The sequence below is a fragment of the uncultured Halomonas sp. genome, assembly GCF_947501415.1.
Taxonomy (GTDB): Bacteria; Pseudomonadota; Gammaproteobacteria; order Pseudomonadales; family Halomonadaceae; genus Halomonas.
This window is the reverse complement of the sequence record NZ_CANMVL010000005.1, coordinates 1-52,870: the sequence shown is the minus strand read 5'-3', so window position 1 is coordinate 52,870 and position 52,870 is coordinate 1. Positions and strand designations below refer to the sequence as shown.

Here is a 52,870-nt window from a genome sequence, read left to right as displayed (position 1 = left end):
GGTCACCGCCGCCATCTTGCCGACGTTGAAGTCCATGCCGATGAACAGTGGCTCGCCCTGCCGCACGGTGTCCATACAGGCATTCAATGCCCGATCGAACTGGCGATAGACCGTGCCGGTGGTCAGGTTGACGAACAGGCCACGAAGGTAGGCGTCGATCAGCTGCGGCGGATAGGCCTCCAGGAGCGCGTCGATATAGTCATCAGGCAGGTTCGCCTCGTTGTCGTAGGTCGAGGCCTGAACCAGCCCATACCGCGCCGTCATCTCAGGTTTGTCGCGCAGCGCTTTGACGAACTGCTGATGGACGAACTTGAAGCCCTCGGGCGTCGTCGTCACATCGATGCCGTTTTTGAGGCCGGCAACGTTGTAGCGCATCCTCGCCATAATCTTGCGCCAGGCCATCTCGGCCTTGGCGGTGGCCATCAGGTCCAGCTCGTCGACCAGGGCGTGCCCGATCTTGAAGCCGACGATACTTCCAGGCTTGTCCATCGATCGGCATATCACGGTGGAGCGGTACTGGCGTCCGCTGTACAGGTGGACCTCGCGGTTAGCCTCTCGGACCTCGGCGCGCAAGGCGAGCGAGTGGGCAACCTCCTCGATGGTCGGATAGAAGATGTCGCGAATCTGCGGATAGGTCGGCGCGAAGTACCCCATATTGATGCGGGGATGCTCCCAGGCGTGGCGACCGATGCCGGCACAGCCTACCCATGTCTTGCCGGAGCCAAAGCCGGCCACGTAGGCCCGGAACTTCTGAGGCATCGCCAGGAACTGACCTTGCGGGCGGTTAAGCGTCGCCTCGGTTTCGTTCGGGGTTGCTGGCATCCTGCACCTTGAAGACGACATTAACCGGCTGAGGCGTGTCGTCCTGTCCGTCCGGTTCGGGTTTGTTGCGCCACCTGTCTGGCTTGCGATTGTTCAGCCAGATGGCGGCGGCAGTCGTGTCGGGCGGGTAATGCCTGGTTGTCTGGTGGGTGACGATCTCGCCCTGGTTGTTGAACACCTTTTCTTCGGGGTGGCTGTACCCGAGGGCGCGCTCATACAGACGAGTCGCCACCTCGGCGTCAGCCATGACCTTGCCGCTTTTTATGGACTCCGAAAACGCCCTATGATCCTTCTTCCACTTATTGATCGTGGACTCAGAAACCTCGAAGAAGTCTGCCATTTCGGCGTCCGTGGCGCCCAACAAGCACAGCTTGCGGGCCTGCTCGGCGAACGCAGCCTTATACTTGGTGGGTCTTGCCATGGTTGCCTCATCGAGAAGAGCTTGCCCGCGCATGGCTGGGCCTTGCGTATGAAGCCGTGGTCAATTTGACCACCCCTGTGCTCATGCAACATCCAGCCTGAGCTGCAACTGGTCACGAAAATATGCGACTCGCTGCTCCAATGACGGCTTCACCCAACGGTGTCGCGCCAGTTCGCTACCGGCGAGACTGCCGCGCTGATTCTGGTCATCGAGGTCTCGGCACGCCTGATCGAATTGCTGCCGCACGGTGGCGCGACCATGAACAATGTCGTCAATGAGCATGTCTGCCCAGACGCCGAAATCGACATCGATCCATCGAGCGAAGGCAACAGCTAGCTTGGGGTGCAGCCAGGTTCCACCGCCGCGGCCTCTGTACGCCCGAATCAAATAGCCGGAATCCCGGATATTTAAATGCCGTGCCAGGGATGCCATGTAGAGTTGCGTCTCATCATTTTCGAGCCAATGGCTCAGGCGCTTTCCGTGGCGCTTTGCGATGTCAGTCGCACTGATCCACCCGTCCTTGTCGAAGCGGACGGATTGGCCCTGGTAATCAAAAGGAATGACGTTGCTCATGGTGTGTCGTCCTTATGGCGATGAGCCTAGAGTTCACACGGGTACTGACAGCCCACAGAGGCGACACACTGCCGTCCCCAATAGGCTCATCCCGTAAGGCTCTGTGGTTTATGCGCCGTGTGAAGGGCGCAGGTACAAAAAAGCCCCGGCGGGTGCCAGGGCTTGGGTGGTTCCATTTACTTGACGCGGGACAGATATATCCCCGGGGAATCTTTCACTTCTCTCGAACGTTGGTGCGATTTACTTTCCAGACACCCGTGTTTTGATCGCATCCATGAATCCGCTTGGCGCCTGCCCGAGCTGACGCGCCTTGTCGTTGGAGCGCTGCTTGATGTTCACACCCTGCACGGCACCCTGGGCGACCACGGACCAGATCAGCACATCGACCACTTCGGGGAGTTGCGCGGGGTCCATGATCACCACGGCCACCAGGCCGATATTGACCGACGCCAGACTCAAGGCCAGCATCCAGCCGTTGAACGGTCGCCATCCGGCACGCCATGCGGAGTCACTCTCGGTCTCTGCCCGCATGGTCTTGTTTATCTCGGCAAGCCGGGTGGTCTCCGCCTGTAGCGTCAGGCTCAGGATCTCCCGCTCATGCTCCCGGTCTAGCCGCCGCAGCCTCTCCGCCGCTTGCGGGTCAGCGATCGCCTGTGCAACCGCCTCTGGTGACTGCTCAACACCCAGAGCGCGAGAGACGAGGCCGCCAACTGCAGCACCAGCAGGGCCATATAGGGCAGCGCCAGCCGCCGGCGCCACCTTGCCCACGGTTTCAGCAATGTCGGACCACTCCATCACTCGACCCCCACAATGCCCAGCACCGCCTTGCCGACAGCCGAGCCGACGGCACTAAGCAGCACCAGAGCCACAGCGCCCACAGCAGCCCAGCGCCCCAGCAGTCTCTGTTGGCCTTGTGTCATCGTGGCCTTGTTGACCGCGTGGGCGACCTCGATCTCTCGAAGACGCACCGCGTGATCGTCGGTGCGCATCTCGAGAGTCTCCATCTTGACCCCCTGGCTGTACTGGCGCTCTTCGAGCCGCGCCATGCGCTGGTTTAGCTCGTTGACGCCGCTCTCGATGCGGTCGAGCTGGCTGCCTTTGACCGAGACCTCTGTCATCGCCAATCGGCCCTCCTCGGGCTCTGTGCCCCGTGGGCCTGCGTAGATGAGTGATGGGCCTTTCCGGCCTCTAGCGAATCAGCGCTTCCAGCGGGCAGGCCCGCCGGTTCTTGTATCGACATGCACGAACGTCGAGTACAGCCCCAGGCTAGCGGCAGGGAAGCGTTGCTCTATCCAGCTGTACACGTCGGCGGGTTCATGTCCGACCACTCTGATGTCAGCAGCCCTGCCGAGAACGTGCTGGCTGTTCGGCACTCCGCCCACCGCGGCATTGTGCGCCGGACACCGGCACCCGCTATTGATGATCACCGGTGAGCCGAACGCCACGCGCACAGCCTCGAGAATCTCGAGAGTCTGCGCATCGACAGTGTCGAAACCGCAGCCGTCGCGGCAGGCGAACTCGGCACGCCGGAAATGGCGCGATAGGCGATCAGGCATGGTGACCTCGTTGCAATAGGGTGCCACCCCGCACCAGGGGCGGGGGCAAGGCCGCCGGGGGTGGCATAACGCAAACGGCCCCGCCGGTGAGGGCAGGGCGTCGTGATGTGGTGGCTTTCCGAGCGTAGCTCTGCCAGCCTACCTAACAGGGTAGGCCGACATACGCACTATGTCAAGCAACCTGCTGAACCTTCTCGTTTTTCAGCCAGTCGCGGAGCTGGTGACGGGATCGGGTGGCACAGTCCTGCATCGCCCGCACGCTCTCGAACCCACGCGGCGCCCACTCTGCCATGCCCAGCGCCCTCAGCAGGGCATCCTGCCGCTCCACCATCTGCTTCGCCGTCACCGCGAACAGCGAGTGCGCCACCGCTCCCTCTGCTAAGCGCTCAGGCCGCACCCTGGCCGCCTGCAACAGCATCGCCGCCGCCTGCCGGGGCGGTAGCTGCCGGAGGAGCCAAGCGCAGGCTCGATGCCACTCGCTGTCGGGACGATAGCGCTCGGCTGCGAGAGCGCACTGATCGACCGCTCGCGTACTTCGCGGCATCGGCACATTGCCGGTGACGCTGTACGGCTGGTATCCCACCTGCTCGTGTCGCCGGTCGAGCTGTAGTTCCAGTAGCGTGTCGATGATGCGCACCACCGCCGCGTCACGTGCCGCCTCGCTCTCTGCCGCCGCCTCGACTACCGTCCAGGGGTTTGCCACGCGCTTCCACTCATCGATCGTCATGCAGCACTTCTCCCTTTTGGCATCGGTACACCTTGCTTCCAGATTTCCGCCACCCGCTCTTTCGTGATCGCCGGGAGCTTGCGCTGCCACTCCTCGAAGATCGCCAGCCTGGCGGAGCGGTTGCGCCCTTCTCGCATCTTTCTAGCGACGAAGCGGCATTGCGTCTCGATGGTCCACTCTTCCGGCGTCATGCTCTCCGGGCGTTGGCCGTAGATCATCGACGCCTCCGGGCCGCATCGTCACACCGGCGATCGTAGGCAACGCACTGCCTGGCCTTCATGCCGACTGTCAGCGCGGTCTTCGGGTGCATTTCTCGCCACTCGATCTTGGCGAGCGAGCTGGGCAGAACCCAGAGCTCGTCATCGATCTGGATGACCCTCTCGGGCCATTTCTGCCGCAGAGACTCCATGCTTGCCGTCTTCGGCCTTACCCTGAACTTGGTCACTCGACCACCTCCTTGATCTCTACCCAGGTTCCGGTCTCGCTCTTGCGGTCGATCTCTGGTGGCTCGTTGATCACCTTGCGAACGCAGGCCAGGGTGTCGTCCTCCAGCACCCCGGCTGCCACCAGGCCATCCTCGATCATCTTGGCGCTGTAGCTGTTGTTGCTGGTGTCGCGGGCACGCACCCCCTTGCCCAGGCGGGGCCGGAACACCAGGTCTACCCGCTTCTCAATCCGCCCGATGCCGGCATTGCGGACTGCCGCCCTCACCGCGGCGGCGGCCTCATCCTTGTGCCGCTTGCGATGCGCCCAATGGACACCCGCATAGATGGCGTTGGTGGACGGCCCCAGGTACTCGACGAACAGCCGCATCACAGCCACCCCGCGTCCTGCATGTCCTTGATCGTCAGCCATGCCAGGTACCCAATGGCTCCTGCCACCAGGCCGCCGATCACCAGTGACCCGCCATAAACCAGAATCATGCCTCCCCTCCATCCAGGTCGTGATAACCGCTCGCCACCAGCTCAGCGGCCAGGGCGCGAGCGGCCTGCATGAAGTCGCTATGCAGAAGCGAGTAGTCCCGGGGCATTGCTGCTGCAGCGCACTCCATCGCCCTCTCGGCCTCCTCGAGCGCCACGCCGGCTTTCGCCAGCCGGGTACCGGCGTCTGACGAAATCATCTGCATGCCGCTTCCTCCTCGTCCTCATCCAGCATCTCTTGCCATCGATCCAGACAGGCGCGCGCCTCGCGGATCAGCTCCCTTGCCTCGTGGCCCTTGGCCTCGCCGCGCAACAGCTTCTTGGTGGCATGCTCGTGCGGACCGCCGCCGACACCAGCGACGCGGCAGATGCGGTAGGGATCCAGCTTGACCCGTACCCAGCCCCGTGCGATGTCCGTATCGGTGATGCGGCGACGGATCTCCCAGCGGTAATGGGCGCCCACATCGAGCGCCGGCTTGGGGTAATGCTCACAGTTCCGCATGTGCTTCATCCCCTCCATGGCCCCACAGCTCGCGCACACTCCGAATTCATCGCGCTCCATATCCATCACCCCCTCCTTGCGTCGATAAGGCCCCGGCGGGCCAGCTGGTCTACTGTCAGGACAATGGCCCGGTCGAGCCGGGCGCGGCGCTCCTCGCGGCTCAGGTGACGGCCGTTGTCGATCTCTCCGTGGCATGGCGGGCAAATCGCTGCGGTTAGGCAGTCACTGGCCTTCTGCCCGCGCCCCCGGTCCTGGTTGCTGTGAGCCGCCTGGATGCCATGCGCACCACACAGCACGCACTCCTCCAGCTCGTGGACGGCGGACAGCCAGGCCCGGGAGCGGTATGGCTTGGTCGGCAGGTAGGATTGATTCGGCAGCATCATGCGGCCTCCCTGTATTCGTCATAAACGGCCTGGGCCGGCTCGCTCCACTCGACACCCAGCTCGGCACCGGTGGCACCCAGGAACTCGATGAACTGCCCCGCCTCTGCCTTGCGGAACTTGGTGGTAGTGGGCCGGACGTATACCGGCTCCTTGGTCTTCCAGTCCCAGACACGCTCCCCGGGGTTCTTGAGCGGCGTGCCCTGCTCCTCCATCTCGAGCGCGAACTGGTTGACCAACACCGCTTTCACGCCATCGAACGAGTAGCCCCGGAATGCCTGGTGGTGGATGTCGGCGATCATGGCGTGGAACTTGGCGTTCTGGCCCAGCTCCCGGCCTGGCCGGCGAACCACCACCTCCACGGCCCCGGCCTGGATGCCCCGGCACACCATGGCCCACACGGCCTCCATCTTGGTGCGCAGATCGCCCAGACCCTCGATGCGGTAGATCAGCTCCTTGCTCATGCCGCCTCCTGTTTTCGGCGGATGGACTGCCCATGCCCTCGGCGTATCGGCTCGCGCTCCTTGTAGCGCTCAGCGTGGTAGGGGCTACGATTGATCGTGCGCATCGCCCAGGCCGGCGACACACCGAGTCGCTCGGCGATCTCAACGGTGGTCAAATCCTGCATGGCCAGCATCAGGCAGCGCTCGACGTAGATCTTCGGGATCTTCTGGGTATGGCCGCGAGAGTTACCCTCGGTCAGCCCCAGGCGTACAGCCTTGTCCTTGCACGCCAGCCGAGTGCGGCGAGGCTCGCCCGGCAACTCGTCGGCGATGCGGCGGAACGTCCAGCCGTGCTTGCCGTACTGGCGAATCAGGAAGTCCATCTGCTCATCGCTCCACACATCGTCGCGCGGCTTGCGGATCTTGCGGTGCCTGCAGCGACTGCGAATGGAGTCCAGCGAGCGCTCCATTCTCTCGGCAATCTGCCGATGGGAGACGCCCTCCAGCACCAGCGTCTCCAGCAGCTCGTCCTGCTCCGGGGTCCATTCCATCCAGGTCTTGGGCTTACGCATGACCCACCTCCTTGCGGTAGCTCTCCCAGTCCAGCGTCAGCGTCATGCCGCCCCCCTCGGTCATCCGATCGACGATGCGCTCGCCCAGGTATTCCCCCAGGCCGGCCGCGTCGATGTTGCTGATCAGGATCGTCGGCAGCATCTGCTTGTAGCGCTCGTTGATGATCTTGAAGAGCATCAGGCGCTCCCACTCGGTGCCCAGCTGAGCGCCGATCTCGTCGAGGATCAGCAGGTCGAGGCCAGCGACGAAGGCCTTGATTGCCTCACGCTCGCTGCCGCCCTTCTGGCTGAAGGCGCGCTCCTTGATCAGGTCGATCAGCTCGTACACGTCGATGCCCATGACCCGGTAGCCGCGGTCGAGCAGTGCGTTGCCGATGGCATAGGCCAGGTGGCTCTTGCCGGCGCCCACGGAGCCGGTCAGCACCATGCCGCCTCCTTGCTCCAGGCGGTCGGCGAAACGCTCCACGTAGCGCTGGCAGGCGGTCAGGGCGAATGCCTTGTCCCGGCGCCCGTCGGTGTTGAACCCCTCCAGGGAGCGGCCCTGGAAACGACGCGGAATCAGCGACCCCTCGCGGAGCTTCTCGAGGCGCCCAGCACTGGCCTGGCCGGCGCGCTCTCGCATCTCTGCCTGGCGCTGCTGCTCCTTGTCGGCCTCGATGCACTCAGGGCAGCCAGACCATTTGCCGTTCGGCATGAGCGTCGCGGCGTAGGCGCCGTGGATCCGGCAACTCTCGTTGCGAACCTCGGCCTGGCCGGAAAGCACCCGGGTCAGGTGGCCACGAACTTCGGGAGTGGTGGTCAGCGGTGCGGTCATGATCAGTCCCTCATCCAGTCAGGCAGGTTGTCCATGTCGGTCGGCGTGTAGGTACCGGTGGCCTTGGGCTGGGCAAAGCCCAGGCGGCCGTCCTGGCGTGCGGCAGGCTTGCGCTGCTGCTTGACCTGCTTGGCGAGCTGGTCCCACTTGTCGCGCAATTTCTTCGGCGACAGCACGACGCCTGACCAGAACTCATGCCCTGCCGTCCAGGTGATCAGGTAGCGGATCTGCTCGACACTGCGGCCATCACGCTCCCGCATCAGGCGGAACTCGTTGGCCCAGGTGGTGGGGTTGTGTTTCACAGGGGCCTCGAGGTCAGCACTCACGGCGGCGACCATCTCGGTCACCAGCTCGTGGTCAATCTCCTCGCCCCACTTGCGTGGCTTCGATTTCGGCTTTGAATCTTTCGACGACTCATTAGTACCTTTAGGTACTAATCTGTCTGTAGTGTCTGTATCTGTGTCCCCATCTTGGGGACGTTTTTCGTCCCCATCTTGGGGTCGGAGTCCCCAATTTGGATCAGGCTGCCGTTTTGGGGACACTCGGGCTTTTTGAGACGAGAAATCCCACTCGTCGACACGAGTGTTGATGCCGATGGGAGACTGTGAGCCTCCATCACGGCGAAGCACTTTTTTGGCCAGCAGGCTGTTCACGGCTTCGCTACACCGCTTGGGTGTCAGGCCGGTCATCTTCGCCAGAACGCTCTGAGAGAGACGCGCAGCCGGGCGATCCCACCCGAAGGTGGCCCGCTCTACTGCTCGAACGACGCGGGCCTCCCTGCTCGTCAGAGGGGCTTTACACAGCGCCTCAACGAGAGCGTTGGCGGTCCGGACGTATCCGTCTTCCAACTGTGCCCCCTTTCGCTTCTGAGGAGCCTCACGCCCCTCGAAACGCTCGTGGTCTGAGATATGCGCCAGGTTGCTCATGCCACCACCTCCAGCCCATAGGCTTCCATCCACACGTCGGCGTGATACGCCTTGACGGTGCCGTAGTTGGCGTCGAACACGTCGATGGCAGGAATGCCCAGGTCTTGAGATGCGGACTTCAGCAGGCGCCAGTTGTACTTCTGGCCATGAGTCAGCATCGACATACGCTTGATCGTGCAGTAGTCCTTGGAGCGATCGAGGTCGCGCTCAAGCTGGTTGGCTCGCCGAGTGGCCGTGCTGGCAGTGGCCATGGCCGTGGCTTCTCGCCGACTGCCGATCTCGGCTTTGGTGGCAATGGCGACTTGCTCGGCCTTTTTGGCTTCGATCCATGCCTCGGCGGCAGCGATGGGGTCGTTGAAGTCGGGCAGCGACGGCGCGGCTTTCTGCTCAAGCTCCATCCAGCGGCGAATGACAGCGGCCCGGCGATGAACGTCGTAGCCGGTCACCAGCACCTCGGAGTAGTAGCGGTCGAGGTGGAAGCAGGAGGTGTAGCCGCGGGCATCCTTCTCTTCTCGGAGATGACCCAGATCTGGTTCATCTCCGAGCGCATCGATCATGGCCCGCACATCACGCACCACATGGTGGTGGCGCTTACCAGTCAGCTCCGCGATCTCGCGGCTGCTCATGGTCGGGTTGTGGGTTTTCGCTATCTGATTCATACTTACCTCGTCACCTTGCTTGTGATATGAAGCCCGGCATGCTCCCCAGCAGCGCCGGGCTTTTTCGTACCCACCCCGTGATCAGCAGTGCCTACTAGTGCCTTTCGCTGACTCACAGGGCCTACCAGTTACTGAACATGCGCGGCAGTGCCGCGCACCCCTAGACCACTCGGAGTTGAGCCCGCGGCCTATGGCGCTGGCGGCGAACCTCGTCCAGCTGCTCGCCGATCCGCTCCAGGCACCGCTCCATCACCACGTCCGTGGCATCCACGCCGCGGCGCTTCGCCTCATCCCGAGCCGCCTGCTGTGACTCGGGGGTCATCTGCTGCATGGCCAACGCCACCGTATTTCTGTCAATCAACTCGACCTCCCTTTCTCTGTTGGCCCTAGGCCTGTAGCGTTTCGGCGGTATCCGCACTCATCATCAGGCCGCGTTCGGCGAGCCTGGCCAGCATGCCGGCCAGCACCTGGCGGTCGCGGTCGTCCAGCGGCTGATCTTCCGCCAGGCGAGCCAGCAGCCGGGCCCGCCCCTCCTTCCTTGCCTCGTGCGCCTCGAGTACCAGGTCACGCAGATAGGGAGCCAGGCGCCCCTCGGTACGCATCTCGGCCGCGGCGCGCAGTTCGTCGTATTCATCCTCCGTGAAGCGCACACGCACGCCGCGCGCCAGGTGCTCACCTTCCGCCTTGTAGCGGCGATCATCGTTTAGGTATCGAGACATGGGCTTTCCTCATTGCTGAGAGGTCGTGCGGCCTTCACAGGCGGACGGTGGGGTTTCAGGCGGCTCGGCTGGGCCGATCCATGAAGATGTCAGGGCGAAGACCCTCAATGGTCAGAGCCCCTTTGGAGGCATCCTCTAGTCGCTTAGCAAGCTCGAGAGACGCTTTCCGGTGACCGCCGGCCAGCTGCCAGAGGTGAGCGACAGAGGTGCCGGCAAGATCTGCCAGATCTTGGCGCTCATTAGTGTTTGTCCGGCCTAGCCAGTCGCGAAGTTGTTGGGACATAAGCTTCTCCTCTGCAATGCTCATAATTTAGCTTTGCGCTAATCATTTTGCAAGCACGAAGTTAGCTCTGCGCTTATTTATCGCAGTGCTAATGCCTGCGATTCTAGAAGCATGGACATCTATGAGATTCGCAGGGCCAACTTGCTGGGCCTTATGCGCGGAAGGACTAAAGCTGCATGCGCTGACAAGTGGGATACGTCGGCGTCCACGGTCAGCCAAATTACTTCCAAAAATCCGAATCGAAACTTGGGGGACCAACTCGCCCGAAAGATCGAGCGCGCGGAGGGGTTGGCGCCAGGCTGGCTGGATGTAGAGCAGCGCGGGCTGCAGCTTGCGTCGAGCCGCACCTCTGCCGCACCCGACAGCAATGCCGAGCTGGTGGATGTCGAGATTGTCGAGGGTGGTGAGCCGCTGCGCCCCGATGAGGTGTGGTTACCGCTTTACCGTGAGGTCGAGTTCGCCGCGGGCAATGGTGCCACCCAGGTCATCGAGAACCACGGCGCCCAGGAGCGCTTCTCGCTCCCCCGCCTGGCGCGTGCCGGTGTGCAGCCGGAGCATGCCGCCCTGGCCGTGGCCAAAGGCGACTCCATGACGCCGGCCATTCAGGATGGCGCCACCATCGGCATCGACAAGGGCTGCCGCACCATCACCGATGGCCAGGTCTACGCCCTGGATCATGACGGCATGCTGCGCATCAAGCGCCTCTACCGCCTGCCGCCGGGGCGCATGCGGGTGGTCAGCGAGAATGCCGACGAGTACCCCGAGGAGATCTATCACACCGGCGATCCTGAAGCCCCGCGCATCCTCGGGCGGGTGTTTTGGGTGGAAAACTTTCTGTAAGCCGGCACAGCGACTCTTTAAAGCTAGAAATAACAGTGAGGCAAGGCATGGGGGCGGGTTTCTGGATCTTGGTGGTGTTGGTTCTGGGGCTGTTCGCTCTGGCAATGTGGCTGCTCTACCAGAACGAACAGAAGAGCGAGAGGAAGCAGCGCTTAGCCGAATACATCGCGACCGACGAGTTTCAGCCAGAGCGCACGCTGATCAGGTGCCCACTAGCCTCCAACACCGTGGTCGGCCTCGCGGTCAACGCCTCACGAACTCGGCTATGCCTGGTCAGCGGCGCGCAACGCCGCTACCTCGATGCCCGCGACCTGATCGAATCTGAAGTGCTGCTCGACGGCAAAAGCGTGACCAAGACCTCCCGAGCCAGCCAGTTTGCTGGAGCGGCGATTGGTGGCGCCTTGTTTGGCGGCGTCGGCGCCATCATTGGCGGCTTATCTGGAAAAACCACCACCTCGGTAGATGCCAAGGGGGTCAAGCTGAAGGTTACTGTCAACGACCTCCAGGACCCCGTTCATGTGATCGACTTCATCGAACCAACACTCTCTGGCAGCACGTCTCCCCGGGACGCGCTGCGTAAAGCCAATGAGTGGCACGCCATGCTGTCGGCGATCATCAAGATCAATGAGCGCAACACGGTCAACGCCTTAGGGGAGCCTCAGCCTAAGACGCTCTCCGGCCAGCTTTACCAGTTGCATGAGCTCAGGAAAAGCGGTGCCCTGACAGAAGGCGAATACCAGAAAGCTAAGGCCCGAGCACTCGACACAGCCTTCTGATGGAGGTCTTTTTATGACGGAGCGGATGGCAGCAACGAAGCGACCTTCAGCAGCTGGTGGAAGACAGCGGCCGGCGCTACCTCAAGGCGCTGAACCCCGCCTACCCGCTGATCCCCATCAACGGCAAGTGCCGCATCCTCGGCGTTGCCGTGGAGGCCAAGACTCGGTTATGAGTCAACCGGGAGTAAGACACGCCTTTAAACAAGAGCGACGATTATCTAAGGCATCTAAATCAACCAACCTCGCATGGAGGCTATCTTGGCTGAAAGAAACTATATCATTGACTTCTTTTCGTCGTTCACTCCTAACGATATAGAATTTAACTTCCATGACTTCCTTGAAAACTATCTCACCGAGGGGTGCTGCCCGCCTGAGTATAAGCAATCTTTTGACTTAGAGGTGAGGCACCTTCGACGCCATGAAGATGGAGTCATTTCTGGCGTTTTCGCAAAAATTCGCAAAGACCACCTTCCACATGCAGGAAGAACTGGCCAGCAAGAAAGGGAGCTCGATTTAGAAGACGATGAAGGCTTAGTTGAGAAGAACCACTTCCTAGCTTACAGAGAAAACAGCCTACTCGTAATGCAAGCAAACCGGCATGCAGGTACCGCTATTGCGCTAGGTCATTATCTCAGTAGGTTTGCGGGTCATTCCGTCGCCTTTGATCCAGTACTGCAACCAGATGCTATGCAGCGACTCATGCGCGGTGACTTGCATCCTGTGAGTGTTCAGGCTGGTTTTGCTCGCCCCACTAATCCAGACCTTTACCCCGAGGATGACTGGAGTGAGGCATTGATGGACTTGCTTAGTGGGGCCGGCGGCTCCTATGTCAAGCTGTCAATCAACTCAGACCTTAGGAGTGATGACGATGATACCAACAGGCTCAAAGATGCCATGAGGCACGCTTGGCGATCAATCAAGGGCATGCCTAAGGTACGATCTCTCAAAATGGATATGGCTAATGACGATGGGATTGTCTATCCTATTGATCTAATAGCAGACAGGTTAAAAGACAAGGTGACCGTTGATGTGAGGGGGCGGTACCCGATTGAGTCTGATATGTTTACATCAATGGCAGCAGCCAAAGAGGGGCTAAATGACAGTCTCGAAAGCATATTTGGAAACCCATCAGCGAACCTTGCTTAGCATTGCGCTAAAGCTGGCTGTATTGTCAATCTGTATTGTCGGGGTCTACAAGTCACCACTTGCCGACACCAGCAATGACATATATGGCTCAGCTTCTGCTTTGGCTACTAGCTCGGCCACTCTTCTCGGCTTTGTGATCGCTGCTTCCGCAGCGATCATTACTGTTATTGACAAGCCATTTCTTTCTAATTTAAGAAAAACCGGACACATTAATCATCTTTGGGATACCATAACCCAATCTGCCATTTGGATAGGGTTGTCGTTCATCTTATCCCTCTTATCATTCTTTCTACCTGAGAAGGCTGCAATCATCTCTATTGGCGGAAGCTTCGGCTGCATTATCGTGGGATTTGTCAGTTTCGGCGATGCTTCAAGAAAATTATTAAAGATTTTTCAAAGATTATAGCCAAAGCGTTCACCTAACGTTTACTTGATCATAACCCGCCACCTCGGCGGGTTTTTTGTGCCCGCCCCAACGCAAAACGCCCCGGCCATCCATGGCCAGGGCGAAGCGCGAGCTGTGACGCGGCGTGTCCCGGCGACCCGAAGGCCGCATTCGTCCGGCGTCACCCCCACAGCATAGCAACTCCCGCCGCCTAAGCCACAGCCTGCCGGCCTCATCTCCTGTAAGCCATCTCGCACAGCCCGCTGTTCTGGTGGGATTTTCTCGTCCCGCTAAAATAATTTAGCTTCGCGCTATTGACGAAACTTTAGCGCCAAGCTAACTTTAGCTACACGAACACGGCGCAACCGGTTCGCAGCACCACCCGGCCCTAGCAGTGTCAGCGGCATTTCGCCAGGCACTACCAGGAATCACCAGGGCCCCGCTCTTTAACAACGAAAAGCCCAGCCATCCGTAGTGGATTGGATCTGCGAGAGATCGCTGGGAGTACGCCAGGCCGAGGCTGTTGAAGTATCGGCCCATCGGGAAGGGTTCGCACCGTGGAGATAGCTCAGCCAGAGCGCTTTGAGCCAAGCGCGTCGGTAATCGAGCCCTTCCCGATGTACGTGATCCGCCACGCAGTGCGGCGAATAGCCTGCCGGTGGGCTGAGAATGCGCCGGCCCCATTACCGCTCGCTGGCCGAGGAGGTCGACATGGAGCACGCCACCTGGCTGATCGGCCTGATGCCAGCGGGGCTCATCGTGGGTTTCGCGCTGGTCTATCTCGTCCCGCGAATCCCTATCTGGGGCTGGATCGTGATCGCCACGGTGGCGGCCTATCTCCAGCACACCATCTGACGCCCGGCACCTCGCCGGGCTTTCTGCAGGAGGTCGAGATGGTAGCGACAGCGCCGACCACGCCACTCACAAAGCAAGAAAGCCGCATCCGCAACGACTACCGCGCCACATCGCGCTACGCCAAGCGCCGCGACATCGACGCCTATCACGAACAACGCCGCCTCGAGCGGCAGCTAAGGGAGCCGACAGATGACAGCTAAGTATCTGCTGAGAGAAAGCCATCAGGGGCGCATTACTCCAAGGGCCGACCTGGGGCTCTACGCATCACGCAGGCAAGCGAAGCGTGCCGCCGAGACCTTGGGTCTTCCGGCCAGCCTGATCACCACAGTCAAAAGGAGGCCCGCATGATCACCGAAGACCAGCTCGCCGCGATGATGCTGATCGTCATCGTCACCGGCGGCTTCGCCGCGTTCTCGTGGTTTGCAGATCGGAGGAAGCCATGAGCCCCACCGTCATTGAAAGCCGTGCCCAGCACCGGGCGAAGGCCATCATCACCGGCCCCGAGAAGCCCATCATCACCGACCGCCGAGACAAATGGCGCTACCGCCTGGCCTGGCATCGGGTTACCGGGCAAACCCACCCACTGAAGATATGGAGGGCGTAATGGTCGACCAGAGCCACTTCCGGCCAGTGATCCGCCATCTCGAGAAGGTCGGCGGCTGCGAAATCATCGTCACCAAGCAGGGCATCTACGAAGTCACCGCCCGCAAGCTCGACATCGGCATCGTGCGCGAAGCGATAAAGAACCTCACCGAGGAGAAGAGCGATGCACCAGACGCAGAGTGAAGAGCTGCTGACCAGCATCCGGCGACTGACACACGCCATCCCTCGCGATGTGGGCATCTATGCCGGGTACAGCGAGGGCTGCCATCCCGAGCGGGCCGGCGAGACCGTTACCCACGCCAGCGTCTACGTCGAGATCGACGGCAAGCCCCGGGTAATTCAGGCCAGCACCCACCCGAAGGATGGCGAGCTGAGTCTGCAAGAGTTGAGAGACGAGCTGGTCGAGCTGATCGGAAAGCACAAGCGGGAGGTCGCATGAGTCATTACGAACAGTCTCCGCGCCCCGAGGACTACCGCCCCGCCCCCTGGGTGACCGGCGAAACACAAGACGAGTGGACGACGAAGCCTGGGGCCACCGTCGGCGAGGATGGCGACATCCTGCCGCCAAAGAGAACGATCGAGGAGTGGTCATGAACAGCTACACCATCGGCGTGCAGCGCCGCGCCACACAGCGAGACATCGAGAAGCTCACCGAGCTGGCTGTCGAGGCCATCGAGGAGCGTAACGAGGACGCCCTGCTGTCGTTTGCCGAACACCTGATCGACCAGGGGCTGCTCGCCAGCGGCGTTGACGAGCTGTCTCTCGAGACCAGCGTGAAGGAGATGGTGATCGCCTACACCGAGACGCGAGACGGGAACTTTGAGGTCAACCGGTGGGCGGCAGAGCTGGCCCGAGAGCAGTGCGAGAACGGGTTAGCGGCATGAGCAAGCGATACGACCAGCAGCGCCGCACCATCGCAAAGGCGGCCTACAGCCTCAGAAAGAAAGGCGCGACGAACAATGAGATCGCTGAACGGCTTGGCATCTCCGTCGAGCAGGTGCCGGCCAGGGTAAAGCTTGGCGAGCGCCTGGCAGACGCCGGGATATAAGAAAGCCCCGTCCAGGTGGAGCTGGGCGGGGCCGGATGATCCACCGGAAGCAGATCAATCACGAGGGTATCCCATGAACAACGCAGTCGCCACCATCCGCGACGACATCTACGCCACTCGCGACTCGTTCGCCGCCGTGCTCAGCGAGCCCGGGCTGAACTTCGAGCGCGAGGCCGGCTTCGCGGTGCAGGCCATCCAGGGCAACGACTACATGCTCAGCGTGGCCATGAAGAACCGCCAGGCCGTCGTCAACGCGGTGACCAACATCGCCGCCATCGGCATCTCGCTGAACCCCGCCAAGAAGCAGGCCTACCTGGTACCCCGGGACGGCAAGGTCTGTCTCGATATCAGCTACATGGGCCTGATGGACCTGGCCATGGCTAGCGGCGCCATCCGCTGGGCACAGGCCGAGTTGGTGCTGGCCAATGACCGCTTCGAGCTGAACGGTATGGACCGGCCGCCGACGCATAGCTTCAATCCCTTCGCCAAGGATCGCGGCGATGTCATCGGCGTCTATGTCGTGGTCAAGACCAGCGACGGCGACTACCTCACCGAGACCATGAGCGTCGAGGAGGTCAACGCCATCCGCGACCGCTCGAGCGCATGGAAGGCCTGGATCAGCAAGAAGAAGTCCTGCCCCTGGGTGACCGACTGGGGCGAGATGGCCAAGAAGACCTGCGTCAAGCGCGCCTACAAGTTCTGGCCCAAGACCGAGCAGCTCGAGCAGGCCATCCACCACCTCAACACCGAGGGCAACGAGGGTCTGGCACCCGCCGAGCCCCAGCCCGACCCGGAGCTGGCCGGCAAGTGGTGCGACCTCGCCCGCCAGGCCGAGACCACCGAGGCGCTCGCCCAGGTGTGGCGCGACGGCATCGCCGAGATCCGCAAGGCCCGCGACATGGCCGCCTACAACCGCTTCAAGGCCGAGGTCGAGAGCCGAGGCGAGCAGCTCAAGGCCGCCCAGCCCGCACCGGAGGCCGGCGAAACCTACGAAGGAGAGACCGCATGACCATCCTGATCAACGAGCCCCAGGGCAGCCAGGCATGGCTGGATGCCCGCTCTGGCGTCATCACCGCTAGTCGCTTCTCCGACGCCCGGGCCAAGCTCACCCGGGCCGGCAAGAACGGAAAGGCCGGCGACCCAGCGGCCAAGGCCATCGAGTACGCCTGGCAGGTGGCGCTGGAGCGCATCGCCGGCGAGCCGGTATCGCCCGCCTTCGAGACCTGGCAGATGCGCCGCGGTACCGAGCTGGAGCCCGAGGCGCGCATGACCTACGAGGCCGAGACCGGCCTGCTGGCCAGCGAGAAGGGCCTGATCCTCACCGACGACCGCGCCTTTGGCTACTCCAGCGACGGCCTGGTCGGCGACGAGGGGCTGATCGAGATCAAGTGCCCGGCCAACTGCCAGAAGATCGGCGACACCTGGAGCGACCCGGGCAACGCCGTGGCCGAGTACATCGACCAGATCCAAGGCGGCATGTGGATCACAGGCCGCCAGTGGTGCGACTTCATCATGTACTGCCCCTGGCTGGAGCCGGTCGGCAAGGAGTTGTTCCGCCAGCGCATCGAGCGCGACGAGGACTACATCAGCCAGCTCGCCGACGACCTCCACCAGTTCCGCGCCCTGGTTGAGGAGTACGAATCCCGGCTTCGCAACGAGGCCGCCTGACACCCACCCGGAGACCAACATGGACTTCCAGCAAGAGTTCGCCGAGATGGCCGAAAGGGTCACCTCGGGAAGGGTCAGCGATGACGCCGCGAAGGTGCTGATGCTGGCCCAGGAGCATTTCAACCATAAGCGTGACCAGCTGCAGACGGTGCTGACCTACCGCGACAAGCCGGTTCGCTTCTGCGTGAACGGCGACGAAGACGATGAAGCGCCGCAATTCCAGCCCGGCACCGACCTGCATAACGGCTTCATCACCGGTGTCGAGATCGCCCTCCAGTTCATGGGCGACTTCCCGATCAAAATCGCCGAGCGCGACGACTGATCACCCACCCGGGGCCGCCAGGCCCCTCACCTCGCCCCAGGAGGGCATTCCCATGTCACACCCAACAGACGTGACCAGGTTCTTCGAGGATCTGGACGGCGGCGTCCTGGCCGAGCGCCTGGGCACCATCCTCAGCCACGCCGCGGCATCCGCCACGGACAGCCCTAAGAAGAAGGCCAAGGTCTCGCTCGAGCTGACCATCGAGAACATCGGTTCCGGTAGCCAGGTCGGCGTGATCCACAAGCTGGCCTTCAAGGTCCCCACCGCCCACGGCGCCACCGCCGAGGACCACACCACCGAGACGGTGATGTACGTCAACCAGGGCGGCGAGATGACCCTCGAGCCCAAGAATCAGTTCGACATGATCGGCCACGCCCACCGCAAGCCCGCTCAACAGCAACAGGAGAATGACCAGTGAGCCTGACCAAAGACGCGCTCCAGTATCTCGAGCAGCTCCACAAGACCGGCACCGAAGTCGCCGGCGGAAGCGCCATCGTAATTGGCGAACAGTTCAGCCTACAGGATCTTGAGAAATACCAGGACCAGCGCCGCCGCTTCCGCGGGCAGTTCGCCACCAAGGGGCTCGGCGACTTCACTCGCTACCTGAGTGAGCGCGCCGCGGCGAAGACGCCGGTGTTCATCGATCGCGACGACATGGCGGCCCGCTGCTTTCTCGACATCGGCCACTATGACGCCCCGGGGCACTGTGACCACACGGCCACGCTGTCGCTGCCCAAGACGCCGGAGTTCGTCGCCTTCCGTCGTGCCAATGGCAACACCTATGACCAGGAGGGCATCGTCGAGTTGCTCGAGGACTGGGGGCACTTGATGACCTTCGCCAACAGCAAGGGCGAAGCGCTGGAGCGCGGCAAGGTGGTCAACGCCTTCCGCAAGGTCTCTATCGACGACCTGACCAGCATCGACAGCGAGAAGCAGGAGCACAGCTCGCAGGTCGGTGTGATGAGCAAGGTCACGGTGAAGAATGCCGAGCGCCTGCCGGCGATGATCACCTGGCGCCTCTCTCCCTATGAAGGTCTGGAGGAGCGCAACCTCGAGATGCGCGTCGCCAGCCTGACCAAGGGCGGCCCCGGCTTCCGGCTGCGCGCCATGGCGCTCGATGCCGCTGAGCAGGAGATCGCCAGCGAGTTCGCCAGCCGCATAGAGGCAGCGCTCCCCGAGCTCGAATGCCTGCTGGGCACCTTCTCACCCTGACGACATCGGGCCCTACGGGGCCCGCTCCATTTCCAGCACACGGAGGCCCTATGGCCAATGACTTGAACGCCTGTCACTTCACCGGACGACTCGGCGCCGACCCGGAGGTTCGCTTCCTTCCCTCCGGTGATGCGGTGGCGAATATCCGCCTGGCGGTCGGCAAGACCTGGCGCGATAAGCAATCAGGCAGCAAGCAAGAGGCGACCAGCTGGATCAACTGCGTGGCCTTCAAGAAGACCGCCGAGCTGGCCCAGCAGTACCTCACGAAGGGATCGCAGATCCGCGTCAGCTGTGAGGTGCGCGAGCGCAAGTGGCAGGACCAGCAGGGCAACAACCGGAACGCCATCGAGTTCGTCATCCGCGATATGCAGTTCCTGGGAAGCGGCCAGCAGCAGGGGCAGCAGAGCGGCGGACAAGGACCGAACTGGCAACAGCCGGCGCCACTGCAGCCACTCCAGGGCCAGGCGCCGCAGGGTGGTCAGCAGCAGCCACCGCCCCAGCAGGGAGGCAGCCAGGGAGCGCCGAATACCGGTGGCTTCGACGACTTCGACGATGAGATCCCTTTTGACTGACGCCTGACCGGGGCGCCCCCAAGTACCGGCAGCCAACCCGCCCGCCACCCGGCGGGCTTCCTGATTCTGGAGGGAGCATGAAAAAGACCGCAATCGCCATCACATTGGCCGCCGCCACTCTCGTCGCTGGATGCAACGATGCCGATGTGGCATCCCGAAACCTATCCAGGGCAGCAGACAACTTCGAGATCAATCGTCGCATCGTCTTTTACAACGGAATCACCGATCGCTACATGCTTGAGATCCAGGGGCTTTGCTCTATCGGCTCAGGAAGCAGCAGTAAGTCAATCACCGTCACCTGCAAGACTGGAGAAGGGCGATTCAAGAAGCACCAGATGGGGCTATCCGACAACGTCACCTACATATCGGAGCAGCTCGAGTCGGAGGGCGTCAGCACAGTCCGTTATCGCGTGGTGTTCAAGCCCGAGGCGATAGTTCCTGACGTTGACCTGCGAACCAGCGGGAACACATGACCTGCTGCAACGAGCGCCGATTGACCTGGGGCCTATACGGGAGTCCCAGGCAGTGGGCCACGATCTACTGCGCGCACTGCCGCCACGTTTACCGGCGGGGCGTTCCGGCCATGCAGGCCAAGCTGACACGAGACGAGATTGAGGAGACCCCATGATCCAGTTCAAACGCCTTACCCCTGACGCCACCCTGCCCACCCGAGCCACCGATGGCAGTGCTGGTTTCGACCTCTATTGCACCGCGCGCATCGACCTGCCGCCTGGTCAGCGCATGCTGCTGCCCACCGGCATCGCCGTCGCCCTGCCGCCCAGCACTTGCGGGCAGATATGGCCCCGCTCCGGCATGGCCGATCGTCAGGGCATCGACCGCCTGGCAGGCCTGATCGACGAGGATTACCGCGGGGAGATACACGTCAGTCTGGTAAATCACGGCATGGACCTGGCCGAGTTTCGGCCCGGGGATCGCATCGCACAGCTGGTGGTGGTGCCCTGCTGGACAGAGGCCCGGGAGGTGGGCGAGCTGCCGGAAACCGAGCGCGGGGTCGGCGGTTTTGGATCATCGGGTAGGTAAGGAGATTGACATGAACCGACAGCAGCGACGCGCCGCCACCAAAGGCGATTCACGCGCTCGTGCCAGGCGTATGGGTCAGCGCGGCTATGACATGGCGAGGCATCGGGCTAGTCGCTGGCTGGTCGGCGCCTGCTATGAGGGCGTGCCGGTGATCGAGGAGCGCGATGGCGAGGTAGTCCACGGCCTCACTGGCCACTGGCGCTTCCCGCCGACGGTGCCGGCCAGCCGCTGGAATGCGGTGGCCGACTATGCCGCCGGCAGTCCGCAGCGCTGGCGTATCGAGGTCAGCGCCGTGTTCTGCGATGAACGGGGCGATGAGTATATCGAGAGCGTCGAGATAGAGACCGGGCAAGCACTGCTGCTGAGCGAGCTGACCGACACCTGGCGGGGCATGCTCAACGAAGCATTGTCCCGGGGCAACAGCCGGCACCACTCGCATGATGTGGTGCGCGCCTGGCCGATGATGGGGAGGCTGTCATGAAGATCCGCTGGCCCAGCTTCAGCCTGCCGCCAATCAACTTGTGGAACGCGCCACATCAGCCAGCACTGGAGGACACCATGACCGAAGCAGCAAAGCGCGACGCGGTGCAGGATCAGTTGTGTGCGCGCATCGAGGAGCTGGAGATAGAGAAGGAGGCACTGGCCACCCAGGTAGACAGGCTCGAGGAGCAGCTGGCCAACACGCGAGGCCTGGGTGAGGCGCTCCAACGCATCGGCTCCACGCTGGATCTCGACCCCGGCACCAACCTGCCCCGGGAGGCGCCGGCCAGGGTGGAGGCGTTGGCTCAGCAGCTAAGTAAGGCCGAGCGTCGGGCAGAATATGAGTCGCAGTCTTTCCGAACGCTTTGCTTTGCGATTCAGCGCATGGAGGAGATCGTCGGTATCGACAGCGGAGGCTATAACGGCCCGGGGCCAGCACTGGATGCGATAGAAAGGATTGTTGCAGAGCGGGACGCCCTGGCGGCGCATGTGGTTCGCCTGATGGGCGCTTTGGAATTGGCCCGCGACAGGATCTCGATGCTTGCAGAAATCGCGACAGACATGGGGGCGGACGTCTACGCCGCACTGGTTATGTGGCCCGAGGAAATGGAGCAGACCCTCGCCGAAACCCCCGCCACCTCCCTCGCCCGCCTCAAGGCCCAGTGGCAGGCGGAGGCGTTGGAGCAGGCCCGAAGGGTCCGAAACTACAGCAACCGTCATGACGTGTTTGAAGCGATACCAGTTGCAGCGCTGGAGGGTGAACTCCGCCGCCAAGCCGAAGGAGAGACGTGATGGCCAAGTCCGACTACATCTGCTGCGCAAGATGCAATCAAAAAATTATCTATGATGGCGATCGATTTGGACGAGACAGATTGGAGTCTATCTGGGGCGACCCAGAGAAATCTGTATATACGATGGGCATTTACTGCCCCGGCTGTATCCCCAAACTGAAGGCCGAGTGGCAGGCTGAGGCACTGCAGGAGCTCTACAACCAGTCCCAGGGCCTCGGGATGATCCGTCGCGGCGCATTGCTGGACAAGGCCATCGAGATTCAGGAAGCGGCAGAGGAAGGAGGAGAAGACCATGACTGACGATCGACTGATCAGCACCAGTGAGCTGTGCGAGCGCTACGGGCGCTCTACCCGCACCCTGCATCGCTGGCAGCAGAACGGCGATTTCCCCAGACCCGTCATCCAGGGCGGCCACGGCGCCGAGTCGCGGTGGCGAGAGAGCGACATCAAGGCGTGGGAGGATCGACGACAAGCCGCATGAGCCTGTCATGCCAGGCCCGGTAGGCTGCCGCCTGCTCCTCAAGGTAGTCGTGACGATCGTAAACCTGCCAGACGCCTGGCAGCACATGACCCAGCATCAGCTCACAGATATGCGGCTCGGCCAGCGTGGCCCAGTTGGTGCGAGCCGTCTTCCTCAAGTCGTACATCGACCAATGGGCCATCTCCTTCCCCAGCTGATTCTTCACTACCCGCATGATGTTGTAGGGATAGCTCAACACCGAGCGATCATTGAGCGGGATCGCCTTCGACTCGCCGCTGAACATCAGGTCAGGGTGACGCGATAACGTCATGGCCTGCCGCAGCAGCGGCGCCACCTCCTCGATGACAGGCCGGCGCAACGCCCGGCCTGTCACCCTCCCCGTCTTGTGCCGCTCCGGTGGTATCTCCCAGACCCCCTCCTTGAGATCGAACTCCTCCCGCCTTGCCCCGACCAGCTCTCCTGGTCGACACCCATACAGCAGCACCAGCTTCACAAACAGCCGCGAACGAAGCGGCATCCTCGAGCGCTCCATGGCCTGCCATATCAGCCACAGCTCGGCATCGCTAAGCGCCCTGCCCTTCACCCGCTTCCGATTGACGTGCAGATCCTCCTTGGCAGAGATCGCTGCCAGCGGCTGATGCTCGACGATGCCACGGCGAGCGCCCCACTTATGGGCCTGCTTCATGTTGCTCAGAACCCGTTCGGCGATGCGCGGCTTTTGCTCGGCCAGGGGCTCGAGAAGATCCATCCACTGCCGGAGCCCCGTTTCGTCTGCCGGCAACCTGCCCAGAGTCGGGAAGACGTGCAGCTCGAAGCTGCGCAGGATTTCCCTCTCGCCTGCCTTGCGCTCCTTGCAGTATCGCTCGTGCCACTCTCTGATCAGCTTCTCGTTGGTGGGTGCGTCGGCGATGGCTATCTGCTCCACCCGCTTCATGGTCCGCGGGTCGTGCCCCTGCTCGAGCTGGCCGCGCCTGCGAGTGGCCTCATCCCGGGCCTGCTTCAGCGTCATCGCCGGATAGGTACCGAGATCCATGCGGGCCGCCTTGCCCTGGTGGCGAAAACGGAGTTGGAAAACGACCTTGCCGGTGAGCGTCACCCTGGCCCCAAGCCCGTCACGGTCGGCTTTCTCGGTGGTGGTGTCGCGCGGCTTGCGGTGGACGGCCTTCAGCCAGGCGTCGGTAAGCGCCATGTGTACATGCTCCCCAGCATCAATGTTCGAGAGGCCGAGTATGTACACACACAAGTACAGATTTCTAGTGGCTGGCTATGTCGCTTGGCGTCTTTCTGTGTCTGGTAGCGTCTTGCAAAAGGCAGGGAGAATGCGGTCTTGCGGGGAGGTTTTGGCGGGTAGTGTCGGCCAGTGGCCGGAGGTCAATGGTCGATATGGGCGATGATCGAGAAGTTACGGATATGCTTGAGCTTGTCGAAGGAGGCGTCTTGGGACATCGGGGACTTCTACCTGAATAGAGTTCGGGCCGGGGCCGGGCACAGCGACACTGGCCGGCGGCCAGGATAGGCGCATTGTACCGGTATGCCGGTGCCAGATACAGCAGCCCGACGGGAAGACCGTCGGGCTGCTGGTGAGTTGGCGTCGAGTGAGGGTCAGTCGCCGGCCAGGCGCAGCGCGACAAACAACGAACGCCCCTCACGATAGAGGCGTACCGGAACGGCACGATCCGTGGGTAGATCACGCGCCAGGGAGACCAGCTGTGAGGCGTCGGTAATGTCCCGATGGTCGATGCTGACCAGGACGTCACCGGCCCGCACTCCCGCTCTTGCGGCGGCCCCGGCGGGGTCGACCGAGGCGATGCGCACCCCACCCTCGATCCCGAGACGCTTGCGCTCGGACGTATCCAGCTCGGTCACGGTGATCCCCAGGCGCGCCTGCTGGCTGTCATCGGCCTTAGCCTCGGCAGCACTGCCACTGTCGGGCCAGTCACCCAGCGTTATCTCGAGGGAGCGACGCTTGCCGTCGCGCATCAGCTCGAGCTCGACATCGTTCCCCGGTGCGGTACGCCCGATCAACCGCGGGAGGGTGCTGGAGTCATGCACCCGGGCGCCATCAACCTCGAGAATGACGTCGCCGGCCTGGAGGCCGCCCTCGGCCGCCGGACCCTCGGGGTCCAGATCGGCGATAAGCGCACCACGGGGCTCATCCATGCCGAAGGACTCCGCCAGGTCCCGCGATACCGGCTGGATCATCACACCCAGCCAGCCACGGCGCACTTCACCGTCACTGCGCAGCTGGTCGGCCACGTCCATGGCCACATTGATGGGGATGGCAAACGACAACCCCATAAAGCCACCGCTACGAGTAAAGATCTGGGAGTTGATCCCCACCACCTCACCCTCGAGGTTGAACAGCGGGCCACCCGAGTTGCCCGGGTTGATGGCCACGTCGGTCTGGATAAACGGCACATAGGCATCCCGCGGCAGGGTTCGGTCGATGGCGCTGACGATGCCCGCCGTGACGGAATGATCGAAGCCGAAGGGAGAACCGATGGCTGCGACCCACTCCCCCACCTTGAGGCCATCGGAGTCACCCAGGCGCAGTGTCGGCAGGTCCTCGGTATCGACCTTGAGCACCGCCACATCGGTCCGCTCGTCGCTGCCCACCAGCTCGGCGGGTAACTCACGGCGATCATTGAAGCGCACCAGGATCTCGTCGGCACCATCGACCACATGAGCGTTGGTCATGATGTAGCCATCTTCGCTGATGATAAAGCCGGAACCCAGCGACTGACGCTCCTGAGGCCTCCCCGACCCATGACCCGGCGGCATCGGGAAGCGATCGCCGAAGAAGTGACGAAAGATCTCGGGAATCTCCTCGCCACCGAAGCCCTGGAAGGGATTGCGGCTCTGCACCATGCGGGTCGTCGAGATATTCACCACACCGGGTGCCGCCTCCTCCACCAGCTCGGTGAAGTCGGGCAGCTCACGGGCCATGGCCCCCTGCCAGGCCATCAGCGTCACGGCCAGAAGCATCCATAGGGAGAAGTGTCGCAGCGTTCGCATCATGTTGGTTCCTGCGTAGCTTGGGATGAACTAGGTTGAAATGAGCAGTGCGAAATGAGTAATGACAACATCAGAGCGTTACCACATCAGGAGTCCGCAGCGGCCCAGCTCAGGCCATCGGCAACCCGCAGCAGCACCCGCGGCGGCATCTCCCCCATGACCACCACCTGTCGCGGGGTACCGTCCAGGTCGCGATGTCGCACAACGGCATGAGAGACACCGAGCCGATGCAGCCCGGGGGCCAGGGGCTCGATCTCGCCGAGTGGTGCAACGAAGAGACTGAAGGTGGAAAGGCCGTCGCTGAAAAGGCGGTGGGTCACGTCGCTGCCATGACGCCCACTGTGCGTTTCCACTGGCTGAGGGCTGAACCCTGCAGGCAGCCAGCCAGTGCGCCAGGCATCCCGAGGCGCCTCGCGGGGAGCATCGATGCTCACCTCGCCCTCGTGCAGCCGTGGCCGCTCGAGCACCGTCAGCTGAAAGGTCTCCACCGCGCGCCCGGTTTCGTCGAGCAGGCTCTGCTTGAGGGTCAAGCCGGTCTCGGCATCGAGCCACAGCCGCTTGCCGTAGCGAAAGCTGTCGAGCGGCGAGATATCCAGGCGATAGGCACGCCGGTTGGCGATACGCTCCTCACCTGCCAGGCTCAGGCGGTAGTGAGACGAGATCTTCGCCGCGATGCCCGCCGGGGTCGTGGGGGCAGAGCCGCCCTCCGACCAGCCCAGGCGCCCGATGCGACTGCGTCGCTCGAACGCTTCGGGGGGACCATCCAGGAATCGCGCCCTGCCCCGCTCGACCCCATCGTTGACGTCGTGACTGATCACGAGGGTGCGCACACCATCGAAACCGATGCGCACCGCGTGGGCATCATAGCGGTAGCAGTGGCCGGCCCAGAGATTGAGCTCGTACCAGTCGCGGGCGGTCTGCGGGGTCGGCTCCGTGGCGAGAAGACGACAGTCGAAACGGTCATCATCGGGAGTGGCCTCCAGGGCAACGACCGAAGGTGCAGCCGCCACCAGCATGAGCGGCAGAAGCACCGTGGCGCAGCTGCGAAAGACGCGCATCGCCAACCCCCCGTCAGCGCTGACCGAGGCTGTCGCCACCGCTGGCGCGCAGCAGCGGCATCCAGGCATCACCGCTGCGGTAGGCGGTCCCTTCGGCGTGACGATCCAGATAGGATTGCAACAGACGCGCCTGCTCCTCATCGGCCATCAACGACTGCCGCTGGCTGGGTGCCAGGAACATCGGCGTGCTCTGCATGCCGGCGCCAACGGTCATAAGGCCGCTGGTGCCCCCCTGGGGCAACTGGAAGAGCGGCAGGTCCGCCAATGACGGACGCTGCATGCCGGTGGCTGCCAGACTGGCGGACGACGCCTGGGTGGCACCCTCCGGGGCGCCTCCGGCGAGATCGGCAGTCGCCCCCCCGCCGGGCAGGCCGCCACCGTTGTAGAACTGCACACCGGTGATCACCATCAACGACACCGCGGCGGCGATTCCGGCGCTGCGTGCCAGCGGAAGTGAGCGGCGAGCGGCAGCTGGCCGAGCTTCATCGTCGTGGCGATCCTCATCGAGGACGGGGGCCGGCTCACTTTCGAGGCGCGCCAGGATGCCCGCCGACAGGTCGACACTGACATCCACATCCGACTCCTGCCTCATCAGGCTGCGCATCAGATGGTAGCGTCGCCACGCGTCGGCGGCATCGGGCTCATCACTCAGCGATTTCAGCACGCGGCGAAGTTCCAGCTCGTCGCCCTCGTTGTCCATCAGGGCAGAAAGCGATTCCCGTGCGTTCTGACTCATTCTTTACACCTCAGCCTGGCAAGGCCCCGGCCTTGCATCCGTTATCACCCAGATGTCGACATTCACGGTAGCTCCACGAATGCCGACTCTCTGAACCGCCTTTGACGGGTCGAACACTGCTTGAGACGCCAAAAGCATCGGTCAGTTCAGCGAATCGACAATAAATCGACAAAATACTGCCGGGCATCACTCGCCCACCGGTTCGCGGTTGCGCGAGGTGGTCACCAGCGGCTGGATATGCTGGTCGACCGCCTCTCGTGCCCGAAAGATCCGCGAGCGCACGGTACCCACCGGACACTCCATGATGGTGGCGATATCCTCATATGAGAGGCCTTCCAGCTCACGCAGCGTGATCGCGGTACGCAGGTCATCGGGCAGGGCCTCGATCGCCTCGAAGATAGCCCCCTTCAGCTGGTCGCGGGCCATGGCCGCCTCGGGGGTCTCGGTATCGGAGAGGCGGCCACTCTGATCGAGGATCTCGGCATCGACGATATCCAGGTCGCTGCCGGGCGGGCGCCGCCCCCTGGAGACCAGATGGTTCTTGGCCGTATTGATGGCGATTCGATACATCCAGGTGTAGAAGGCACTCTCGGCACGAAACTTGCCCAGGGCACGATAGGCCTTGATAAAGGCCTCCTGGGCGACATCCTGCACCTCGGCATGATCATGCACATAGCGCCCGATCAGGCCGATGATCTTGTGCTGATACTTCCTCACCAGCAGGTCGAAGGCGCGCGTATCACCCTTCTGGGCTCGCTCGACGAGCTGCTGGTCGGTTTCCCTGGCGCCCATCTAGTCCCTCCCCGTCATCAGGCGACGGGAAGGGGAGCGTCGTCCGTAAGGCATGGAAACTTCAACAATATGGCGTGCTTGCATAGCGTCTACCTGAAGCCTGGGCGATTGGGGGTCAAAGACCATCATCAAGAGTCGCACAAGTGTTCCCTTTTCCTGTTCATCCATCAAGCCGCGGATCCTCACCGGACGCGGCCGCTATGACACCGGCGGCTCTTAGTAGGTTCCCGCGATTGATCCGGCCTACCCCGGCCGGTGTATAGTAGAGCCAAAACAACCATGCCGTCAGGCCTTCAGCGCAGACACGACCCACAGGAAATCGCATGACAGATCAACAGGTCAGCAACCTCAACGTTCTCTCACAGGACGTGCTTATCACCCCGGAAGCCCTCAAGCAGGAGATTCCGCTTACCGACGCCGCCGAGCAGACCGTGATCGAAGGGCGTCATACCATCCAGCGCATCCTGGACGGCGAAGACCCGCGCCTGCTGGTGGTGGTGGGCCCCTGCTCCATCCACGATGTGGATGCCGCCCTCGACTATGCCCGCCGCCTGCGCCGCCTGGCCGACGAGGTGAAGGACAGCCTGTATATCGTGATGCGCGTCTACTTCGAGAAGCCGCGTACCACCGTCGGCTGGAAGGGGCTGATCAACGACCCCAACCTGAACGGCTCCTTCGAGATCGAGAAGGGCCTGCATACGGCCCGCAAGCTGCTGGTGGAGCTTTCCGAGATGGGCCTGCCACTGGCCACCGAGGCACTCGACCCGATCTCGCCTCAGTACATTCAGGACTGCATCAGCTGGTCAGCCATCGGCGCACGCACGACAGAGTCCCAGACGCACCGCGAGATGTCCTCGGGCCTCTCCTGCCCGGTCGGTTTCAAGAACGGCACCGACGGCAGCCTGGGTGTAGCGGTCAATGCCCTGCAGTCGGTGGCCCATCCGCACAACTTCCTGGGTATCGACTACAAGGGGCGGGTGGCCATCATTCGCACCCGCGGCAACGCCTACGGCCACGTGGTGCTGCGCGGCGGCAACGGCAAGCCCAACTACGACAGCGTCAGCGTGGCACTGGCAGAGCAGGAGCTCAACAAGGCGGGCATCAAGCCCAATATCATGATCGACTGCTCCCACGCCAACTCCAACAAGGATGCAGCGCTGCAGCCGCTGGTACTGGAGAACGTCACCAACCAGCTTCTCGACGGCAACCGTTCGATCATCGGCCTGATGGTCGAGTCCAATATCGGCTGGGGCAACCAGAAATTGCCGGAGGATCTCGACCAGCTCCAGTACGGCGTTTCCATCACCGATGCCTGCATCGACTGGGAGACCACCGAGCAGGCATTCAAGGAGATGAACGAGAAGCTGGCACCGGTCCTGGCCAAGCGTATCGAGCGCTGATCGACACTACCGATGGCGCCGGCAGGTGCTTACTTGCAAGCCCTCTCCTCGGCAAGCCCACGCTCCTCCGCGGCGTGGGCTTTCTCGTTATGCCGTCACGCTTGTGGCAGCGAAAGTTCGGCCCATACGGGGGCATGGTCGGAGGGCTTCTGCATGCCGCGCAGCTCATAATCGATGCCGGCGTCGACCACCTTCTCCGCCAACGGGGCGGTCACCAGGATATGGTCGATGCGCAGGCCCCGCTTCGGCTCGCGATCGAATCCCTTGGAGCGATAGTCGAACCAGCTGTAGCGGTCGGCCACCTCGGGATAATGCAGCCGGTAGCTGTCCGTGAGGCCCCAGGCCTTGATACCCGCCAGCCACTCACGCTCCACCGGCTGGAAACTGGTCTTGCCTTCGCGCAGCCAGCGCTTGCGATTGGCCTCGCCGATCCCGATATCGATATCCTCGGGCGAAATATTGAAATCGCCCATCACCGCCAGACGCTCGTCGGGGCGATGATGATGCTCGAGCAGCGACCCCAGCTGGGCGTAGAACGCCCGTTTGTGGGGAAACTTCGTCGGATGCTCGACACTCTCGCCCTGAGGGAAATAACCATTCCATACCGTCAGCGGCTCACCGTCTGACAGCCGCAGGGTCACGCCGATCATGCGCCGCTGAGCCTCATCCCCGTCATCGGGGAAGCCGTAGTGGACCGCCTCGGGCTCGCCACACTGGGCAGTATCGAGCATCATCGCGACGCCGTAGTGCCCCTTCTGGCCGTGGTAGACCACTCGATAGCCCAGCGCCTCCACCGCCTCGCGGGGAAATTCGGCGTCCTGGACTTTGGTCTCCTGCAGACCGATCAGCGCCGGCCGGTGGGCCGTGACCAAAGCCTCCAGCTGATGAAGACGCGCACGAATACCATTGATATTGAACGAAACCAGACGCATCAGCTCGGCGTGCCTCCCCGCTCGGGCTCTTCGCTGCTCTCCTGCTGCGCATCGCGTTGCGGATGGATATCAATGGCCTGGCCCGATTCCTGGCGAGCCTGCTTGCGGGCGGCCTGAAGCTTGCGCTGCTGACGCTTCTTCTGGGTGTAGCGGGTCGACGAGGTGACCTGGTCGGGATTCTCGTGGCGCCACTTCTTGTAGTCCTTGCGCCGACCGGTACGAATCTGCACCTTGTCGGCCAGCGAACGGGTCTTCTTGCGACGTGTCATGGGCATACTCCTCTGCTGTGATGCGCATTCTATCAGCCCTGCGCGGTGAGACGCGCCCTTCGTCGCATAGACTGGTACAATACCCGTTTGCATGACATGACTACCCTATCGACACGGAAAGACAGCAAGCCTATGAGCGAGTCGGAACAGACCACGGCCCCGGCCGAGAACCGCAAGCCCAAGCGTCGTCGTCGCAAGCCGCGCCGTCGCCAGTCGAACTGGGATCTGCGCCAGTTCCAGGTCACCCCGGTGGCCGGCAAGTGGCGCTTTCACGACTTCGACCTGCCGCTGCCACTGATGCGTGCCATCCACGCGCTGGGCTTCGAGTACTGCACCCCGATCCAGGCCGAGGCCCTTAGCCACACCCTGCTCGGCGGTGATATCGTCGGCAAGGCCCAGACCGGCACCGGCAAGACCGCCGCCTTCCTGATCTCGATCCTGGCCTACTTCCTCGAGGAGGAGCGCCCCAACGGCCAGAAGCCGGGCGCACCCCGCGCGCTGGTCGTGGCCCCGACCCGCGAGCTCGCCCTGCAGATCGAGAAGGATGCCAAGGCCCTGGCACGCTTCACCGACCTCAAGGTGGCCAGCGTCGTGGGCGGCATGGACTACCAGAAGCAGCGCGAGGCCCTCGAAGGCAAGCTCGATATCCTGGTGGCCACCCCAGGTCGCCTGCTCGACTTCCATCAGAAGCGCGATGTCGACCTCACCCAGGTCGAGGTGCTGGTCCTCGATGAAGCCGACCGCATGCTCTCCATGGGCTTCATCCCCGACGTCAAGCGGATCATTCGCCATACGCCCAAGAAGGAGGAGCGCCAGACCTTCCTCTTCTCGGCCACCTTCACCGAGGATATCCTCCAGCTGGCCAGCCAGTGGACCCATGAGCCGGCCCATGTCGAGATCGCCGTCACCGTCGACAACGCCGCCGACATCGATCAGCGGGTCTATATGGTCGGTGATGCGGAGAAGCAGCGCCTGCTGATCAAGCTGCTCCAGCAGGAGAGCTTTGACCGGGTGATGGTGTTCGGCAACCGCCGCGACCTGGTGCGCAAGCTCGATGATCTGCTGCGCAAGGCGGGCATCGACGTGGCCATGCTCTCCGGCGATGTTCCCCAGAACCAGCGCATCGAGACCCTCGAGAAGTTCCGTGCTGGTGAGATCCAGGTACTGGTGGCCACCGATGTGGCCGGCCGTGGCATCCATATTGAGGATGTCAGCCACGTGATCAACTACACCCTGCCGGAAGACCCGGAGGACTACGTCCACCGCATCGGCCGCACCGGCCGCGCCGGCGCCAAGGGGGTATCCATCAGCTTCGTGGGCGAAGAGGACGCCTTCTCGCTGCCCGAGATCGAGCGCTATATCGACGACAAGCTGCCCTGCGAGCATCCGCCCGAAGGGCTGCTTTAACTCACGATGCTTGATGAGGCCTTGAAAGGCGAGATCCAGACCGCCTACCGCCATGCGCTGGAGGGCCTGGGTCTCACGCCCCGCTACGGTCAGCGACTGATGATCGCCGAGATCGCCCGCACCCTGGGGGGCATCGAGGCCGATGAGACCGGCAAGCGCGTCAGCGATGAGCATGTCTGTGTGCTCGAAGCCGGCACCGGCACGGGCAAGACCCTCGCCTACCTGCTGGCCGCCCTGCCGGTGGCCAAGGCCCGCGGCAAGCGATTGGTGCTCTCCACCGCCACCGTGGCGCTCCAGGAGCAGGTGCTGCATCAGGATCTGCCGGCACTCAAGGCCCATAGCGGTATCGACTTCCGCTACGCCCTGGCCAAGGGGCGGGGCCGCTATGTCTGCGTGGCACGCCTCGACCAGGCGCTCGACGGTGGCGAGGAGAACCCTACCCTGTCGATGTTCGAGCAAGCGCTCGACAGCGGTGGTGACGACTTTCAGGCGCTGGTCAAGGCGATGGGCGATGCCTACGGCAATGGCCGCTGGGAGGGTGACCGCGACAGCTGGCCCGAGGCGATCAAGGACGAGCACTGGCGTCGCCTCACCGTGGACCACCGCCAATGCACCAACCGTCGCTGCGGCCACTTCGGGGCCTGCGCCTTCTTCCGCGCCCGTCGCGATATGGAGCAGGCCGACATCATCGTCGCCAATCATGACCTGGTGCTGGCCGACCTCTCCCTGGGGGGCGGTGTGGTGCTGCCCGATCCGGGTGACTGCATCCATGTGTTCGACGAAGGCCACCACCTGCCCGACAAGGCCCTCAACCACTTTACTTATCGCTTCAGCGTAAACGCGGGCCTGCGCTGGCTGCGCAATCTCAGGAAGTCGCTCACCGAGCTCAATACCGCCCTGGGGGGGCAAGCCACCCTGGCGCGGCTGCTGGCCAGCCTCCCCCAGGCGATGGATGCCGCCGAACCACGGCTGGGGGAGGCCTTCGCCCTGGGCCACCAGCTCGCCGGACGCCCTCAGGGGCTTGGTGACGGCGAGGAGTTTCACCAGCACCGTTTCGAGATGGGGCGCGCTCCCGAGGCATTGCGCGATCATGCCGCGGCACTGGTCACGCTGTTTGCCGAGCTCTCCCGCACCCTCGAGAGCATGGCCGATATCCTGCGCGAGAGCCTCGACCCTGACAAGCACACCGGGCTGCCGCGAGAGGCGGCCGAGGCTTGGCTACCGCTGGTGGCGCTGCTGCATGGCCGCGCTCTGGAAGCCCACGCCCTGTGGCAGGCCTTTACCGAGGTGGATCCCGAGGGTGAGCCGCCACGGGCCCGCTGGCTGACCCTGGAGCATTTCGGCGGCGAGCCCGAGCTGACCTTCTCGGCGAGTCCTGTCTCGGCCGCCCACACCCTGGCCAAGAGCCTGTGGGGCACCACCTTCGGCGCCGTGGTCACCTCCGCGACGCTTACTGCCCTGGGGCGTTTCGAGCGCCTGCAGGAGCGCGCCGGCCTCGCCAATCGTTACCGCTACCAGCGACTCCCCAGCCCCTTCGACTACTCGAAGGCGGTGCTCAGCGTCCCCAGGGAGGCCGTCGACCCGGCCGACCGTGAGGGACACGAGCGGGCCATCGTCGACTTCGTCAACGGACTCGAACGCCAGGAGGCGGTGCTGATGCTGTTCTCGTCGCGGGCCCAACTTCGCGCCGTGGAGAAGGCACTGCCCAAGGATCTGGCCGGACGGGTATTGGCCCAGGACCGCCTCCCCAAGCGCGAACTGATCAACCGCCATCGCAAGCGAGTGGATGCCGGTGAAGGCAGCATCATCTTCGGGCTAGCCAGTTTCGCCGAGGGCATCGACCTGCCGGGAAACTACCTCACCCATGTGGTGATCACCCGACTGCCCTTCGCGGTGCCCGATGATCCGGTGGGTGCCACCCTGGCGGAGTGGATCGAGAGTCGCGGCGGCAACTCCTTCATGCGCATCAGCGTGCCCGATGCCTCCATAAAGCTGGTGCAGGCCTGTGGCCGCCTGATCCGCAAGGAATCGGACTACGGCCGCATCACCCTGCTCGACCGGCGCGTGCTGACCCGCCGCTACGGCCGGGCCCTGCTCGATTCCCTACCGCCCTTCGTGCGCGAGATCGATGGGGTACGGCAGGAGCCGTAAGGACTCTTCCGCCATATCGTCACGCCCCCAGGCGTAGGCCAGCTGGCCGAGCCTCGACCAGTCGTCGTCCTTGCCACTGCGCTTCGCCACGTCTCGCCAGGCGGCCAGTGCCCGCTCGCGATCGCGAGCCCGCTCCCATGCCTGGGCCAGCAGCCGTCGATTCGCCTCGCTGTCCGCAAGCTCGCCCGACGCCAGTGCCTCCTCGAGATGTTCGGCGGCACGCGCCGGGGTACCGCCGGCGAGGTGCAGCTCGATCAAGCGGCGCAGATCCTCTTCATCGCTCAACAGGCCCGCACGCCAGCCCGCTTCCCAGATGGCGGCCGCTCGCCCGACATCGCCCAGCCGCTGAGCCAGTGCCGCCGCCTCGCGCCAGTGCTGCGGATCACGACTCTCGGTCAGCCCCGCATTGAGCAGGGAAAGCGCCGCCTCGTCCCTTCCGGCACGACGATACACGACACTGGCCAGGGCACGCTGGCGATCGTCGAGTTGCGGCGCCAGCTCGCGTGCCTGCTGTACCCGATCGGCGGCCTCCTCCCAGCGTTCGAGGTGTGCCAGGGAGCGCGCCAGCTGCCAGTAATCGCGCGGCTCGCCCGCATGACGTCCCAGCCACTCCGCCAACAGCTCGCTCCCCCGTTCGCGATCGCCGGCGGCCAGTCGCAGGCGAGCCTCGTCGCGCAGCCAACGATCGTGCTGCTGCGCCTCGATGCCCTCGATACCGCGCGCCTCGGCGAGGTAGTTCGCTGCCGCCACAGGCTCCTCCTGCTGCATCGTCGCGCCGGCGGCTAGCTGCAGGTAGAGGGCCCGCGCCCAGCGGTCGCCGGCATTGCCCCCGGCCAGGCGCCGTGCCTGGGCCAGGGCACGCGCCTCCACCGCCGCGGCCTCCCCCTCCTGGAGTGCCACCTCCAGCTGCTTGAGGTCGTCGATAAAGCTGGCCTTGAGCGGAGGAGCCGCCTGGGCCAGCGAAACGCCCACCAGCCAGCAGAACAGCAGGGCGGAAAAAGAGAGCAGGGTGTAGCGCATGGGAGTCTCCTCGCGACTCATCTCAGCTTGAACTCCAGACGCTGGCGTGCCCGCCGAAGCCCCTGAGCCGGCTCGAAGCGCCAGCGCGAGACCGACCGGCGCGCCGCCTTGTCGAAGACGTTGGAGGGTCGCGCCGAGAGCACCTTGATGCTGCCCGGATCCACGCTGCCATCGGGCCGAATGACGAACGCAAGCTCGACATACCCCTCGAGACCACGGCGCTGGGCCCGAGACGGATACTCGGGTGGCACGCGACGGGTGGGGGCGATCTGCCCAACGTCGACCGGCTCGCGGCTGACGGGCTTGGCCACCGTCTCGGCGGGACTCTTTGCCACCGAGGAAGGCGTCGAAGTGGGCGCAGGCGTGGGAGTCGGTGTCGGGGCCGGCTCCGCTCGAAGCTCATGACGCGGCTTCGGCGGGGGCGGTTCAGGCGACGGGTCGGGGGGCACTTCGGCCAGCTCGGGAAGCGAGCTGTCCAGCTCGACTGGCGCCGGCTCCTCGGCCGGCAACTCCGGCTCGGGCAGGGTTAGAGCGGTGTTCGGCAAGGGTGCCGGCTCCGGCAGTGGCGTGGCAGCAGGCGGCATCACGGCAGGGGCCTCGCTGACAGGTTCAGCCACTTCGGGCTCCGGCGCCGGCGCCAGCTCTGTCATCGTCAGGCGCATCTCCTGTACCTCGATATCCGCCTCAGGGGGCGAGACCAGCAACGCCAGCAGCCAGAACAGCAGCAGTGCCATGCCGACACCGGCCAGTACCGAGAGCAGAGCTCGCGTCATGATGCCCCTCGGGTCGCCGCCACGGCGACATTGTCCACACCGGCCTGACGGATTCGATCCATCACCTCGATCAGCAGCCCGGTGGTCGACTCCCGGTCGGCCTGGATCACCACGCCCCCCTCGTCGCCGACCAGGCCGGCCACGGCGTCGCCGACGCGATGGGCATCCACCGGCTCTCCGTCGACCCACACCGCCCCTTCGGGGGTGATGGCCACCATCAACTGGGCATCCGGCCGGGGCGAGGCGGCACTTGACTCGGGGCGGTCGATCTCCACCCCGCTCTCCTTAATAAAGCTGGTGGTCACGATAAAGAAGATCAACATGATAAAGACCACATCGAGCATCGGTGTCAGGTTGATCTCACCGCTATCCCCGGTGTCACCGGCAAGCATACGGCGTCTACGCATCGTTCTCCTCCACGGCACGGGCCAGTCGGTCATGCAGCCGCTGACCCTCGCGCCGAATGAGCTGTTCCAACCGCGTGGTAAACAGCAGCCCCACCACCGCCACCGCCATGCCCGCCAGGGTCGGCAGGGTGGCCCGAGCCACGCCATCGGCCATGGCACGTGCCTGGCTGGTATCATTCAGCGCCAGGCTGTCGAAGACCGCGATCATTCCGGTGACGGTCCCCAACAGGCCGAGCAGCGGGCAGAGTGCCACCAGCAGCTTGAGCCACGGCAGTGGCCGACGCAGCCTGGCGATCAGTTCCCGGGTCCACACCTCGCGAACGGTCAGGGCACTCCAGCTATGATGGTCGGCACGCTGCGCCCAGCGCCGAACCAGCCTGCGCCGAGCACGCCGGTAAGTGAGTCGAAAGAACAACACCCGTTCCAGCGCCAGACTGAACAGCATCGCCGCCACCACGGCGATGCCTACCAGCACGATACCACCGGCATCGATCAGCCGTGCCAGGGGCTCAAGCCATAGCGGCAGCATGCTACCCCCTCTCACCGGCAGTGAAGGCGGGTCGGCCATGCTCCAGGCGCTCGGCCAGGGCGGCACTGGCCTGGCCCTCCACCACACCGGCCAGCTGACGACTGCGGCCGGCCAAGGCGGTGTGGGCAAACAACAGCGGCACCGCGGTGATCAGCCCCAGCACGGTCGTCACCAGTGCCTGGCTGATGCCTCCCGCCATCAGCTGTGGGTCGCCGGTGCCGAAGACGGTGATGGCCTGGAAGGTCACGATCATCCCGGTGACGGTGCCCAGCAACCCCAGCAGCGGGGCCACCGCGGCCAGCAGCTTGACCAGTGGCTGTCCTCGCTCGAGCCGCGGCAACTCGGCCAGCACCGCCTCGTCGAGACGCGCCTCCAGCGCTTCCGGCATGGGGGCATCGGAGAGCGCCCGAAAGCGCAGCAACACGCGCCCGAGGGGGTTGTCGTCACGCAGCTGATCCAGTGTCGCCAGTTGACGACGTAGTGCCACGGTGACTCTGAGCAAATAGCCATACTGCAGCAGCGCCACCAGCAGGCCGAAGGCGCCCAGGCCCACCACCACATAGCCGACGACGCCTCCCTGCTGGAAACGCTCCTGCAGACTGGGGCGCTGCGCCAGGGCCGCGATCACCTGCCCCCCGGTCGGGTCCAGGGCGATGCGCTCGTCCTCACCCGCCTGGAAGGCGGCAAGCTGCTGGGCCACCTCGCTGGGGGTACGCGTCACCGTGGCCAGCACACCCTCTTCGGCACCACGTTCGAGCAGATCCCCGGCGCCGAAGGCCGCCAGATCCCCCAGGCGCACGACCTCGCGGGGTGCAATCTCACCACTGTTGGCAGCCACCGGAGCCTCGAAGGCGCGAATGCGGCCGGTCTCGACCGTCAGGGCAATAAGGGTATCGGCGAGACGCTCGAGGTGCTCGGGGCGCAGCACCTCGACGTCATTCAGTCGCGGCGGCAGCTCGGCGCCGCCCACGGTAAGCCAGCTCTCGGTGAGGGCATCACGCAGCTCTCCGCTATGGCGAGCCAGCACGGCCAGCACCGCCGTCAGGTCGTCACCCTGCTCGGCCTGGCGGCTATCGAGGGCCTCTCGGCGAGATTGCAGCTCGGCCTGACGGGATTCGAGCTCGGCATGGCGCGACTCGGCCTCGGCATGAAGCTGCCGGGCCTCCTCCAGGGCCGCTTCCAGTGCATCACGGTCCTCGACCAGCTCGGCCAGCCGCGCGGCATCTCGGGCTTCTGCCGCTTCTCGCTCGGCCCGCAGGGTAGCGAGAGGATCGCTCTGCGCCGCGGCTGGCAGCACCGTCACCAACAGCAGGGTTCCCAGAACCAGTGCTGCGACGCCTCTCAGGCTGATCTTGCTCTTGATGCTGGTGTTCATAAGGCGTGCTCCGCGTCGACCGGTGTCACCGAGTGGGAGACCGGCAGGGTAAGCAGCTCAGGCGCCCGCTGGTCGCGAGCGATACGCAGCCCATGGCGCAGTTCGACCCGCTCGGCCTCAGCCAGCGGCTGCCAGCGCTGCTCGTCGGAGCGCCAGACGGCGCCCTGGTGTCCGTCGGGCGTCAGATAATAGAGCCCCACCCGCCCCAGGCGGAAAAAGTCCACTTCTCGGCGTACCTCCCTCTCCTCCAGGGTGCCGCGCCAGGCATCGAGCTCACGACCATAGTCCAGTTCGGCGCGCCAGGCGGCCAGCGTGCGGTCCAGGCGCTCCGCCATGGAGAGGTCGGGATCTGCCATGTCATTCTCGAGCCCCTCGACCCGTGCCAGACGCTCCTGCTTCAGGAAGGGCAGGTCGGCCTCTACCCAGGTCTTGAGTCGTTTCAGCAACCCCTGCTCAACCGCCGGCAAGGTTTCACGGGTCTCGGCCATAGTGTCCAGGGCCGCTTCGCGGGTCGCCAGACGCTCGGCCTGGCGCTCAAGACGCGGCGCCAGGCTCTCGCTGTCCGCCCGAAGGCGTCGTGTCTCGGCTTCCAGGCGACGCAGCTCGGCCAGCATCTCGCGACTGGCGTCATCGGCGGCATAGATGCGCATCTGCAACTCGGCCTGAGCACGCTGTGCCTCGCTGGCTTCCTCTATCAGCTCCTGCCCCATCAAGGGGGGGGTAACAAGCAGCAAGACAGCCGCCCCCACTATCAGAGTGGATCGAATCCTCTTCACGTCAGGCTCCCTGGTTCCGTGACGAATGGCGAGCGGATGCTCTCACAAGTGATAATAGTTATCAATCATTGAAAGACTTCAAAATATAATGATAATAAGTCTCAAATGGACAACTACCTCGCTACGGCTATCAGGGTCGATATACCCCTGACATAGTCGATAACCATCTCGATGGATACCATGCCTCACACCCTCTCGCCGCTCTATGTTGGCCCGTTGAAGAGTTTTCCTCCTCCACGGGTCTCAATGGCTCCCGAGGCCGGCACTCTGCCTGCCAGAAACCTGCTCGACCCGGCCTATCTGGACGCGCTGTTCACGCGGTTTGGCGCCCGGTATGGTCACGGCGACCGTCGGGCGGTGGCATCGTTGTGGTCCAAGTGGCATTTCAGCGCCCTGGCCGCCCACGGCCTGGCCGCCAACCTGCTGCTCGAGCGCGACCTGCCGCTGGGACTGGACGAGCTGTATCTTCGGCAGTCACCCGAGGGGCAGACCACCGGGCTGGTGCTGCGCCATGCCGGCAAGCCGTTGGCCGAGCTCGATCCCCATTCGCGCTTCGCTACCCTGCTCGATAACCACCTGACGCCACTGATCGAGGCCCTGGCCACGGTCACCGGGGCCTCGCCCAAGGTGTTCTGGAGCAACGCGGGCAACTACGTCGAATACTTCACCAGCGTCATCCACACCCACCCCATGGCTGCCGCGGACCAGGGCGAACCCGCACGGGCGCTGTTGGAGTGCCGCACCTTGCCCGACGGCCGCCGCAACCCGCTCTACCGTCCGGTGCACTACGTCACGCCGACCGAGCCGGAGCGCCCTGCCCGAGTGCGCCGGCTGTGCTGCATCCGTTACCTGATCGACGAGCTCGGTTACTGCGCCAACTGCCCGCTGGAATGCCGACGCGCCGGCAAGTCGTCGAAGGTGGCAAAGGCAGCAAAGGCGGCCGGATGAGCCGGCCCGCCGCCGAGGTGCGCCAGCACACCCCGCGCGACCTACAGAACTATGGTCGACGCTATGGCCTCGACTACCGGGTCCCGGGACTCTCGCCCCGGGCCGAGGCGCCGGTGGTGCGTGGGGTGGTGCGCGAATTCACGCCGCGCCCAGGCATGCAGCTGGTCGCCTCCGACGTGGAGGTGCTGCACCGCTATGAATCCTACTCCCGGGCGGCCTCCCCGCTGTCGATCATCGTGATGCTCGAGGGCAAAGCCGAGGTGAGCCTGGGACGGCGCTCGCTGACCCTCCGTCCCGGCATGGCACTCAGCGTGCGACTCGCGGCCGACCGCGGCCTGGCCGCCGCCCAACCCGACGGCCAGCGCCTGCGCGCCCTGACCCTGGGCGTCGACGACGCCTGCCTGGCCCGGCTGGGCATGAGCGCCCCGGCACCTGCCGCCTCCCGGCTGCAGGCCTGGTCGTTATCCGAGCCGCTGCGCCAAGGCCTCGAGCAGGCCCTGACCGCGCCGCTCCGGGGCCAAGCCCAGCGCCTGCTGCTCGAGGGGCTAAGCCTGCAGCTGCTGGCCCACGGCGGTCGTGTCGACGACCCGACACCGTCCCCGGCCCCCACGCTGGCGCCCCAGGAACACCAGCGCCTGGAGCGGGTCCGCGACACCCTGCGTCACGACCCCGCCGGCGAACATCGTCTGGAGGCGCTGGCCGAACTGGCCGCCATGAGCCCCGCCAGCCTGAGGCGCAAGTTCCGCGCCGCCTACGGCCGCTCGGTGTTCGACTACCTGCGCGAGTGCCGGCTGAGCCTGGCCCACGACTATCTGCGCCAGGGCCATAGCGTGCAGCAGGCCGCCCACTTCTGCGGCTACCGCCACGCCAGCAACTTCGCCACCGCCTTCCGCCGTCGCTTCGGCCATGCGCCGAGTTCCCTCTATCGAACAGGTTGAGCGCTGCGCATAGCGGCGTGCGCATTGCGCAAACCTATGCCGCCCAACAAACAGCAATAATTCTCATTACTCAGCTATGTATCAATCCCACAGGACCTCCCATGCTCACACCACGCCCCCTGGCGCTGGCGGTCGCGATTGCTGCCTCAGGTACCGCGCTCACCGCCCAGGCCGACCAGACCGAGACCCTTGCGCCGCTCACCGTCACCGCCCAGGCGGCCACCAAGACCGAGACGCCGTTCAACGAGACGCCGCAGTCAATCTCGGTTATCGAGAGCGAGGAGTGGGAGGCGCGAGGTGCCGAGACGGTGCAGCGCGCCGCCGACTACACGCCGGGCGTCTACACCAACCAGGTCGGCGCCTCCAACCGCTACGACTACCTGGTGCTGCGCGGCTTCACCGACGGCAGCGTCAGCAACACCTTCCTCGACGGTCTCAAGGTGATGAGCGACGGCGGCTCCTTCAGCTCGCTGGTCATTGACCCGTATTTCCTCGAGCGCATCGAGGTGGTCAAGGGCCCGGCCTCGGTGCTCTATGGCCGCGCCTCCCCGGGCGGCCTGGTGGCCCAGACCAGCAAGCGCCCCGAATTCGAGCGCAGCGGCGAGCTGCGCCTGGGCGCGGGCAACAACGCCCAGCGCAGCGCCGCCTTCGACCTCACCGGCCCGCTGGATGACGAGCGTCGCCTCGCCTTCCGCCTGACCGGCCTGGCCCGGGCCGCCGACACCCAGTTCGGCCCGGTGGAAGAGGAACGCTACGCCTTCGCTCCCCAGCTGAGCTGGGACATCACCGACGCCATCAGCCTCACCCTGCACGCCTACCTGCACAAGGATCCGGAAGGCGGCTACCATGCGGGCCTGCCCTTCGAAGGCACGGTGAAAGGTCGCAATGGCCGTCGCATCACCAATACCTTCTTCGAGGGCGAGGAGGACTTCGACACGTTCGAGCGCGAGCAGACCATGCTGGGCTACGAGCTGGAGCACCGCTTCAACGACGCCCTGACTGGCCGCCAGACGCTGCGCTACACCGAGTCCGATGTCGAGCTGGAGCAGGTCTATGCCTTCGGCTGGGCCAGCGACACCGAGCTCAACCGCTACTTCTCAAGCGGCGACGAGTCGCTCGAGGCCCTGGCGGTGGACAACCAGCTCGAGGGCCGCCTCACTACCGGGGCCGCCGAGCATACCCTGCTGGCCGGTGTCGACTACCAGCAGCGCGATAATGACGTCGTCTGGGGCTCCGGAGCCTTTCCCGCCATCGATGCCTTCGACCCGCAGTACGGCGCCGAGCCCACCGCCTTCTATCCGGACGTGCGCAAGAAACGCGAGCTGGAGCAGACCGGCGTCTACCTCCAGGACCAGCTGGCGCTGGGCAACTGGCGGTTGAACCTGGGCGGCCGCCACGACTGGGTGGATATCAGCAACACCGACCGCGACAGCGGCATCGAGAGCACGCTGGACGACACCCAGTTCAGCGGCCGCGCCGGTGTGCTCTACCTGTTCGACAATGGCCTGGCGCCTTATGCCAGCTATACCACCTCCTTTAGCCCCAACTCCGCGGTCGACCAGAACGGCGATTTGATCGAGCCTTCCCAGGGCGAACAGGTGGAAACGGGCCTGAAATTCCAGCCGGCCGGCAGCCAGGATCGCTACAGCGTGGCCCTCTTCCATATCACCCAGGAGAACCTGGCCACCAAGCGCGCCAGCGAGACCTTCTTCCGCGCCACCGGCGAGATCGAGTCCCAGGGCGTCGAGCTGGAGAGCCATACCCAGCTGACCGAGAACCTGTATCTGCAGGCCGGCTATACCTACACCGACGTGACCCTCGAGAAGACCGACGGTGCCAACGAGGGCAATACCGACAACTGGGTGCCACGCCACCAGGCCTCACTGTGGGGCCGGTACCGCTTCCAGCAGGGTGGGCTCACTGGCCTGGAGGCAGGCCTCGGGGTGCGCTACTACGCCGACATCTACGCCGACGAGGCCAATACCGAAAAGGTGCCCGACTACACCTTGGTCGACGCCACCCTGGGCTACGACCTGGCCGAGGTGGGTCTCGAGGGGGTCTCCGCGCGGCTCAACGTCAGCAACCTGCTCGACAAGGACTATGTCGCCGGCTGCAGCGACATCAACTTCTGCTACTTCGGCGCCGAACGCAGCGTCAAGGCGACGGTCAGCTACAACTTCTGACCCGGCCACCGCGACTCTCATTCACGATCACCGGTCCAAACGAGGAGGAGATGCTCCCATGATCGAAACGCGCGCCGCCTCCTTCGAGATCAACGGCCAGTGCCTGCTGCATCCCCTCGACCTGACCTTTGCGGAGGGTCGTATCCACGGCCTGATCGGCCACAATGGCTCAGGCAAGTCGACCCTGCTCAAGCTGCTGGCCCGCCAGCAGGTCGCCACTCGGGGCGAGCTTCGGCTGGACGGCAAGCCGATGACGTCCTGGGGCCATCGCGCCTTCGCCCGTCGGGTCGCCTATCTACCCCAGCAGCTGCCCGCCTCCGACAGCCTCACAGGGCGTGAGCTGGTAGGCTTCGGCCGCTACCCCTGGCGGGGTCTGCTGGGCCGCCACGGTCGCGATGACGAAGCCGCCGTCGACCGAGCCCTGGCGATGACCCACACCGAGCCCTTCGCCGACCGCCAGGTGGATACTCTCTCGGGCGGCGAGCGCCAGCGGGTCTGGCTGGCCATGCTGCTCGCCCAGGGCAGCCGCTTTCTGCTGCTCGACGAACCCCTGGCGGCGCTGGATGTCGCCCACCAGGTGGAGGTACTGGCGCTGATTCGTCGGCTATGCCAGGAGCTCGGCCTCGGGGTGGTCATCGTACTTCATGATATCAATATGGCGTCACGCTACTGCGACCGCCTGGTAGCCCTGCACGGCGGCCGCCTGCTGGCCCAGGGCACGCCCGAGGAGATAATGAACGGCCAGACCCTCCAGGCCATCTACGGCATTCCCATGCATGTCATGGCCCACCCCTGTGGCGAACACCGCGTCGCCATCGCCTACTAGCCACGCTATCCATTGACCTTGGAATCGCCCCTGGAGTCGCCCGTGTCTCGCCCTCGTCGCGTCCTGATATGGCTCGCCGGCCTGGTTGTCGCGCTTATCGCCGCCACGTCCTCGGCCGACACACCACGCCTCGCCACCCTCGACTGGACCCTCGCCGAGACGCTCGTCGCCCTCGGCGCGCCCCCCTCCGCGGTCGCCCAGATCGAGGCCTACCACGCCTGGGTGGGCGAGCCGGCCCTGCCCGCCTCGACGGTCGACCTGGGACTGCGCAGCCAGCCCAACCTCGAACTGCTGGCGAGCCTGGCGCCGGAGCGCATCCTGATCTCGCCGATGTTCGCCAACCTCGCGCCGCGTCTCGAGCGCATCGCCCCGGTCGAGACCCTGCCACTCTACCGTCCAGGACGCGACACCTGGACGGAGATGCGCGAGCTGACCCGCTCGCTTGGCCATCTGGTCGAGCGCCCCGCGGCGGCGGCCTGGCTGATCGAAGAGACAGAGGCCCGGCTCGACGCCCTGCGCCAGCGAGTCGATGACACGACCCCGCCGCTGGTGATCATGCAGTTTATGGATAGCCGCCATGTGCGAGTGTTCGGCGAGAACGGTCTCTACCAGGCGGTGCTCGATCGTCTGGCGCTCGATAACGCCTGGCAGAGGCCCACCAACACCTGGGGCTTCTCGCTGGTGGGCATCGAGGCTTTGTCCGGCCTCGATGCCCGGCTGGTGGTGGTGGAGCCCTATCCGGCCGGGGTCCGCGAGCGCCTGGACGACGGCGGCCTCTGGGACCACCTTATCGAGGCGAGCCGAGGGGAACCCATCGTGCTGCCGCCGACTTGGAGCTTCGGCGCCCTGCCCTCGGCCGAGCGTTTCGCCGAACTGCTTGTGAGTGCCCTGGAGTCCGACGATGACGCCTGATGCCCTCGCCTCCCACCGCCCCTGGCGCCTCCGACTGACGCCGACGGCACTCTGCCTGCCGCTCGCCCTCGGCGTGCTGGCCCTCGCCCTTGACCATCTGCTCTCCGGTCCCGGCGTGGGTGCCGGGTTAGCCGCACTGCTCGAGCCCGCGGCGACGGATGAGGCCGCCTCAGGCTTGGTCCTGCACTACGCCTGGTGGCCGCGACTCGCCATGGCGCTGCTCGCCGGCGGCGGCCTGGCGCTCGCCGGCGTGCTGATGCAGCAGGTGTTGCGCAACCCGCTGGCTGCGCCCACCACCCTGGGAGTGGCGAGCGGCGCCAACCTGGCGCTGATGGCCGCCTCGCTGATGGCCCCGGGCCTGCTGGGGCTGGGGAGGGAGTGGGTGGCACTGGCCGGCGGCGGCCTGGCCATGGGACTGGTGTTCGCCCTGGCCTGGCGGCGAGGCCTGGCGCCGGTGGTGGTGGTGCTCGGCGGCCTGGTGGTCAACCTATACTTCGGGGCGCTCTCCATGGTGCTGCTGCTCTTCCACCAGGAGGAGCTCAAGGGACTGCTGATCTGGGGGGCGGGGTCGCTTGCCCAGAACGGCTGGCAGGACGTCGCCTTCCTGACGCCGCGCCTGATGGTCGGAGGCCTGCTCGCCTGGCTGCTGCTGCGCCCCCTGGCGGTCCTCGCCCTCGACGAGGCCGGCGCCAGGAGCCTCGGCGTCTCGCTCAAGCATCTGCGTTTTGCCGGGCTGGGGCTCGCGGTCTTTCTTACCGGCTGCGTGGTCAGCGTGGTGGGGATCGTCGGTTTCATCGGCCTGGCCGCGCCTAACATCGTGCGCCTGGCCGGCGCACGGCGCCTGGGCGCCCGGCTCGCGTGGTCGACGCTGCTCGGCGCCCTGCTGCTGGCCGCCACCGACCTGGCACTGCAGCGCGTCTCGGGCTACCTGCCGACCCTGATTCCCACCGGCGCCACCACGGCGGCCCTGGGCGCCCCGCTGCTGCTGTGGCTGATCCCGCGACTGCGCCTCAACGCCGAAACGCCCCCTCGCGAGGCTCGCGCGCTCGGTCGGCGTCATCCAGCACCCGTTCGACTGGCCGGCGGACTCGCCATCGCCCTGCTGGGCGTGGGCGCGATCGCGGTGCTGGCCGGCCAGGGGCCAGACGGCTGGCAGTGGGCCGCGCCCACCGACTGGGGCTTGCTGCAGTGGCGCGTGCCCCGCGTCTTGGCCGCCGCCGGCTGCGGTGTCATGCTGGCCATCGCCGGTACCCTGATCCAGCGACTGACCGCCAACCCCATGGCCAGCCCCGAGGTGCTGGGCATCAGCGGCGGCAGCGCCATCGCCCTGATGGGCGTCATCTTCCTGCTGCCTGCGCCCGGCAACCTGGCCCTCGTGGCCGCCGGCACTCTGGGGTCGCTGGCGAGCCTGGCGGTGCTGGTGGGCCTCAACCGCAAGAGCGGCTTCCAGCCGGAACGACTGCTGCTGACCGGGGTGGCGATCACCGCCCTGTTCGAGGCGATCAAGGGCATGGTGCTGGCCGGCGGCGACCCCCGCGGCCAGCAGGTGATCGCCTGGCTCTCCGGCTCCACCTACTATGTCGACCCGACCAGCGCGCTAGTGGTGGCCGCCGCGGCTCTGCTGTTGACCCTGATCGCCGCACCGCTGGCCCGCTGGCTGGATATCCTGCCGCTGGGCGCCGCCACCGCCGCGGCCTTGGGGCTGCCCCTGGCGCGGGCGCGACTGGCGCTGCTGCTGATGGTGGCGCTGCTCACCGCCGCCGCCACCCTGGTGGTCGGCCCGCTCTCCTTCGTCGGCCTGCTCGCCCCCCACCTGGCCCGCCTGCTGGGCTTTTCCCGGGCGAACATGCACCTGCTGGGCGGAGCCCTGGCCGGAGCTTTGCTGATGGTGCTGGCCGACTGGATCGGCCGTCAGTGGCTGTTCCCCGAGGAGATTCCCGCCGGTATCGTCGCCTCACTGCTTGGCGGTGCCTATTTCATGTGGGGGATGCGGCGACTCTAGCGCCGGCTTCGCTGGACCGACATCAATGGCAAGCGCGGGCCTTGCTGGAGCCTGCGACAGGCTCGCACAAGGAACGGCCCAGCCTAACGTCAGCTTGACAGGACTTTTACACCCAAAGAGAATAGTAATTAATATCAAATAAGAGTTACTTTTCATGTCACCCTCTCCCCAGCTCCGCTACCACTGCATCTTTCTCGAAGTCTCCTTTCGGGAGCTTCAGGAGCGGGTGAATGCACAGACGCAGGGTGATGATACGCCCTGCTGGCTGGATGCCCGTACCCTCACCCTGCTCACCAGCGAACTGGAGCGCTGCCGTCGCGATGCCCAGGGGGCTCCCGACCTGGCCGAATCACTGGGCACGGCGGTCTATCATGCCGGGCTGCTGATGGCGCAATGCCCGGGCGCCCTCTGCAAGCGCCTCTGTCAGCACCACCTGCAGGCCATCCGAAAGCCGCTGCAGGAGACCATTGCCAGGCTGGAGGGGCACCAGGCCCGCTCACAGCCGGGTCCGATGCAGCGGCTGCGTTATTGGCTCAGTGCCGGGTAAGTCACGCTCTCGAAAGACATCCGAGGCACACCGTTATCCGGCCAGCCGCGGGAGGTAGCCCCCCCAACCCAGGAAGAGCGAGGCACTCGCACTAGAAGGCCCAATCCTCGTCTTCGGTGGCCTCGGTGCGGCCGACGACATACGAGGAGCCCGAACCGGAGAAGAAGTCGTGATTCTCGTCGGCACCCGGGGAGAGAGCGGCGAGAATGGTCGGGTCGACGTCGCACACCTCCTGGGGAAAGAGCCCATCGAAGCCCAGGTTCATCAGCGCCTTGTTGGCGTTGTAGTGAAGGAACTTCTTGACGTCCTCGGTGAGCCCGACCTCATCGTAGAGCAGCTCGGTATAGGCCACCTCGTTCTCATAGAGCGCCAGCATCAGCTCATAGGCGTAGGCCTTTACCTCCTCCTGGCGCTCCGGCGTCGCCTCGGCCATGGCCTGCTGGAACTTGTAACCGATGTAGTAACCGTGCACCGCCTCGTCGCGAATGATGAGGCGAATCAGGTCGGCGGTATTGGTCAGCTTGGCGTGGCTGGACCAGTACATCGGCAGATAGAAGCCCGAGTAGAACAGGAACGACTCCAGGAAGACACTGGCCACCTTGCGCATCAGCGGGTCCTCGGCCCAATAGCGCTCCAGCACCAGTTCGGCCTTGCGCTGCAGCGCCGGGTTCTCCTCGCTCCAGCGAAAGGCATCGTCTACCTCCCGAGTGGTGCAGAGCGTGGAGAAGATCGAGCTGTAGGAGCGCGCATGAACCGCCTCCATAAAGGTGATATTGGCGTAGACCGCCTCCTCGTGGGGGGTGCGGGAGTCTGGCATCAGCATCGGCGCGCCCACGCTGCTCTGGATGGTATCGAGCAGGGTCAGGCCGGTGAAGACGCGAATGGTAAGCCGCCGCTCAGGTTCGCTCAGGGTGTTCCAGGACGGAATATCGTTGGAGAGCGGCACCTTCTCCGGCAGCCAGAAGTTGCTGGTCAGACGGTTCCACACCTCCAGGTCCTTGTCGTCCTGCAGGCGATTCCAGTTGATGGCATCCACGCGGGTGAGTCGTTTGGCAGTCATCGTCATGTTAAGCAATCCCTTAGAGTGTGCAGGAGACACAGCCCTCTACCTCGGTGCCCTCCAGGGCACTCTGGCGCAGGCGAACGTAGTAGAGGGTCTTGATACCCTTCCGCCAGGCGGTGATCTGGGCCCGGTTGATATCCCGGGTCGTCGCGGTATCCGGGAAGAACAGCGTCAGCGACAACCCCTGGTCAACGTGCTCGGAGGCGGCGGCATAAGTATCGATGATCGCCTCGGGGCCGATCTCGTAGGCGTCCCGGTAGTAGGCCAGGTTGTCATCATCGAGATAGGGTGCCGGGTAGTAGACGCGACCGAGCTTGCCCTCCTTGCGAATCTCGATGGGCGAGGCCACCGGGTGAATGCTGGAGGTGGCGTGATTGATGTAGGAGATCGAGCCGGTGGGCGGCACCGCCTGAAGATTGCGGTTATAGAGCCCATGGGCCATGACCGACGCCTTGAGCGACTCCCAGTCTTCGCGTGTCGGCAGCGCGATGCCGGCATCCGCGAAGAGTGCCTGGCCGCGCTCGGTCTGCGGCAGCCAGTCGCGCTCGGTGTACTTGTCGAAGAAGACTCCGCTGGCGTAGTCCGACGCCGCGAAACCGGCAAAGCTTTCACCGCGCTCAATGGCCAGCCGGTTGGACGCTCGCAGGGCGTGATACGCCACACAGGCGAAGTAGACACTGGTGAAGTCCAGCGCCTCCGGCGTGCCATAATGGACATGCTCGCGGGCCAGGAAGCCGTGCAGGTTCATCTGCCCCAGGCCAATCGCCCGGGAAAGGGCGTTGCCGTTGGCGATCGAGGGCACCGAGGCGATCTCGGTCATCTCGGCCACCGCGGTGAGACCGCGCACCGCAACCTCGACACTGCTGCCGATATCGCCTGAATCCATCACCCGGGCAATATTCAACGACCCCAGATTGCAGGAGATATCCTCCCCCACCCGACGGTAGCCCAGGTCATCGTTGAACTCGCTGGGCGTATTGACCTGCAGGATCTCCGAGCAGAGGTTGCTCATATTGATGCGCCCGGCGATGGGGTTGGCGCGGTTAACGTTATCCTCGAACATCACATAGGGGTAGCCGGATTCGAACTGCACCTCGGCCAGGGTCTGGAAGAAGGCCCGGGCATTGATCTTGGTCTTGCGAATACGGGAATCGTCGACCATCTCGCGGTACTTCTCGGTCACGGCAATGTCACCGAAGGGCATGCCGTAGACCCGCTCCACGTCATAGGGCGAGAAGAGGTACATTGGCTCATTGCGCTTGGCCAGCTCGAAGGTGATATCGGGGATCGTCACCCCCAACGACAGCGTCTTGATGCGGATCTTCTCGTCGGCATTCTCGCGCTTGGTGTCGAGAAAACGCAGGATATCGGGATGGTGGGCATTGAGATAGACCGCCCCGGCCCCCTGGCGTGCACCGAGCTGGTTGGCGTAGGAGAACGCATCCTCGAGCAGCTTCATGATCGGGATAATGCCCGACGACTGGTTCTCGATATGCTTGATCGGTGCGCCTGCCTCACGGATATTGCTCAACAGCAGCGCCACCCCTCCCCCACGCTTGGAGAGCTGAAGGGCCGAATTGATGGCCCGGCCGATGGACTCCATGTTGTCCTCGATGCGCAGCAGGAAGCAGGATACCAGCTCGCCACGTTGACGCTTGCCGGCATTGAGGAAGGTCGGGGTAGCCGGCTGGAAGCGACCGGCAATGATTTCGTCCACCAGCGACCGGGCCAGCGTCTCGTCACCGCGAGCCAGGGCCAGGGCCACCATGCAGACCCGATCCTCGAAGCGCTCAAGGTAGCGGCGGCCATCGAAGGTCTTCAGCGTATAACTTGTGTAGTACTTGAAGGCGCCGAGGAAGCTCGGGAAGCGAAACTTCCAGGCGTAGGCCTGCTCGAAAAGCGCCTTGATAAAGCCGGCATCGTACTGCGCCAACACCTGAGGCTCGTAGTACTGATTCTCCACCAGGTAGTCGAGCTTCTCCTTCAGCGAGTGGAAGAAGACCGTGTTCTGATTGACGTGTTGAAGAAAGTACTCGCGTACCGCTTCGCGGTCGCGCGCCAGCTGCAGCCGTCCCTCGTCGTCATACAGGTTGAGCATGGCGTTCAAGGCGTGGTAATCCAGCTTGCGCCCCGCGTCACTCTCCGCCTGACGAGGCGGCTGGGTCAGGATTGTCGTGTCCAAAATTCTCTCACTCCCTTGCGAACCCGGGTCACGTCATCGTCCGTGCCCAGCAACTCGAATCGATAGAGCAGGGGAACACCGCACTTCTTGGCGATGATGCGCCCTGCCAGTCCGTAGGCGGCGCCAAAACAGGTATTACCGGCGGCGATCACGCCCTTCAGCAGCGCCCGATTGTCGGAATCGTTGAGAAAACGGATCACCGGCGCCGGCACCGCCCCCTTCGCCCCACCACCGCCATAGGTAGGCGTCACCAGCACGAAGGGACGTGTTGCCGACAGAGCCTGGGCACCCCGCTCAAGGGGAATGCGCCGGGCCGGCAGCTCCAGTTTCTGAATAAAGCGATGGGTGTTGCCGGAGCGGGTCGAAAAATAGATCAGTTCCGGCGGCACACTCTCCAACGGCGCCTCGCTCATGCCGGCGTCAGGCCGCCGAGGCGGTCCGGGCGAAAACCGGACCAGTGCTCATCACCGGCTACCACGACCGGCAGCTGGCGGTGCCCCAGCGCCATGACGCGATCGCGAGCCTCCGGATTCTGCTCCAGGTCGATCAGGCGGTAATCGATCCCCTGGCGCTCCAGGGTGCGGCAGGTAGCCGTGCACTGCGGGCAGGCTGGACGGGTATAGACCTTGATCTCCATGGTGACACTCCCTGAGGAAAGGAACTATATATGGTGATTACGGAGGCAAGGATACACCATATATAGAAACTGTCACCCTTGAAATACCATATGTAGTGATATATGAAGCATTCAAACACAAGTGATTAACGACCTCGATAACGCCTTGGAAAGCGAGGTGCGAGGCGCCGGTGTAATTAAGAGGCAAGAGATGCGAGGTGCGAGGTGCGAGGTGCGAGGTGCAAGGTGCGAGGTGCGAGATGCGAGGTGCGAGCAGCACATCAAAGCGCACAAGTCTCTAACACCCAGAGAGGCAGAGAGGGATCCTGCCCGGAGGGGTACCCATACAACAGCGCCGCGACCCCAGGGGCCGCGGCGCTGTTTGTCAGACCGGGAAGGGGTCGATCAGGCAGTGGCAGCCTGGTAGCGACGCTCGACTTCATCCCAATCCACCACGTTGAAGAACGCGGCGATATAGTCCGGACGCTTGTTCTGGAACTTCAGGTAGTAGGCATGCTCCCACACGTCCAGCCCCAGCACCGGCGTGTTGCCGTTGGAGATCGGGCTGTCCTGGTTGAGGGAGTTTTCCACCACCAGCTTCTTCGCGGGGGTCACGCTGAGCCAGGCCCAGCCGCTGCCGAAACGACCCAGGGCAGCCTTGGTAAAGGCATCCTTGAACGCCTCGAAGCCACCCAGCTCGCTCTCGATGGCCTCGCCCACCTTGCCCTTGGGCTGACCGCCACCATTGGGTGACATCATCTGCCAGAACATGGAGTGGTTCGAGTGGCCGCCACCGTTGTTGATCACCGCCTGACGCTTCTCGGCCGGCACCTTGTCCAGATCGGCAAGCAGCTCATCGACCGGCACATCTTCCAGGCCGGTGCCCTCGAGGGCAGCGTTCAGGTTGTTGACGTAGGTCTGATGGTGACGGGAATGGTGGATCTCCATGGTCAGCGCATCGATATGCGGCTCGAGCGCATCGTAGGCATACGGAAGGTCAGGGAGGGTATGTGCCATGTTGATCATCTCCTTTTGGTGGCTTTGCAGACACTGCAATTCTTGTCCTGCACTAACTAGAGGTGCGGCCATCGGTCGGTAACTTCAACCACCCCGGCCAGATTTTTCTTGAGCAGCAGCTCCAGTACGTCGACTCACCCTACTCTAGACGATACGAAGCCGTCCAGCAGGAGCCCTGCCCAATAGCAGAAAGCCGACTCAACAAGGAGCCGGCTTCCGATATCAAGCCTGAAAAAGCAGGCAATTATAGCTTCTGCTCAAGCTTCGGCAGGGCATCGAACAGATCCGCCACCAGGCCGCAGCCCATCGAGAGCGCGACCTGAAAGATCACGATCGTTATCAGAGCTTCTGCTCAAGCTCCGGCAGAGCGTCGAACAGGTCAGCTACCAGGCCATAGTCGGCTACCTGGAAGATCGGCGCCTCCTCGTCCTTGTTGATCGCCACGATCACCTTGGAGTC

At 64.1% G+C, this 52,870-nt stretch carries 71 protein-coding genes and 2 pseudogenes (1 of these 73 cut by a window edge); 34 read left to right on the top strand and 39 right to left on the bottom strand.

The annotated features are described in order from the left end of the window. From Q0894_RS03925 to Q0894_RS03835, 20 genes and pseudogenes are all read right to left on the bottom strand, one after another. Positions 1–822, bottom strand: the 5' portion of a protein-coding gene (locus tag Q0894_RS03925) for a terminase family protein (RefSeq protein WP_299231700.1). It extends 495 nt beyond the left edge of the window; the window shows 822 of its 1,317 coding nt (coding positions 1–822); its start codon is at positions 820–822; the stop codon falls past the left edge of the window. Continuing rightward, complete coding sequence (locus Q0894_RS03920; protein ID WP_299231699.1) at positions 785–1,243, bottom strand: hypothetical protein; 459 nt, start codon at positions 1,241–1,243, stop codon at positions 785–787. Before Q0894_RS03920 ends, Q0894_RS03925 begins: the two co-directional genes overlap by 38 nt. Positions 1,244–1,324: 81 nt before the next feature. Continuing rightward, positions 1,325–1,816, bottom strand: a complete 492-nt coding sequence (locus Q0894_RS03915; protein WP_299231698.1) for a KilA-N domain-containing protein — start codon at positions 1,814–1,816, stop codon at positions 1,325–1,327. Between the two features lie 240 nt (positions 1,817–2,056). Further along, the gene (locus tag Q0894_RS03910; protein WP_299231696.1) at positions 2,057–2,611 is read right to left on the bottom strand and encodes a 3TM-type holin; all 555 of its coding nucleotides are present in this window, start codon (positions 2,609–2,611) and stop codon (positions 2,057–2,059) included. Next, positions 2,611–2,934, bottom strand: coding sequence for a hypothetical protein (locus Q0894_RS03905; protein WP_299231694.1), 324 nt, complete (start codon positions 2,932–2,934; stop codon positions 2,611–2,613). Before Q0894_RS03905 ends, Q0894_RS03910 begins: the two co-directional genes overlap by 1 nt. 78 nt (positions 2,935–3,012) lie before the next feature. Beyond that, complete coding sequence (locus Q0894_RS03900; protein WP_299231692.1) at positions 3,013–3,372, bottom strand: D-Ala-D-Ala carboxypeptidase family metallohydrolase; 360 nt, start codon at positions 3,370–3,372, stop codon at positions 3,013–3,015. Positions 3,373–3,544: 172 nt separating this feature from the next. Further along, positions 3,545–4,099 carry a hypothetical protein gene (locus tag Q0894_RS03895; RefSeq protein ID WP_299231691.1) on the bottom strand — a complete coding sequence of 185 codons (555 nt, stop codon included), beginning with the start codon at positions 4,097–4,099 and terminating at the stop codon, positions 3,545–3,547. Beyond that, the gene (locus tag Q0894_RS03890; RefSeq protein ID WP_299231690.1) at positions 4,096–4,317 is read right to left on the bottom strand and encodes a hypothetical protein; all 222 of its coding nucleotides are present in this window, start codon (positions 4,315–4,317) and stop codon (positions 4,096–4,098) included. Before Q0894_RS03890 ends, Q0894_RS03895 begins: the two co-directional genes overlap by 4 nt. A 223-nt stretch (positions 4,318–4,540) precedes the next feature. After that, a complete protein-coding gene (locus Q0894_RS03885) occupies positions 4,541–4,912 on the bottom strand; it encodes a hypothetical protein (RefSeq protein WP_299231689.1) in 372 nt (123 codons plus the stop codon). 106 nt (positions 4,913–5,018) lie between these two features. Continuing rightward, complete coding sequence (locus tag Q0894_RS03880) at positions 5,019–5,225, bottom strand: hypothetical protein (protein WP_299231688.1); 207 nt, start codon at positions 5,223–5,225, stop codon at positions 5,019–5,021. Beyond that, positions 5,216–5,587 (bottom strand): hypothetical protein, encoded by a 372-nt coding sequence (locus Q0894_RS03875; RefSeq protein WP_299231687.1) that lies wholly within the window; start codon positions 5,585–5,587, stop codon positions 5,216–5,218. The genes Q0894_RS03880 and Q0894_RS03875 overlap by 10 nt, the downstream gene beginning before the upstream one ends. Continuing rightward, positions 5,587–5,904 carry a hypothetical protein gene (locus Q0894_RS03870; protein WP_299231686.1) on the bottom strand — a complete coding sequence of 106 codons (318 nt, stop codon included), beginning with the start codon at positions 5,902–5,904 and terminating at the stop codon, positions 5,587–5,589. Before Q0894_RS03870 ends, Q0894_RS03875 begins: the two co-directional genes overlap by 1 nt. Then, on the bottom strand, positions 5,901–6,365 hold the full coding sequence (locus Q0894_RS03865; RefSeq protein ID WP_299231685.1) for a recombination protein NinB: 465 nt from the start codon (positions 6,363–6,365) through the stop codon (positions 5,901–5,903). Before Q0894_RS03865 ends, Q0894_RS03870 begins: the two co-directional genes overlap by 4 nt. Continuing rightward, a complete protein-coding gene (locus Q0894_RS03860) occupies positions 6,362–6,916 on the bottom strand; it encodes a hypothetical protein (RefSeq protein WP_299231684.1) in 555 nt (184 codons plus the stop codon). Before Q0894_RS03860 ends, Q0894_RS03865 begins: the two co-directional genes overlap by 4 nt. Beyond that, the gene (locus tag Q0894_RS03855; protein ID WP_299231682.1) at positions 6,909–7,730 is read right to left on the bottom strand and encodes an ATP-binding protein; all 822 of its coding nucleotides are present in this window, start codon (positions 7,728–7,730) and stop codon (positions 6,909–6,911) included. The genes Q0894_RS03860 and Q0894_RS03855 overlap by 8 nt, the downstream gene beginning before the upstream one ends. 2 nt (positions 7,731–7,732) lie before the next feature. Continuing rightward, positions 7,733–8,077 (bottom strand): hypothetical protein, encoded by a 345-nt coding sequence (locus Q0894_RS03850; RefSeq protein ID WP_299231680.1) that lies wholly within the window; start codon positions 8,075–8,077, stop codon positions 7,733–7,735. Positions 8,078–8,308: 231 nt separating this feature from the next. Beyond that, positions 8,309–8,656: pseudogene (locus Q0894_RS15735) on the bottom strand (replication protein); the annotation flags it as partial. Then, positions 8,653–9,315, bottom strand: a complete 663-nt coding sequence (locus Q0894_RS03845; RefSeq protein ID WP_299231678.1) for a Rha family transcriptional regulator — start codon at positions 9,313–9,315, stop codon at positions 8,653–8,655. The gene Q0894_RS03845 and the pseudogene Q0894_RS15735, both read right to left, overlap by 4 nt. A 160-nt stretch (positions 9,316–9,475) precedes the next feature. Then, the gene (locus tag Q0894_RS03840) at positions 9,476–9,676 is read right to left on the bottom strand and encodes a hypothetical protein (protein ID WP_299231676.1); all 201 of its coding nucleotides are present in this window, start codon (positions 9,674–9,676) and stop codon (positions 9,476–9,478) included. A gap of 25 nt (positions 9,677–9,701) precedes the next feature. Continuing rightward, positions 9,702–10,034 carry a hypothetical protein gene (locus Q0894_RS03835; protein WP_299231675.1) on the bottom strand — a complete coding sequence of 111 codons (333 nt, stop codon included), beginning with the start codon at positions 10,032–10,034 and terminating at the stop codon, positions 9,702–9,704. A 529-nt stretch (positions 10,035–10,563) separates the two neighbouring features. Between Q0894_RS03835 and Q0894_RS03830 the strand changes: the two genes are divergently transcribed. From Q0894_RS03830 to Q0894_RS03715, 24 genes are all read left to right on the top strand, one after another. After that, positions 10,564–11,157 (top strand): helix-turn-helix transcriptional regulator, encoded by a 594-nt coding sequence (locus Q0894_RS03830; RefSeq protein WP_299231673.1) that lies wholly within the window; start codon positions 10,564–10,566, stop codon positions 11,155–11,157. 47 nt (positions 11,158–11,204) lie between these two features. Next, a complete protein-coding gene (locus Q0894_RS03825) occupies positions 11,205–11,933 on the top strand; it encodes a hypothetical protein (RefSeq protein ID WP_299231671.1) in 729 nt (242 codons plus the stop codon). 258 nt (positions 11,934–12,191) lie between these two features. Continuing rightward, on the top strand, positions 12,192–13,079 hold the full coding sequence (locus Q0894_RS03820) for a DUF6731 family protein (protein WP_299231669.1): 888 nt from the start codon (positions 12,192–12,194) through the stop codon (positions 13,077–13,079). Beyond that, positions 13,030–13,485, top strand: coding sequence for a hypothetical protein (locus Q0894_RS03815; protein WP_299231667.1), 456 nt, complete (start codon positions 13,030–13,032; stop codon positions 13,483–13,485). Before Q0894_RS03820 ends, Q0894_RS03815 begins: the two co-directional genes overlap by 50 nt. A gap of 648 nt (positions 13,486–14,133) precedes the next feature. Continuing rightward, positions 14,134–14,319, top strand: coding sequence for a hypothetical protein (locus Q0894_RS03810; protein ID WP_299231665.1), 186 nt, complete (start codon positions 14,134–14,136; stop codon positions 14,317–14,319). A gap of 38 nt (positions 14,320–14,357) precedes the next feature. Next, entirely contained in the window at positions 14,358–14,519 is a 162-nt protein-coding gene (locus Q0894_RS03805) for a PA3496 family putative envelope integrity protein (protein WP_299231664.1), read from the top strand. A gap of 239 nt (positions 14,520–14,758) precedes the next feature. Continuing rightward, positions 14,759–14,923 (top strand): hypothetical protein, encoded by a 165-nt coding sequence (locus Q0894_RS03800; protein ID WP_299231663.1) that lies wholly within the window; start codon positions 14,759–14,761, stop codon positions 14,921–14,923. Next, positions 14,923–15,105, top strand: a complete 183-nt coding sequence (locus tag Q0894_RS03795) for a hypothetical protein (RefSeq protein WP_299231661.1) — start codon at positions 14,923–14,925, stop codon at positions 15,103–15,105. The genes Q0894_RS03800 and Q0894_RS03795 overlap by 1 nt, the downstream gene beginning before the upstream one ends. Further along, positions 15,086–15,361, top strand: coding sequence for a hypothetical protein (locus tag Q0894_RS03790; protein WP_299231659.1), 276 nt, complete (start codon positions 15,086–15,088; stop codon positions 15,359–15,361). The genes Q0894_RS03795 and Q0894_RS03790 overlap by 20 nt, the downstream gene beginning before the upstream one ends. Continuing rightward, positions 15,358–15,516 (top strand): hypothetical protein, encoded by a 159-nt coding sequence (locus Q0894_RS03785; protein ID WP_299231657.1) that lies wholly within the window; start codon positions 15,358–15,360, stop codon positions 15,514–15,516. Before Q0894_RS03790 ends, Q0894_RS03785 begins: the two co-directional genes overlap by 4 nt. Then, complete coding sequence (locus Q0894_RS03780; protein WP_299231655.1) at positions 15,513–15,806, top strand: hypothetical protein; 294 nt, start codon at positions 15,513–15,515, stop codon at positions 15,804–15,806. Before Q0894_RS03785 ends, Q0894_RS03780 begins: the two co-directional genes overlap by 4 nt. Further along, entirely contained in the window at positions 15,803–15,970 is a 168-nt protein-coding gene (locus Q0894_RS03775) for a hypothetical protein (RefSeq protein ID WP_299231654.1), read from the top strand. The genes Q0894_RS03780 and Q0894_RS03775 overlap by 4 nt, the downstream gene beginning before the upstream one ends. A gap of 73 nt (positions 15,971–16,043) precedes the next feature. Beyond that, a complete protein-coding gene (locus Q0894_RS03770; RefSeq protein WP_299231652.1) occupies positions 16,044–16,979 on the top strand; it encodes a recombinase RecT in 936 nt (311 codons plus the stop codon). Further along, positions 16,976–17,638 carry a lambda exonuclease family protein gene (locus Q0894_RS03765; protein WP_299231649.1) on the top strand — a complete coding sequence of 221 codons (663 nt, stop codon included), beginning with the start codon at positions 16,976–16,978 and terminating at the stop codon, positions 17,636–17,638. Before Q0894_RS03770 ends, Q0894_RS03765 begins: the two co-directional genes overlap by 4 nt. 19 nt (positions 17,639–17,657) lie before the next feature. Further along, entirely contained in the window at positions 17,658–17,960 is a 303-nt protein-coding gene (locus Q0894_RS03760) for a hypothetical protein (RefSeq protein ID WP_299231647.1), read from the top strand. Positions 17,961–18,012: 52 nt separating this feature from the next. Then, positions 18,013–18,378 (top strand): hypothetical protein, encoded by a 366-nt coding sequence (locus Q0894_RS03755; RefSeq protein ID WP_299231645.1) that lies wholly within the window; start codon positions 18,013–18,015, stop codon positions 18,376–18,378. Continuing rightward, positions 18,375–19,172, top strand: a complete 798-nt coding sequence (locus tag Q0894_RS03750) for a DUF2303 family protein (RefSeq protein ID WP_299231643.1) — start codon at positions 18,375–18,377, stop codon at positions 19,170–19,172. The genes Q0894_RS03755 and Q0894_RS03750 overlap by 4 nt, the downstream gene beginning before the upstream one ends. A 50-nt stretch (positions 19,173–19,222) precedes the next feature. Further along, a complete protein-coding gene (gene ssb / locus Q0894_RS03745; RefSeq protein WP_299231641.1) occupies positions 19,223–19,744 on the top strand; it encodes a single-stranded DNA-binding protein in 522 nt (173 codons plus the stop codon). 77 nt (positions 19,745–19,821) lie between these two features. Further along, positions 19,822–20,217: a hypothetical protein gene (locus tag Q0894_RS03740; protein ID WP_299231638.1), complete on the top strand. Its 396-nt coding sequence runs from the start codon at positions 19,822–19,824 to the stop codon at positions 20,215–20,217. A gap of 151 nt (positions 20,218–20,368) precedes the next feature. Further along, the gene (dut, locus tag Q0894_RS03735; RefSeq protein ID WP_299231636.1) at positions 20,369–20,785 is read left to right on the top strand and encodes a dUTP diphosphatase; all 417 of its coding nucleotides are present in this window, start codon (positions 20,369–20,371) and stop codon (positions 20,783–20,785) included. Positions 20,786–20,795: 10 nt separating this feature from the next. Beyond that, the gene (locus Q0894_RS03730; RefSeq protein ID WP_299231634.1) at positions 20,796–21,266 is read left to right on the top strand and encodes a hypothetical protein; all 471 of its coding nucleotides are present in this window, start codon (positions 20,796–20,798) and stop codon (positions 21,264–21,266) included. Continuing rightward, on the top strand, positions 21,263–22,057 hold the full coding sequence (locus tag Q0894_RS03725) for a hypothetical protein (RefSeq protein ID WP_299231632.1): 795 nt from the start codon (positions 21,263–21,265) through the stop codon (positions 22,055–22,057). The genes Q0894_RS03730 and Q0894_RS03725 overlap by 4 nt, the downstream gene beginning before the upstream one ends. Next, positions 22,057–22,356: a hypothetical protein gene (locus tag Q0894_RS03720; RefSeq protein WP_299231630.1), complete on the top strand. Its 300-nt coding sequence runs from the start codon at positions 22,057–22,059 to the stop codon at positions 22,354–22,356. The genes Q0894_RS03725 and Q0894_RS03720 overlap by 1 nt, the downstream gene beginning before the upstream one ends. Continuing rightward, the gene (locus tag Q0894_RS03715) at positions 22,349–22,537 is read left to right on the top strand and encodes a helix-turn-helix domain-containing protein (protein WP_299231628.1); all 189 of its coding nucleotides are present in this window, start codon (positions 22,349–22,351) and stop codon (positions 22,535–22,537) included. The genes Q0894_RS03720 and Q0894_RS03715 overlap by 8 nt, the downstream gene beginning before the upstream one ends. Here the strand turns inward: Q0894_RS03715 and Q0894_RS03710 are convergent. The 5 genes from Q0894_RS03710 to rpoE form a co-directional block, all read right to left on the bottom strand. Further along, entirely contained in the window at positions 22,503–23,726 is a 1,224-nt protein-coding gene (locus tag Q0894_RS03710) for a site-specific integrase (protein WP_299231626.1), read from the bottom strand. The genes Q0894_RS03715 and Q0894_RS03710 overlap by 35 nt on opposite strands. Positions 23,727–24,139: 413 nt before the next feature. Then, complete coding sequence (locus tag Q0894_RS03705) at positions 24,140–25,555, bottom strand: DegQ family serine endoprotease (protein ID WP_299231625.1); 1,416 nt, start codon at positions 25,553–25,555, stop codon at positions 24,140–24,142. 83 nt (positions 25,556–25,638) lie between these two features. Further along, positions 25,639–26,610 (bottom strand): MucB/RseB C-terminal domain-containing protein, encoded by a 972-nt coding sequence (locus tag Q0894_RS03700; RefSeq protein WP_299231623.1) that lies wholly within the window; start codon positions 26,608–26,610, stop codon positions 25,639–25,641. Positions 26,611–26,623: 13 nt separating this feature from the next. Beyond that, a complete protein-coding gene (locus Q0894_RS03695; protein WP_299231621.1) occupies positions 26,624–27,346 on the bottom strand; it encodes a sigma-E factor negative regulatory protein in 723 nt (240 codons plus the stop codon). Between the two features lie 186 nt (positions 27,347–27,532). Next, positions 27,533–28,138, bottom strand: coding sequence for an RNA polymerase sigma factor RpoE (rpoE, locus tag Q0894_RS03690; protein ID WP_132044000.1), 606 nt, complete (start codon positions 28,136–28,138; stop codon positions 27,533–27,535). 323 nt (positions 28,139–28,461) lie between these two features. On the opposite strand from rpoE, the gene Q0894_RS03685 reads away from it, so the two are divergent. After that, positions 28,462–29,538, top strand: coding sequence for a 3-deoxy-7-phosphoheptulonate synthase (locus tag Q0894_RS03685; RefSeq protein ID WP_299231618.1), 1,077 nt, complete (start codon positions 28,462–28,464; stop codon positions 29,536–29,538). Positions 29,539–29,633: 95 nt separating this feature from the next. Here Q0894_RS03685 and xthA read toward each other — a convergent pair whose 3' ends face one another. Both xthA and Q0894_RS03675 read right to left on the bottom strand, forming a co-directional pair. Next, complete coding sequence (gene xthA / locus Q0894_RS03680) at positions 29,634–30,470, bottom strand: exodeoxyribonuclease III (protein ID WP_299231616.1); 837 nt, start codon at positions 30,468–30,470, stop codon at positions 29,634–29,636. Next, positions 30,470–30,739, bottom strand: a complete 270-nt coding sequence (locus Q0894_RS03675; protein WP_299231614.1) for a hypothetical protein — start codon at positions 30,737–30,739, stop codon at positions 30,470–30,472. The genes xthA and Q0894_RS03675 overlap by 1 nt, the downstream gene beginning before the upstream one ends. 132 nt (positions 30,740–30,871) lie before the next feature. Between Q0894_RS03675 and rhlB the strand changes: the two genes are divergently transcribed. Then, positions 30,872–32,146 (top strand): ATP-dependent RNA helicase RhlB, encoded by a 1,275-nt coding sequence (gene rhlB, locus Q0894_RS03670; protein WP_299231612.1) that lies wholly within the window; start codon positions 30,872–30,874, stop codon positions 32,144–32,146. Between the two features lie 6 nt (positions 32,147–32,152). Next, a complete protein-coding gene (gene dinG / locus Q0894_RS03665) occupies positions 32,153–34,297 on the top strand; it encodes an ATP-dependent DNA helicase DinG (protein WP_299231610.1) in 2,145 nt (714 codons plus the stop codon). Here the strand turns inward: dinG and Q0894_RS03660 are convergent. Genes Q0894_RS03660 through Q0894_RS03635 form a run of 6 tightly spaced genes read right to left on the bottom strand, consistent with a single transcriptional unit; the run spans position 34,250 to position 39,135 of the window. Beyond that, positions 34,250–35,317, bottom strand: coding sequence for a hypothetical protein (locus Q0894_RS03660; RefSeq protein WP_299231608.1), 1,068 nt, complete (start codon positions 35,315–35,317; stop codon positions 34,250–34,252). The two genes, dinG and Q0894_RS03660, sit on opposite strands and share 48 nt — an antisense overlap. 17 nt (positions 35,318–35,334) lie before the next feature. Continuing rightward, positions 35,335–36,090 (bottom strand): energy transducer TonB, encoded by a 756-nt coding sequence (locus tag Q0894_RS03655; RefSeq protein ID WP_299231607.1) that lies wholly within the window; start codon positions 36,088–36,090, stop codon positions 35,335–35,337. After that, the gene (locus tag Q0894_RS03650; protein WP_299231606.1) at positions 36,087–36,497 is read right to left on the bottom strand and encodes a biopolymer transporter ExbD; all 411 of its coding nucleotides are present in this window, start codon (positions 36,495–36,497) and stop codon (positions 36,087–36,089) included. Before Q0894_RS03650 ends, Q0894_RS03655 begins: the two co-directional genes overlap by 4 nt. Beyond that, the gene (locus Q0894_RS03645) at positions 36,490–37,026 is read right to left on the bottom strand and encodes a MotA/TolQ/ExbB proton channel family protein (protein ID WP_299231605.1); all 537 of its coding nucleotides are present in this window, start codon (positions 37,024–37,026) and stop codon (positions 36,490–36,492) included. Before Q0894_RS03645 ends, Q0894_RS03650 begins: the two co-directional genes overlap by 8 nt. A gap of 1 nt (position 37,027) precedes the next feature. Next, complete coding sequence (locus Q0894_RS03640) at positions 37,028–38,401, bottom strand: MotA/TolQ/ExbB proton channel family protein (RefSeq protein WP_299231604.1); 1,374 nt, start codon at positions 38,399–38,401, stop codon at positions 37,028–37,030. Beyond that, positions 38,398–39,135, bottom strand: a complete 738-nt coding sequence (locus Q0894_RS03635) for a DUF3450 domain-containing protein (protein ID WP_299231603.1) — start codon at positions 39,133–39,135, stop codon at positions 38,398–38,400. The genes Q0894_RS03640 and Q0894_RS03635 overlap by 4 nt, the downstream gene beginning before the upstream one ends. A 222-nt stretch (positions 39,136–39,357) precedes the next feature. On the opposite strand from Q0894_RS03635, the gene fhuF reads away from it, so the two are divergent. The 7 genes from fhuF to Q0894_RS03600 all read left to right on the top strand — a co-directional run bounded on the left by fhuF (position 39,358) and on the right by Q0894_RS03600 (position 47,533). Next, a complete protein-coding gene (gene fhuF / locus Q0894_RS03630) occupies positions 39,358–40,125 on the top strand; it encodes a siderophore-iron reductase FhuF (RefSeq protein ID WP_299231601.1) in 768 nt (255 codons plus the stop codon). Then, the gene (locus tag Q0894_RS03625) at positions 40,122–41,063 is read left to right on the top strand and encodes a helix-turn-helix transcriptional regulator (protein WP_299231599.1); all 942 of its coding nucleotides are present in this window, start codon (positions 40,122–40,124) and stop codon (positions 41,061–41,063) included. Before fhuF ends, Q0894_RS03625 begins: the two co-directional genes overlap by 4 nt. A gap of 101 nt (positions 41,064–41,164) precedes the next feature. Next, on the top strand, positions 41,165–43,246 hold the full coding sequence (locus tag Q0894_RS03620; RefSeq protein WP_299231597.1) for a TonB-dependent siderophore receptor: 2,082 nt from the start codon (positions 41,165–41,167) through the stop codon (positions 43,244–43,246). A gap of 58 nt (positions 43,247–43,304) precedes the next feature. Next, positions 43,305–44,072 carry an ATP-binding cassette domain-containing protein gene (locus tag Q0894_RS03615; protein ID WP_299231595.1) on the top strand — a complete coding sequence of 256 codons (768 nt, stop codon included), beginning with the start codon at positions 43,305–43,307 and terminating at the stop codon, positions 44,070–44,072. A 42-nt stretch (positions 44,073–44,114) separates the two neighbouring features. Next, positions 44,115–44,984 carry an ABC transporter substrate-binding protein gene (locus tag Q0894_RS03610; protein WP_299231593.1) on the top strand — a complete coding sequence of 290 codons (870 nt, stop codon included), beginning with the start codon at positions 44,115–44,117 and terminating at the stop codon, positions 44,982–44,984. Further along, positions 44,974–46,986, top strand: a complete 2,013-nt coding sequence (gene fhuB, locus Q0894_RS03605) for a Fe(3+)-hydroxamate ABC transporter permease FhuB (protein ID WP_299231591.1) — start codon at positions 44,974–44,976, stop codon at positions 46,984–46,986. Before Q0894_RS03610 ends, fhuB begins: the two co-directional genes overlap by 11 nt. Positions 46,987–47,140: 154 nt before the next feature. Further along, on the top strand, positions 47,141–47,533 hold the full coding sequence (locus Q0894_RS03600) for a hypothetical protein (protein ID WP_299231589.1): 393 nt from the start codon (positions 47,141–47,143) through the stop codon (positions 47,531–47,533). A 91-nt stretch (positions 47,534–47,624) separates the two neighbouring features. Here the strand turns inward: Q0894_RS03600 and nrdF are convergent, their stop codons facing one another. The 6 genes and pseudogenes from nrdF to Q0894_RS03570 all read right to left on the bottom strand — a co-directional run. Beyond that, entirely contained in the window at positions 47,625–48,599 is a 975-nt protein-coding gene (gene nrdF, locus Q0894_RS03595) for a class 1b ribonucleoside-diphosphate reductase subunit beta (protein ID WP_299231587.1), read from the bottom strand. A gap of 13 nt (positions 48,600–48,612) precedes the next feature. Then, positions 48,613–50,778, bottom strand: a complete 2,166-nt coding sequence (gene nrdE, locus Q0894_RS03590; protein WP_299231585.1) for a class 1b ribonucleoside-diphosphate reductase subunit alpha — start codon at positions 50,776–50,778, stop codon at positions 48,613–48,615. Then, positions 50,760–51,191, bottom strand: a complete 432-nt coding sequence (nrdI, locus tag Q0894_RS03585; protein ID WP_299231583.1) for a class Ib ribonucleoside-diphosphate reductase assembly flavoprotein NrdI — start codon at positions 51,189–51,191, stop codon at positions 50,760–50,762. The genes nrdE and nrdI overlap by 19 nt, the downstream gene beginning before the upstream one ends. Beyond that, positions 51,188–51,415 carry a glutaredoxin-like protein NrdH gene (gene nrdH / locus Q0894_RS03580; protein ID WP_299231581.1) on the bottom strand — a complete coding sequence of 76 codons (228 nt, stop codon included), beginning with the start codon at positions 51,413–51,415 and terminating at the stop codon, positions 51,188–51,190. The genes nrdI and nrdH overlap by 4 nt, the downstream gene beginning before the upstream one ends. Positions 51,416–51,799: 384 nt before the next feature. Next, positions 51,800–52,411: a superoxide dismutase gene (locus Q0894_RS03575; protein WP_299231579.1), complete on the bottom strand. Its 612-nt coding sequence runs from the start codon at positions 52,409–52,411 to the stop codon at positions 51,800–51,802. A 339-nt stretch (positions 52,412–52,750) separates the two neighbouring features. Continuing rightward, positions 52,751–52,870 (bottom strand): annotated as a pseudogene (locus Q0894_RS03570) (electron transfer flavoprotein subunit alpha/FixB family protein); the annotation flags it as partial.

Coding starts and splice junctions, on each gene's coding strand:
- Q0894_RS03920 (WP_299231699.1), bottom strand. CDS start 1,243: ATGGCAAGACCCACCAAGTATAAGGCTGCGTTCGCCGAGCAGGCCCGC.
- Q0894_RS03915 (WP_299231698.1), bottom strand. CDS start 1,816: ATGAGCAACGTCATTCCTTTTGATTACCAGGGCCAATCCGTCCGCTTC.
- Q0894_RS03910 (WP_299231696.1), bottom strand. CDS start 2,611: ATGGAGTGGTCCGACATTGCTGAAACCGTGGGCAAGGTGGCGCCGGCG.
- Q0894_RS03905 (WP_299231694.1), bottom strand. CDS start 2,934: ATGACAGAGGTCTCGGTCAAAGGCAGCCAGCTCGACCGCATCGAGAGC.
- Q0894_RS03900 (WP_299231692.1), bottom strand. CDS start 3,372: ATGCCTGATCGCCTATCGCGCCATTTCCGGCGTGCCGAGTTCGCCTGC.
- Q0894_RS03895 (WP_299231691.1), bottom strand. CDS start 4,099: ATGACGATCGATGAGTGGAAGCGCGTGGCAAACCCCTGGACGGTAGTC.
- Q0894_RS03890 (WP_299231690.1), bottom strand. CDS start 4,317: ATGATCTACGGCCAACGCCCGGAGAGCATGACGCCGGAAGAGTGGACC.
- Q0894_RS03885 (WP_299231689.1), bottom strand. CDS start 4,912: ATGCGGCTGTTCGTCGAGTACCTGGGGCCGTCCACCAACGCCATCTAT.
- Q0894_RS03880 (WP_299231688.1), bottom strand. CDS start 5,225: ATGCAGATGATTTCGTCAGACGCCGGTACCCGGCTGGCGAAAGCCGGC.
- Q0894_RS03875 (WP_299231687.1), bottom strand. CDS start 5,587: ATGGATATGGAGCGCGATGAATTCGGAGTGTGCGCGAGCTGTGGGGCC.
- Q0894_RS03870 (WP_299231686.1), bottom strand. CDS start 5,904: ATGATGCTGCCGAATCAATCCTACCTGCCGACCAAGCCATACCGCTCC.
- Q0894_RS03865 (WP_299231685.1), bottom strand. CDS start 6,365: ATGAGCAAGGAGCTGATCTACCGCATCGAGGGTCTGGGCGATCTGCGC.
- Q0894_RS03860 (WP_299231684.1), bottom strand. CDS start 6,916: ATGCGTAAGCCCAAGACCTGGATGGAATGGACCCCGGAGCAGGACGAG.
- Q0894_RS03855 (WP_299231682.1), bottom strand. CDS start 7,730: ATGACCGCACCGCTGACCACCACTCCCGAAGTTCGTGGCCACCTGACC.
- Q0894_RS03845 (WP_299231678.1), bottom strand. CDS start 9,315: ATGAATCAGATAGCGAAAACCCACAACCCGACCATGAGCAGCCGCGAG.
- Q0894_RS03835 (WP_299231675.1), bottom strand. CDS start 10,034: ATGTCTCGATACCTAAACGATGATCGCCGCTACAAGGCGGAAGGTGAG.
- Q0894_RS03825 (WP_299231671.1), top strand. CDS start 11,205: ATGGGGGCGGGTTTCTGGATCTTGGTGGTGTTGGTTCTGGGGCTGTTC.
- Q0894_RS03815 (WP_299231667.1), top strand. CDS start 13,030: ATGACAGTCTCGAAAGCATATTTGGAAACCCATCAGCGAACCTTGCTT.
- Q0894_RS03810 (WP_299231665.1), top strand. CDS start 14,134: ATGCGCCGGCCCCATTACCGCTCGCTGGCCGAGGAGGTCGACATGGAG.
- Q0894_RS03805 (WP_299231664.1), top strand. CDS start 14,358: ATGGTAGCGACAGCGCCGACCACGCCACTCACAAAGCAAGAAAGCCGC.
- Q0894_RS03800 (WP_299231663.1), top strand. CDS start 14,759: ATGAGCCCCACCGTCATTGAAAGCCGTGCCCAGCACCGGGCGAAGGCC.
- Q0894_RS03795 (WP_299231661.1), top strand. CDS start 14,923: ATGGTCGACCAGAGCCACTTCCGGCCAGTGATCCGCCATCTCGAGAAG.
- Q0894_RS03790 (WP_299231659.1), top strand. CDS start 15,086: ATGCACCAGACGCAGAGTGAAGAGCTGCTGACCAGCATCCGGCGACTG.
- Q0894_RS03785 (WP_299231657.1), top strand. CDS start 15,358: ATGAGTCATTACGAACAGTCTCCGCGCCCCGAGGACTACCGCCCCGCC.
- Q0894_RS03780 (WP_299231655.1), top strand. CDS start 15,513: ATGAACAGCTACACCATCGGCGTGCAGCGCCGCGCCACACAGCGAGAC.
- Q0894_RS03775 (WP_299231654.1), top strand. CDS start 15,803: ATGAGCAAGCGATACGACCAGCAGCGCCGCACCATCGCAAAGGCGGCC.
- Q0894_RS03770 (WP_299231652.1), top strand. CDS start 16,044: ATGAACAACGCAGTCGCCACCATCCGCGACGACATCTACGCCACTCGC.
- Q0894_RS03765 (WP_299231649.1), top strand. CDS start 16,976: ATGACCATCCTGATCAACGAGCCCCAGGGCAGCCAGGCATGGCTGGAT.
- Q0894_RS03760 (WP_299231647.1), top strand. CDS start 17,658: ATGGACTTCCAGCAAGAGTTCGCCGAGATGGCCGAAAGGGTCACCTCG.
- Q0894_RS03755 (WP_299231645.1), top strand. CDS start 18,013: ATGTCACACCCAACAGACGTGACCAGGTTCTTCGAGGATCTGGACGGC.
- ssb (WP_299231641.1), top strand. CDS start 19,223: ATGGCCAATGACTTGAACGCCTGTCACTTCACCGGACGACTCGGCGCC.
- Q0894_RS03740 (WP_299231638.1), top strand. CDS start 19,822: ATGAAAAAGACCGCAATCGCCATCACATTGGCCGCCGCCACTCTCGTC.
- dut (WP_299231636.1), top strand. CDS start 20,369: ATGATCCAGTTCAAACGCCTTACCCCTGACGCCACCCTGCCCACCCGA.
- Q0894_RS03730 (WP_299231634.1), top strand. CDS start 20,796: ATGAACCGACAGCAGCGACGCGCCGCCACCAAAGGCGATTCACGCGCT.
- Q0894_RS03725 (WP_299231632.1), top strand. CDS start 21,263: ATGAAGATCCGCTGGCCCAGCTTCAGCCTGCCGCCAATCAACTTGTGG.
- Q0894_RS03720 (WP_299231630.1), top strand. CDS start 22,057: ATGGCCAAGTCCGACTACATCTGCTGCGCAAGATGCAATCAAAAAATT.
- Q0894_RS03715 (WP_299231628.1), top strand. CDS start 22,349: ATGACTGACGATCGACTGATCAGCACCAGTGAGCTGTGCGAGCGCTAC.
- Q0894_RS03710 (WP_299231626.1), bottom strand. CDS start 23,726: ATGGCGCTTACCGACGCCTGGCTGAAGGCCGTCCACCGCAAGCCGCGC.
- Q0894_RS03705 (WP_299231625.1), bottom strand. CDS start 25,555: ATGATGCGAACGCTGCGACACTTCTCCCTATGGATGCTTCTGGCCGTG.
- Q0894_RS03700 (WP_299231623.1), bottom strand. CDS start 26,610: ATGCGCGTCTTTCGCAGCTGCGCCACGGTGCTTCTGCCGCTCATGCTG.
- Q0894_RS03695 (WP_299231621.1), bottom strand. CDS start 27,346: ATGAGTCAGAACGCACGGGAATCGCTTTCTGCCCTGATGGACAACGAG.
- rpoE (WP_132044000.1), bottom strand. CDS start 28,138: ATGGGCGCCAGGGAAACCGACCAGCAGCTCGTCGAGCGAGCCCAGAAG.
- Q0894_RS03685 (WP_299231618.1), top strand. CDS start 28,462: ATGACAGATCAACAGGTCAGCAACCTCAACGTTCTCTCACAGGACGTG.
- xthA (WP_299231616.1), bottom strand. CDS start 30,470: ATGCGTCTGGTTTCGTTCAATATCAATGGTATTCGTGCGCGTCTTCAT.
- Q0894_RS03675 (WP_299231614.1), bottom strand. CDS start 30,739: ATGACACGTCGCAAGAAGACCCGTTCGCTGGCCGACAAGGTGCAGATT.
- rhlB (WP_299231612.1), top strand. CDS start 30,872: ATGAGCGAGTCGGAACAGACCACGGCCCCGGCCGAGAACCGCAAGCCC.
- dinG (WP_299231610.1), top strand. CDS start 32,153: ATGCTTGATGAGGCCTTGAAAGGCGAGATCCAGACCGCCTACCGCCAT.
- Q0894_RS03660 (WP_299231608.1), bottom strand. CDS start 35,317: ATGCGCTACACCCTGCTCTCTTTTTCCGCCCTGCTGTTCTGCTGGCTG.
- Q0894_RS03655 (WP_299231607.1), bottom strand. CDS start 36,090: ATGACGCGAGCTCTGCTCTCGGTACTGGCCGGTGTCGGCATGGCACTG.
- Q0894_RS03650 (WP_299231606.1), bottom strand. CDS start 36,497: ATGCGTAGACGCCGTATGCTTGCCGGTGACACCGGGGATAGCGGTGAG.
- Q0894_RS03645 (WP_299231605.1), bottom strand. CDS start 37,026: ATGCTGCCGCTATGGCTTGAGCCCCTGGCACGGCTGATCGATGCCGGT.
- Q0894_RS03640 (WP_299231604.1), bottom strand. CDS start 38,401: ATGAACACCAGCATCAAGAGCAAGATCAGCCTGAGAGGCGTCGCAGCA.
- fhuF (WP_299231601.1), top strand. CDS start 39,358: ATGCCTCACACCCTCTCGCCGCTCTATGTTGGCCCGTTGAAGAGTTTT.
- Q0894_RS03625 (WP_299231599.1), top strand. CDS start 40,122: ATGAGCCGGCCCGCCGCCGAGGTGCGCCAGCACACCCCGCGCGACCTA.
- Q0894_RS03620 (WP_299231597.1), top strand. CDS start 41,165: ATGCTCACACCACGCCCCCTGGCGCTGGCGGTCGCGATTGCTGCCTCA.
- Q0894_RS03615 (WP_299231595.1), top strand. CDS start 43,305: ATGATCGAAACGCGCGCCGCCTCCTTCGAGATCAACGGCCAGTGCCTG.
- fhuB (WP_299231591.1), top strand. CDS start 44,974: ATGACGCCTGATGCCCTCGCCTCCCACCGCCCCTGGCGCCTCCGACTG.
- Q0894_RS03600 (WP_299231589.1), top strand. CDS start 47,141: ATGTCACCCTCTCCCCAGCTCCGCTACCACTGCATCTTTCTCGAAGTC.
- nrdF (WP_299231587.1), bottom strand. CDS start 48,599: ATGACGATGACTGCCAAACGACTCACCCGCGTGGATGCCATCAACTGG.
- nrdI (WP_299231583.1), bottom strand. CDS start 51,191: ATGAGCGAGGCGCCGTTGGAGAGTGTGCCGCCGGAACTGATCTATTTT.
- nrdH (WP_299231581.1), bottom strand. CDS start 51,415: ATGGAGATCAAGGTCTATACCCGTCCAGCCTGCCCGCAGTGCACGGCT.
- Q0894_RS03575 (WP_299231579.1), bottom strand. CDS start 52,411: ATGGCACATACCCTCCCTGACCTTCCGTATGCCTACGATGCGCTCGAG.